The organism is Arenibacter troitsensis (assembly GCF_900177645.1).
In the GTDB taxonomy this organism is placed as follows: domain Bacteria; phylum Bacteroidota; class Bacteroidia; order Flavobacteriales; family Flavobacteriaceae; genus Arenibacter; species Arenibacter troitsensis.
In genome coordinates this window covers 259,485-317,155 of sequence record NZ_FXAO01000005.1, presented here as the reverse complement: position 1 = coordinate 317,155, position 57,671 = coordinate 259,485, and the positions used below count along the sequence as shown (strand labels likewise).

Here is a 57,671-nt window from a genome sequence, read left to right as displayed (position 1 = left end):
CCTCCTTGGCTATTTTGGAAGCTACAGAGATAGGGGACGTAAATAAACAAGCTGCTTTTATTGAGGCTTTGGGAGCCTTGCAATTTGCTCCAGCAGAAGAGGTTTTGAAAGCCAAGGTAAATTCATCCTCCATAATTGTACAACAAAGAGCTTTAATGGCTTTGGCCGAAATAGGCAGTCCAACTTCATATGAGGTGTTGGAAAAGGCTGTTGCTGGTTCCAATTATCAATTGGATGATACAAAGAGTATTATAGCCTTTATCCATTATGGCAATAAATTGCAAAAGAAAGGCAATAAGGACCTAAGTAACACCGTGGCCAACGCCTTGCTTAAAAATTGCAAGCTGGATGACCAATTGCATTATCGGTCTGCGGGAATTCATATATTGAGTGCCAATGAAGGCACTGCCTTTACCAAGACTTTATTGAAGGAATCCAAGAACGGCAATAAGAATTACGTTGGTGCCGTGTTGGATGCCGCTGGTTCCGACCTTTCCTCCACGGAGGTAGCCCAATGGGTAAAACAGTATAAGAGGTCATCTGCTGAAATTAAGCCGCTTATAATTCGAATGCTTGGTAATAGCGAAGAAGCACTTGTTTTTGATAAGGTTATTTTGAATGCAGTAGAACATAAGGATGTTGCTGTACGGGAGGCCGGAATAAAATCCTTATCCTATCAAGATAAGAACAAGGCCTTGCCGGTATTGTTCAACAGTTTAAAATGGGCTAATACCCCTGAGGAATATACTGCTGTTGAGGAAACTTTGTTGAGATTGTGCGATGCCAAGGATAGTGGGTTGTTGGCCGGTCAGCTACCCAATGTAAATGAGGCGGGCAAGGAAGTTTTGATCAATGTATTGGCGGCCAGGAATGCCACTGACCAGTTTGATACCCTGATAGGATATATCGGTTCGGGAAGTGAAAAGGTTGCTCGTGCAGTATACAGGGCTTTGCCGTCTATTTCAGCGGACAAAGACTTTTCAGCCCTAATGAACCTATTGAACAAAGCCGATAAATCCGAGAATATAAAAAATGCGCAGCAGGCCATTTTAATTATTCTGGATGCTAGCAATGGCAAATACGCAGATACTGTGTTTAAAGAGTATAAGGGGGCTACGGATAAATCCAAATTGTTGCCGGTATTGGCTTCCTTAAGTAACCAAGAGGCTTTGGAGTTGGTTTCCCAAAGACTTTCTACAGGTAAAGACAATGAGAAATTGATCGCCTTGGATGCGTTGTCAAGCTGGAAAAATAATGATGCTTTACCATATCTGTTTAAGACGGCTACCACAAGCACTGATGATGCAATAAGAAAAAATGCCTTTGACAACTATCTTGCCAAGGTAAGAAAATCGGATTATCCAGATGATCAGAAGTTATTACTGGTTAGGAAATTGATGCCGGAGGCCAAAACCCTTGCAGAAAAGAAGCAGGTACTTTCCGCAGTACGAAATGTAAAAACCTTCCTTTCATTAATTTTTGTTTCGGAATATTTAAATGACGAGGAGCTTTTGACTACTGCATCAAATGTAGCAATTGCCATTGCTTTGCCAACTCCTGGTAAACAGGATGGTTTAAGTGGTGAAGTGGTTAGGGATATAGTGTCCAAAAGTATCGATAACCTTACAGGTCCGGATAGCCAGTATATTAAAATTGACGTGAAGGAGTTTTTGGATAAAATGCCTTCAGATAAAGGCTTCGTGCCCATCTTTAATGGCAAGGACTTTACAGGATGGGAAGGATTGGTACAAAATCCAATAGCACGGTCCAAAATGTCTCCCAGAAAATTGGCGGCCGAACAGGCCAAGGCCAATGAACAGATGATGAAAGATTGGTATATAGAAAACGGTGTTATCGGTTTTAAAGGGGAAGGATATAACAATATCTGTACCATTAAGGATTATGGCGATTTTGAAATGCTCGTAGATTGGAAGATTACCAATGGTGGTGACAGCGGTATTTATTTGAGGGGCACGCCACAGGTTCAAATATGGGATACTGCAAGAGTGGATGTAGGTGCCCAAGTGGGGTCTGGTGGTTTGTACAACAATCAGAAGCATGAAAGCAAACCGTTGCAGGTGGCCGATAACCCTATAGATGAATGGAATACCTTTAGGATTAAAATGGTTGGTGAACGCGTTACGGTACATTTAAATGGGGTCTTGGTAACCGACAATGTGGTCTTGGAAAACTATTGGGATCGCAAGCAGGCAATTTTTGCCAAAGAGGCTATTGAATTGCAGGCCCATGGGGAAGACCTAGGGTTTAGGAATATTTATGTAAGGGAAATTGGTTCTGGCGATGAACAGTTGACCGAAGAAGAAAAGAAAGAAGGTTTTAAATCTTTATTGAATGGGAAGGATCTTGATCATTGGGTAGGTAATAAGACCGACTATGTCATGGAAAATAATGAGCTTCTTGTACGCCCTAAAAGAGGTGGACATGGCAACTTGTTTACAGCGGAAGAATATTCGGATTTCATTTTCAGGTTCGATTTTAAATTAACTCCTGGTGCTAATAACGGTTTGGGTATCCATGCGCCATTGGAAGGGGATGCCGCCTATGTAGGTAAGGAATTGCAGATTTTGGACGATACTGCTGAGATTTATGCCAATCTAAAGCCTTACCAATACCATGGGTCCGTATATGGTATTATTGCAGCCAAAAGAGGAGCCCTGAACCCGGTAGGGGAGTGGAATTCACAAGAGGTAATCGTTAAAGGAAATCATATTAAAATAACCTTGAATGGTACCGTCATTGTGGATGGCGATTGGAAAGAAGCGTCCAAGAACGGGACGGCAGACCATAAGGAACACCCAGGCCTGGAAAGAAATACAGGACATATTGGTTTCTTGGGGCATGGTGCCGAACTTGCCTTTAGAAATATTAGGATTAAGGATTTGAGCAAATAATTTGATTGATTATTTATTTATATGCCGGGAGTTTTGGATAGGTATTATCCTAGGCTTCCGGCTTTTTTATGGCAGTAATCCAAGTTCTATGAACAACAAGTTCCTAAAGCAGTGATTCGTCATAGCTTTATATTGCTGAAAAACTTGGATAGGAAAACTAAAAGCTCATTCGGAAACTAAAGTTGGGTGTAATGCCCAATGATACCCTTTCTATCGTTTCAATTTCGTTTTGTTCATTTATCCTGTAATAGATATTCAGGATATTTTTTTTGTTAAAAAGGTTTAAGACGGAAGCACCTACGGACGATTTTATTCCTTCGCTTATCTTAAAGTTGTAGATAAAAGAAGCATCGGCCCTGAGGTAGGCTGGGAGTCTGCTACTGTTGGGTTCCTCGTAATTAATTTGGTTGGGGAAAACATTTAGGATTAAGGCATTATTGCCCTCTTGTGGCTTGGTGTAGGGTCTTCCTGTGTGATAATTGGCTCCAAGTCCCATTCTAAAACTTTTGTAAGTATAGGTGCCGGCAAAGGTTATGGTGTGCCTAATGTCCAAATTGTTGGGGAACTGGTTGGGCGTTATATTCTCAAAAGTGTAGTTATTGGTGTTATAGGCATAACTGAGCCATGTGCTATAGGTTGTTGTTTTTTTGTTGATCAAGAATTCGATTCCAGATACATCGTATTTTCCTATTTCGCCGTTAAATTGATCCTGGTTTTGAAATCCCTGTGTGGCCGTACTTATTCCGTCCACCTTTTTATAAAATCCTTCAATACCTACATAGAGTGTATTTTTGTCATAGTTTAGCCCAAGGGATATTTGTTTACTTTTTGTAATGGGCAGTATTTCATTGTCCGAAAGTATCCACCGCCTTTTCTCAATCCCCAGAAAATTTTGTTCCAGATCTATAATTTGGTTTGTGGTCTGACTTTTAAATTCTCCCAACAATTCGGTCTTAAGACCGTCTGTTAATGTATAATTTAAATTTAGTCTTGGTTCTAGGATAAATTCATCAAAAGTTTTAAAGGTCTTCAGGTTTTTAATGTAATTGAGCCTAAGTCCGCCTCTGGCATTAAACTTTTCATTTTTCGATCTATAATCCAATTCTGAAAATAGGGAATGGGTCATTATGACCCCTTTTATATTGCTTTTGTATGCCGGTTGGGTAACTTGGGTAAAGTTGGTTATGCCTACCTCATTAAGTTGATATCCATTCAGCCAATTAAGGTTATGGTTCAACTTATAATTGGTATTCAACTTAATTGCCTTTTCCAAAACTTGGTTGCTTTGAAAGAGCTGTTGGGATGGTGAAGGGATGTTTTGGGAATCCAAATTGTAACGGGTGTAATACAGGTTTAAATGGGTGCTCCATCTTGGTGTCCATGTACTTTCCAAGCTTCCCCCAAAAGAAAGATTGGTCTGTTCCAATAAACTTTTGGAAGTGCCGCTCTCGTTTTCTTCAGTGTATTTAAGGTGGTTGTTGGTATTGATAAAACTCAATCTTGCCTTTTGGTTTTCATTGATGTCGTAAAGCAGCTTGCCCGTAAAATCATAGAAATAAAAATCCTCGTCCCTAACGATATTTTCAGGATTGGAGGTGTTGTTGTTTTCCTTGACCTCGCTGTCCTGGAACACTTTATCAAAAAAACGATTGTAAGTTGGGGTACTTATAAAATCTGTGGTAGAACGCCTCCCCGAAAACTGAACGGAAACTTTCTCGGAAAGGGGTAGTTGTCCAAAAATATCGCCACTTAATAAATTAAATCCTGCCCCGCCAACGAATGATTCGCTGATATTATTTCTGGTATTTATATTTATTACACTGCTTACCCCATCCCCATATTGTACGCTGGTTCCATTTTTAATGATGTTCACATTTTCGATCAAATAGGGATTAAAGGCAGAAATCAGACCAAAAAAATGCCCGGAATGGTACATTTTTATTCCATCCCACAAGACTAAATTTTGGTCGTTGGTACCTCCCCTTACATTAATATCGGACACGGTCTCATCTACACTCTTAATTCCGGGCAAGGCTTGTATGGTCTGCAGTACATCGGGTTCTATAAGACCTGGTAGAATTCCAAATTTATCTGTATTGAGTTCAATGCTGGCATCGGGTTCTTTGGTAATACCGGTGGTAAGAAATTGATATACCACAACTTCTTCCAATTCCTGATAATTTGGGGAAAGTAAAATGGTCTTGCAGGGATTGTTGCCGGCCAGTTCTTCCGCGCTTATAAATTTAGTTTTAAAGCCAAGGTGTTTAATAGCGATATTGGCATTTCTGGGTACCCCATTTATAGAGAATTGTCCTTCCAGGTCCGTAATTTGGGATATATTACTGCCCAGAACCTGCACAGTGGCATTCATGATGGTGCTGTTCTCAAAATTGTCGACCACATTGGCACAGATATCCACGAACTTGCTTTTGGATATGGCAAAATAGCGGTCATTAAGTTTTGTAATATCCAGTAGGGTCTGCTTGCGGAGTTCTTCCAGTATTTGGGGTAGTGCAGTGGTATCCGGAATGGAAAACTGCAATTGCCCCAAGTCTTGGTCTACATAGGAGAACTTAATGTTGTACTCCCGTTCCAGTTCTTCCAAATAGCCAATTAAATTTACTTTTCGGGCGCTATTTTCTTGTGCCCAATTGGAATAAGGAACTAGTAGAAACAAAAATAGGGCAATGGGAAATACAACGTATTTATGGTGTTTCAGCATAGAACAGCACTTTATTCCCCTCTAATTTAAATTTGACCTGAGAAGGAGTACTTATACTTTGCAACGCTAATTCTTTGTCCGTATTGCTAAAGGACCCCGTAAATAATTGATCGGTGTCAATATTTTCGGTAGCGACCTCAATATTAAATTGTCTTTCAAATTCATCCAAAACAAATTTTAAGGGAATACTCTTAAAGTTGCTTTCGTTCCGGATCCAAGAGGGTTCCTTTGTGTTCGGTATTGCCATAGTCTGCAATTCCCCATTAATAACCACCAGGGAATTACCGGCCGGAAGTTTAATCTCTTCCTTGTTGTAGGTTACGCTTACCAAACCTTCGTAACAGGCCACTTCGAAATATCCTTCTCTATTTTCTACATTAAATTGGGTGCCCAGAACGGCAACGGTTCCGCTTTCTGTAGTTACGGTAAAACGCTTTCCTTTTGCTACTTTAAAAAAGGCCTCCCCTTGCAGTGCTATATCCCTTTTTTGGGACCATTTTTTTTCGCTGTACGAAATTTGGGAATCGGCATTTAGTTGAACCTCGGATGCATCAGGAAGAACTATTTGGGTCCTTTCCGCATATTGCGTACTTATTTTTTCGTCTAAATTGCCATAGTATAAAAAGGAGGCAACAAAAATCAGGGCCATGGCAGCAGCGATGCCCATGTATTTTTTATAGGCATGAAGTTTAATTACCTTGCCTTTAGAGTTGTCCTTGTTTTTCTTAAGGTCTTCCCAAGCCTTGGCCATGTCAAAGTCTGGCGCTGCCAAATTATTGGTGGCCTCCCGTAGTTTTAAATACGAGGCATATTCTTTGGACTCCTTAAATTTAGCCAACTCCTCTTCCGTGAGTTCGTTGTTGAGCCATTTTGCCAAATAATTTTCTTGCATGGTTTCTAGCTTTATATAGGTATAACAATCAAAAAAGAAAATACCCTACTTTTAAATCAACATTTATTATTGGTATTGCGATTTTAATATTGGGTACTGGGATTGGGACTGCAGATTAATATATAAATTTTATAATCCTATTTAACATAAAACAATCCAAGTGCCCATGTACTCATTACTAATTTCTTTGTACTCATTACCGTTCTTTAAATTCCTTCAATCTGTTCCCTAAGCGTTTTTAGGGCCAGGTGCATTCTTTTTTCTATGGCTTTTACGCTTACCCCTTCCATATCGGCTATTTCCGCATATTTCTTTCCGTCTATCCTGTTTAATAAAAAGGTGGTACGTTGGTTTTCGGGCAAAGCTGCCAAAGCCCGTTCCAGTTTTTCTTTATATTCCTGTTCTTCCAATATAAAGTCTGGGGATTCGTTTACCACCGCACTGGTGTCAGGGGCGTATTTCAATCTAACTTTTTCGGCCTTTAGAACATTCAGATATAAATTGTTGGCAATGGTATATACATAGGACTTTGCTTTATCTGGGGCAACTTTGGAACAGTTTTCCCATAATTTTATAAAAGCTTCCTGTACTACATCATACGCTTTTTCTTCATTGCCAAACTTATAATATATATAGTTAAAGACCGTTTTGGAATAAGTGTTGAAGATTGAGGCGTAAACGTCATCCTTGCATACATGTTCTTCTTTGATAGCTTTCAAGCCTGTTTGTTTTTATTTTTTTTCAAAGATATTTTAAAAAAAACGAAAAATTGGGTAGGGTATTTTAAAAGTGAGTTGTTTTAGGGATATACGAACAAATAAAAACCAAATCGTTATGAAAAAGTTTATGTCATATTTAATGTTCTCGAGCCTACTTCTTGTAGCATTAAGTTTTACTTCCTGTCAGGAGGAATTTGAAGAATTGCCTGGTGAGGACAGCCAGGAAGCCATATTGGCAAGTTCCAGTACGGCACAATTAATAAAAAGAACTTCCTCTAAAGATGGTTCCTATGATAATATCGTGGATGGAGCCAGTTGTTTCGCCATCAACTTTCCTTATGTGGTAAATGTAAATGGCTTGGATATCAATATCAATGCTGTTGAAGATTTAAAACTGATAAAGCAAATTTTTAATGAAGTAGAGGTAGATGATGATATCTTGGAAATTATTTTTCCTATACAGATAACTTTATCGGATTATACCGAAATAACTATAAATAGCAAGGAGCAACTACGCGAGAGGGTAGAGGAATGTATTGAAGGTGGGGATGACGATGATATAGAATGTATAGATTTTGTGTATCCAATCGTAGTGTATTCCTTTGATATTAATCTGCAGCAAACCGGTAATGTAACTGTGGAAAATGATATGCAATTAAGACGTTATTTTGCTGAGCGTGGAGATGATGATCTTCTGAGTTTTGATTTCCCAATTACCTTGGAGTTATATGATGATACCAAGGTTAGTGTAAGTAATAATGCTGAATTGGCCAATGCTATCGAGACGGCCAAAAGTAAATGTGATGAGGATGATGATGACGATTATGATGATGACTTTACCCAAGAGCGTTTGGAAGAATATCTTGTTGCCTGCCCCTGGTTGGTGAATGAAGTAATAAGGGCCAATGTGGACAACACAGGTCAGTATTTTGATTATGTAATGAATTTTACCGAAGACGGCAATGTGGTTATGAAAGATAGGGTCGGTAACAGCTTAATGGGAACTTGGAGCACCAGAATTGGGGAGAACAGGGTATTGCTGAAGTTGGAGTTCGAAGCTTTGGCCGATTTTGATCTGGAGTGGTTTGTTTATGATCTGGAAGATGGTAAAATTAAATTGTATGCCGGGGAAGGGGAGAAGATCATTATGAAAAAGGCATGTGGTGTGGTAGACAATACACCAGATACCTTGAGGGAAATTCTGAAGGAATGTAGCTGGGTCATAAAAAAAGTAAAGCTGAACAACGAAGATGTCGATAGGCTTTTAGGATATGAGTTTAGTTTTCATGCAGAAGGAGTGGTAACTTTAAGTAGCGAGTCCAGTATTTCCGAAGGAACATGGGCTATTACTACCAATGCCCAAGGACGTTTGGTAATGGCAATTACCATGGGAGACGAGCCTGGGGTAAGCTTTGAGTGGTTGTTGTCCGATCTTAGGGACAAACGCCTGAAGTTTAATATTGAGGATTCCAACTATGAGCTTATTTTAGAAAGGGTTTGTGATAATAATTCCGATGATGGCGATGTGGCCGAGATAAGGAACATACTTATGGGCGGCGAATGGATGATAGCAAAATATACGGAGGGTGATAATGATGAAACCCAGGATTACGCTGCATTTACCTTTGCTTTCCAGGCAGAACTTGCCGTTAATGTTACAACAGGGGAAACCGGACCTACTTACCCAGGACTTTGGAGAATAATCAGGGATAGTGAAGGGGAATTGAAATGTTATCTTAATTTTGGATTGGCAACCGCAATGCAGGATTTAATGGACGATTGGAAAATTGTTTCCGTGACCAATAGCCGAATTGAGCTTAAAGACATTAGCGGGGATAACACTACGGAGATCCTGGTCTTCGAAAAGAAATAAAAATTTTGCCCCAATTTTTGGAAAAGGGTGGCTTCTTACAGAAGCTGCCCTTTTTTTACATTTATATTTTTCATCCCAAGCTTCACACTTACGGCAGTTATTCTTAAATTTGCGCTTTCCTGATAATACAGTAAGACTATGTTTGATAATTTAAGTGAAAAGTTGGATAAGGCGTTACATGTTCTAAAAGGACATGGACAAATTACAGAGATCAATGTTGCGGAAACCTTAAAGGAGGTGCGTAGGGCGCTTTTGGATGCGGATGTCAACTTTAAAATTGCCAAGGAGTTTACCAACAAGGTTAAGGAAAAAGCATTGGGACAGGATGTGTTGACCTCCCTTCAACCTGGCCAGTTAATGGTAAAATTGGTCAAGGACGAGCTTACGGAACTTATGGGCGGAGACGCCGAAGGCATCAATTTGTCCGGTACACCCTCCGTAATCCTAATGTCCGGTTTACAGGGTTCGGGTAAAACTACCTTTTCGGGAAAATTGGCCAATTATCTTAAGACCAAAAAGACTAAAAAACCATTGTTGGTGGCCTGTGATGTATATAGGCCTGCGGCCATAGACCAATTGCATGTTGTTGGGGAACAGATTGGCGTTGAGGTTTTTTCGGACCGCGGAAACAATGATCCCGTTGCCATCTCAAAAGCTGGTATTGCCCATGCAAAGGCCAATGGATTTAATGTAGTTATTATAGATACGGCAGGTCGTTTGGCTGTGGATGAGCAAATGATGAATGAAATTGCCAATATCCATAAAGCCATTCAGCCTCAGGAAACCCTGTTTGTGGTGGATTCCATGACTGGTCAGGATGCTGTTAATACCGCCAAATCATTTAACGACGTTCTTAATTTCGATGGGGTAATACTAACAAAGTTGGATGGTGATACCCGTGGTGGTGCGGCCATTTCAATTAAGTCGGTGGTAAACAAACCTATAAAGTTTATTGGTACCGGGGAAAAGATGGATGCCATAGATGTCTTTTATCCTTCCCGTATGGCCGAACGTATCCTAGGTATGGGAGATGTTGTGTCTTTGGTGGAAAGGGCCCAAGAACAGTTTGATGAGGAAGAGGCCAGGAAAATTCAAAAGAAAATTGCCAAGAACAAATTTGGTTTCGATGATTTTTTAAGCCAGATACAGCAGATAAAAAAGATGGGTAGTCTTAAGGATCTTATGGGGATGATCCCAGGAGCTGGAAAGGCATTGAAAGGGTTGGATATAGATGATGACGCCTTTAAACATATAGAGGCCATTATATATTCCATGACTCCGGATGAACGATCTACCCCGGCAAAATTGAACGCCAGTCGTAAAAAGCGAATTGCCAAGGGAAGTGGTACCAGCATTCAGGAAATAAATCAATTGTTGAAGCAATTTGATCAAATGAGCAAGATGATGAAGATGATGCAGGGCGGCGGAGGCAAAAAGATGATGCAGATGATGGGGGCCATGAAAGGGATGAAATAATATTATTTAAGGTTCAAGGTTCCTGGTGTAAATGAGATGTCCAAATGGCAAAGGTTGAAAGGTTTAAAGACTTGGAAATATGGTAGTTGGATCGGGGAATAGGATAAATATTTTATCAGCAAGTTGACAGATGCTGATAGTAAAAATTTGGAAACCCAGGTTTGGTTGAAATTTACCGAATCTTGTCAAAATATATCTGCTGTTAATAAAAAGGAACCTTATTGAAGGAAGTTTGGAAACAGGACGATTATTACAATACATGATTAACAACCCGGGCAAGTATGGTGTTTAAGGGACTGCCAACTGCCACTGTAAACTGAATACAAGAAAAAATGGAATTACTGGACGGTAAAAAAGTATCGAATCAAATTAAGGAGGAAATAGCCGCTGAGGTGGCTAAAATGAGGGAGCGCGGAGAAAAGGTACCACATTTGGCTGCAGTTATTGTCGGAAACGATGGCGCCAGTCTTACCTATGTTGGTAGCAAGGTAAGGTCTTGTGAGAAAGTAGGATTTGAATCTACTTTGGTTCAGTTGCCAAGCACCACCTCGGAACAAGAATTGTTAAAAAAGATTGAAGAGCTTAACCAGGATGAGGATATAGACGGATTTATTGTCCAATTGCCCTTGCCAGAGCAGATCAATACACAGCGTGTTCTGTTGGCGGTGGATCCGGATAAGGATGTGGACGGATTCCACCCTACCAATTTTGGAAAAATGGCCTTGGATATGAGTACTTTTATTCCTGCCACGCCTTTTGGTATATTGGAACTATTGGAAAGGTATAAGGTAGAGACTAAGGGGAAACATACCGTTGTTATTGGTCGTAGTCATATTGTGGGTAGACCTATGAGCATACTTATGGGCAGGAAAGGTTGGCCTGGAAACTCCACGGTAACCTTGACGCATAGCCATACCAAAAATATTACCCAGATAATTTCACAGGCCGATATCGTTATTTCCGCCTTGGGGGTCCCCAACTTTTTAAAAGCCGAAATGGTAAAGGATGATGCCGTAATCATAGATGTGGGTATTACCAGAGTGCCGGACGAAACCAAAGAAAAAGGTTATTATATAACAGGGGATGTGGATTTTGAAAATGTGAGCAAGAAAGCCGCTTACATTACTCCGGTTCCTGGAGGTGTAGGGCCAATGACTATTGCCATGTTGTTGAAAAATACCTTGTTGGCGCGGGAAAGGCATAGAAGCCAAAAATAATGTTCAAAAGACCGCCATATATTTGGTCTGCCGTTTTTTCTTTTCTAGATGCCCGCTAGTTGCTGCTTTTAAATGGTAGCCATATAGTTTGGTTATAGGGAGCATGGAGGGGTCTAGTGTTGGGAATGACAGGGAGAAGTATTTATTTAATGGTTAAAAAACGTATATTGCCCATATCTTATCAGCAGCATGCAAGAAACTACCAGTCTTAGCTTAGAGCCCTTTTTTAATCTTTCCATGGATTTATTGTGTATAGCCGGTTATGATGGCTATTTTAAAAAAGTAAATCCTGCTGTGGTAAAACTTTTAGGTTATTCGGAAGAGGAATTGTTCTCTAGGCCAATTAGAGAATTTATCCACGAAGAAGATAGGGATCTTACCGCTCGGTACAGGGAAAATTTGAAAAACAATTTGCCTTTGGTGAATTATGAAAACAGATACGTTTGTAAATCGGGGGAGGTTATTTGGCTGCATTGGACTTCCATACCCTTGGATGAAGAGAAATTGGTATATGCTATAGCCAAAAATATTACCCATAAAAAGAAATTGGAAAAGGAGCGTATAGAGCATTTGATAAACTTGGTCGATAAAAACCATGAGTTAAAAAGGCTTAATTATACCACCTCCCATGATTTAAGGTCTCCAGTAAACAATCTATTGTCCATATTCGGGTTTTTGGATGTTAGTAAAATAGGTGATGATGAAATATTGGAAACCTTAGATTATATGAAGATGGCTACAGAAGGTCTCAATAGATCCCTAAACAAATATGTAGACCTTTTAAGTAAAAAAGACAACGCTAACATTGAGTTGGAAGAAGTTGATTTTGAATCAATACTCAAACAGGTCAAGTTATCCATAAGTTCCTTGTTGGTCAATGCCAATGTAACTTTTAAGGTCGATTTTTCGGCCCTAAAAGGAATAAGGCATAATGTGAACTATATGGAAAGTGTTTTTCTGAACCTGATGACCAATTCCATAAAATATGCCAAGCCAAATGTGCCCCCCGTTATTTCCATAACATCCAGGATAATGGAAGATAGGAAACAGTTGGTCTATACGGACAACGGACTTGGTTTTGACATGGATAAAGTTGGCGACAAGATCTTTGGATTAAATCAGAAATTCCACAACAATCGGGACAGTAAAGGGGTTGGCCTATATTTAGTATACAATCATATTACAAATCTGGGGGGTGAAATTTCGGTAGATAGTGCTGTTGACCAGGGCACTACGTTTACCATTACCTTTAAATAACACGCCGATATCCATTCCGTTTGGGTTGTTGGCGAACTGTAAAATATGGACAAAAGGGATTTACTAAAGGTTGGGTAGCCTTTAAATAAATCTCTTTTGATGTTTTTATCTGATGATGTTAAAGCACTTGCTCGGTGTGTGCATTGTCCGTTGGGGTAAGGACATCAATTTTTTCTTCATCTTCGTCGTTGGTACAACTGCTGATGGTTAGGGAACAAAATAGGAATGCGGCTAAATAGATTACTTTTTTCATGAGTTCAGATTTTAGTAGGTGTGTCTAAATTCAATTTAATGCTATAACGTTCAATTCGTATTTTTGTTTTGTAGCTATTTGTGTTTCAGACGTACATAAAAATGATGTCTACCTATTTGGGGGATTTAGATGTATAATTCGAGGCGTTTTATAACGGTTTTTAATTTATTTTGATTAATTTTTGGGTCACAAAACTGGCGGGATTGAATGAAAAAATTTCTTAGGTACACTTTGGCCATTGTGCTCTTTTTATACTTTTTGGCAACGTTTATTGTATCCCCCATTTTGGACAAGCAAATGAACCTTGTTGAGTATAGTGATCCTAGGCAACTGGGGAGCGAAGCTAAGGAATTGTATAATTCTCTGGAATTTATAGCCGACTTGCATTGCGATGCTTTACTATGGGATAGGGACTTGACAAAAGAGTTGGATTATGCCCATTTGGATTTTCCGCGAATGCAACAGGCAAATATGAGCTTGCAGGCGTTTACCATTGTTACCAAATCTCCCAAAGGACAGAATTTTAAGCAGAATAGTGCGGACGCCTTTGATAAGATTACAATGTTGAATTTCGTACAGGGCCGACTGCCGGATAAGTGGTTTAGTCTTTATAAGCGGGCCGTGTATCAGGCGAGGGCTTTGCAGGACTACCAAGAGAAGTATTCAGGCAAGTTTCAATTGGTGAAATCGCGCCAAGATTTAAAAAATTTGATAGAATTAAAGAAAAAAGACCCGGAGGTAATCGGAGGTTTTTTAGGAATTGAGGGGGCGCACTGTTTGGAAGGGAATTTGGAAAACCTACAAAATCTCTATTATGAAGGGGTAAGAATGTTGGCTCCGACACATTTTTTCGACAATGAACTTGGAGGTTCTGCGCATGGTATTTCCGGGGCCGGACTCACCGATTTCGGAAGGGAGGTGATCCACGAGATGAACCGCTTGGGTATTATTATAGATTTGGCACATGTCTCCCCCAAAATGATAGATGAAATTCTAGACCTCACAAACAGACCGGTACTGGTGTCGCACACCGGTGTTAAGGGGACCAAGGATAGCCCACGGAACATATCTGACCAACATATTAATAGGATTGCTGCATCTGGTGGACTAATAGGAATTGGATTCTTTAGGGGAGCAATAAAAGGGGAGATCAAGCACATTGTGGAGGCCATGAAGTATGTCCGTGATCTAGTAGGTATTGAGCATGTGGCCCTAGGTTCCGATTTTGACGGGGCGGCTACTACACCTATAGACGTTACCGGCCTGCCCTTTATTGTTCAGGAATTAATGAACCAAGGATTTTCTGAATCGGAAATCAGAGCCATTATGGGCGAGAATGTAAGGCGGTTTTTAATGGGACAATTACCATAGTATTGGTGCTGTTTTCATTTAAATCCTAATTATAGGATGCAATTTTGCCCACTTCAACTTTATCTTTTGAATCTTTTATATATCTTCGATAATTGGGAAAATTATAAATAATATGCACTATTACATATCCCCCATGGGGAAAGTGCAGAAAATAAATTAAGAAATGATAATAGAGCCTAGAACACGCGGATTTATTTGCCTTACCTCCCATCCTAAAGGATGTGAACAAAATGTTATTGATCAAATTGAATATATAAAATCCAAGGGAGCCATTGACGGGGCCAAAAAAGTTTTGGTAATAGGTGCTTCCACCGGATTTGGCCTAGCTTCCAGGATTACCAGTGCCTTTGGATCCGGAGCTGCTACCATAGGGGTGTTTTTTGAAAAACCCCCCGCAGAGGGCAGACCGGCCTCACCAGGTTGGTACAACAGTGCGGCCTTTGAGAAAAAGGCACATAAGGCAGGGTTGTACGCCAAAAGTATAAACGGGGACGCTTTTTCCAATGAAATAAAAAAGCAAACCTTAGACCTGATCAAGGCGGATTTGGGACAAGTGGATATGGTTATTTACAGTTTGGCTTCACCGGTAAGGACGCATCCGGAAACTGGGGTAAGATATAAATCGGTGCTAAAGCCAATAGGGGCAAAATTTCAGAACAAAACAGTGGACTTTCATACCGGGGTAGTATCCGAAGTGTCCATAGAACCGGCCCAAGGGGATGATATAGACAATACCGTGGCCGTCATGGGAGGTGAAGATTGGAAAATGTGGATCGATGCCTTGAAAAATGAAGGGCTGCTTGCAGAAGGATTTACTACAATAGCCTACTCCTATATTGGCCCTTCACTTACGGAGGCCGTGTATAGAAAAGGTACCATTGGTCGTGCCAAGGATCATTTGGAGGCTACAGCTTTTACCATATCGGATAGTTTAAAACCGTTAAATGGGAAAGCATATGTTTCCGTAAATAAGGCATTGGTAACCCAGGCAAGTTCTGCCATACCGGTAATTCCGTTATACATATCCCTATTGTACAAGGTGATGAAGGAAGAAGGTATACACGAAGGCTGTATTGAGCAAATTCAGCGTTTGTTCCAAGATCGGTTGTATGCGGACACAACGCCTACAGATGATGAGGGAAGAATACGTATAGATGATTGGGAAATGCGTACGGATGTGCAGGCCAGGGTAGCAGAACTATGGAAGGAGGCCACTACGGAAACCTTGCCTAAAATTGGTGACCTTAAGGGCTATGAAAAGGATTTCTTCAATTTGTTCGGGTTTATGGTAGAAGGGGTGGATTATGATGAGGACGTGAATGAAATAGTGGAAATTCCTGGGCTTCAGTAAATATTTGTCTCCCTTACCCAATCCTAAATTTATACTGCTTCGGTAGAAATTTGATAAATATGCGAAACAATCCAATATTCCTATGTATGCTAATGTGCCTGGCCGTCTCCAACGCGCAGACCGGAAAGGTATTTGATGCACTCACAATGAAGAGTGAAATCCTAAAAAGTGAAAGGAAATTTGCCGTATATCTGCCTCCGGATTACGAAACTTCCAATAGGAGTTACCCTGTATTGTATTTGTTGCACGGTGCTGGCGATGATCAGACGGGTTGGGTGCAATTTGGAGAGGTGTTGCGTATTGCGGATAACGCCATTAAAGAGGGCAAGGCTACTCCTATGGTTATTATTATGCCAGACGCCAATACGGGAACCAGGGGATACTTCAATTCCATAAAAGGGGATTGGAGGTATGAGGATTTCTTTTTCGAAGAGTTAATGCCCTTTGTAGAGAAGAAGTATCGCATTAAGGGGGAGAAACGTTTTAGGGCCATAGCCGGACTTTCCATGGGAGGAGGTGGATCATTTATGTACGCATTGCGCCACCCTGAGCTATTTTCTTCGGCCTGTCCTTTAAGTGCCTATATCGGGGCCTTGAGTTTGGACGATTTTAGACAAAGGTTGAAAAGCAATAATGAGAGTTATGAAGATGGGCTTGTAAGTGCCTATTATGAAAAGCACAATGCCCTTTCCCTGATACAGGCTTCATCCCTGGAAGATTTAAAATCGGTTAGATGGTACATAGATTGTGGGGACGATGATTTTCTTTATGAAGGCAACAGTTTAGTGCATATTGCCATGAAAAAGAAAGAGGTGCCCCACGAATATAGGGTGAGGGAAGGACGCCATAGTTGGACCTATTGGCGGGAGTCCCTTCCAGCGGTTTTGGAGTTTGTGTCCGATGCCTTCCATCAATATTGATGTATCAATAAGGTGAGTTCGATTGATTTTAATGGTAAATGGGTTGGTTAATGCAATGTTGTCCGGTAGAGCCTTCCCGTTCCGTTCGGGCGGGCGCAGTCGAGACCTCATTTTAAAGATGAAATTGTCAATAACCTCTCAACTGCGCTCGAGGGAACAGAGTATTAGCTTTAATAGATTGGTCTTTAGGTATTTGTATTTAATTTTAAATTAAACTCACATTAACCAGTATCCGGGATTGATCGGAGCAAAAAAGTAAAGAAGAAAAATGATTTTTAGAAAATTTGGTAGAACGCAGTGGGATGTAAGTGAAATAGGATATGGAATGTGGGGCATGGGCGGTTGGACAGAGTCCGACGATCTATTGTCTGCCAAGTCATTGGATCTGGCGGTGGAAAATGGAGTTAATTTTTTCGATACCGCATGGGCCTATGGTCATGGGCACAGTGAAAAATTACTCGGCGATCTATTACGGAGGTTTCCCAATAAAAAGCTCTTTACCGCCAGCAAGATTCCAGCTAAAAATTTTAAATGGCCGGCAAAACCGGAATATAGTTTAGAGGAATCCTATCCTCCGTCCCATATTGTGGAATATACGGAGAAAACCTTGATCAATTTGCGCACAGAGCAATTGGATTTAATGCAGTTCCATACCTGGGACGATAGTTGGTCCGATCGCGAGGAGTGGCAAAGAACTGTTGAAGATTTAAAAAAATCAGGGAAGGTTGCAGCCATGGGTATCAGTGTAAACCGATGGGAGCCAGAAAATGGTATCAAGGCCCTTAAAACAGGAGCTTTTGATGCGGTGCAGGTGATTTACAATATTTTTGACCAAGCTCCCGAGGATGTACTTTTTCCCTTATGTTCAGCCATGGATATCGCTGTTATTGCAAGGGTTCCTTTTGATGAAGGAACCTTGACCGGAAATATTACCAAAGAAACCCAATTTCCGGAAGGGGATTGGAGGGGGACGTATTTTGTTCCCGAGAATTTAATAGCGAGTGCGGAAAGGGCAGACCTGCTAAGGCCATTGGTTCCGGAAGGAATGACCATGGCAGAAATGGCTTTGCGCTTTATTACAATGAACAAAACGGTAAGTACTATTATTCCTGGAATGCGCAAGGAAAGGAACGTATTAATGAATACGGCCTTGAGTGATGGTAATGGCTTGCCAATCGACTTATATCAAGAATTGAAAGGCCATAGGTGGGATAGAAAACCAACCTCATGGTCACAGTAATCTAAAGAAAAGAAAATGACAACTAGAAAAGATTTTTTAATGCAGTCAGGAATGTTGGCAGCAGGAGTGGTTTTATTGCCATCCTTTACTTTGCCGTATAAGAATCCAAAAAAGAATTTAGGGGTTCAATTATACACCTTTCGCAAGGAGATGTTGGAAGATGCTGTTGGTACCTTAAAGCGAATAGCGGCCTTGGGAATTAAGCAAATTGAGTCGGCAAGAAGCACCAAGGGACTATATTACGGTCTAAAGCCAACAGAAATGAAAGATGTTTGTGAAGATCTTGGTATGACCCTTAGAAGCGGACATGTAGCCCTGGACGAACATTGGAAAGAGACTATGGATCAGGCGGCCGAGGCCGGACAGGAATATCTAATTTGTTCCTCCTTGCCAACGGCAGGACAAACGGTGGACAACTATAAGGCCGTAGCCGAAGCCTTTAATAAGGCAGGGGAAGAGTGTAGCAGTAGAAATATTAAATTCGGATACCACAATCACGAATATGAATTTGAATCCGAAAACGGGGAAGTGTTCTATGATATCCTGTTGAAAAATACCCAGGCCAACCTGGTGCATATGGAACTTGACCTAGGTTGGGTCGTGGTTGCCGGTAAGGATCCATTGGACTATTTCAGAAAGTATGAAGGTAGGTTTCCATTGTGGCATTTGAAGGATATGGACATGGTGAAAAAGGAAAGTACAGAGTTTGGAAAAGGAGGGTTGGATATAGCCCAAATGCTTAAATATAAACATGAATCCGGACTGAAATATATTTTCATAGAGCAAGAGGAGTACGCCAGTACCCCTTTTGAGAGTATGACGCACAATATGAAGTACATGAAAAATCTATAAAGGTCTTCAATGACCTTAAGGTTAAGATTTGGTTATTTGGCAAACAATTGTCCCATGTCCTTAAAGGCTTTGAATTCCAGGGCATTCCCTGCAGGGTCCAGAAAGAACATGGTGGCCTGTTCGCCAACCTCTCCCTTAAAACGGATATAGGGCTCAATAACAAAACTTACCCCTTTGGTAATAAGTTCTTCCGAAAAGGATTTGAAGGTATCCCATGGGAGGACCACCCCGTAGTGCGGTACTGGAACGTCCTTGCCATCTACTGGGTTAACGTGCAATTTTTCGTCTTTGGCCTTGGGTTTATAATGGATTACCAATTGATGGCCAAATAGATTAAAGTCTACCCAATGATCACTGCTTCTACCTTCTTCACAATTTAATATCTCTCCGTAAAAGGTACGGCACTCTGCCAGATTATGGACGGGAATGGCAATATGGAAGGGAGTGATTTCGGGCATATATCAAATTCTTTTATTTATGGAATAACAGTTTACAACCTTTTAAAAATAAGCATAATTTAAATGGAAAAAGGGTATAAATGTAAATGCACCAAAAATTTAAGACATTAAAAAGTCCACTATCTGCAAGTTGATCTCTTCTTGGTGGAGGGAGTGGCCAAGTCCGGTGGTTTTTATTAATCGACTGTTTTTCCAGCTTTGGTGAAGTCGTTCGGAAGCGTTGAACGGGGTTATCGTATCCCGTTCATCATGTATGATCAGCCCCTTCTGGGCAATGGATTTGGCAAACTTGGGGGTAGAGATATCGTTAATTCGGAAGTTGAAATGCTCATACACGTGCCTATCCAAGGCCTCAAGTACCTTTTTGTTGAACTTGACCAGGTTTTGGTAATGCGCCATTAACTCGGAGAGTTCGGCCGGAGCTCCCAAGGTCACTATTTTTTCGATGGAGGTGTTTGGATTTCGATGTTGATTATGAAGGGTGGCTAATCCTCCCATGGAATGCCCAACAATATGCGTGGGCCGGAATAGGTTTATAAGATGCCGTGCACTGTCCGCATAGGTCACCACATTTAACCTATTTCCTTCGGAATGTCCATGGCCCGGGGCATCAAAGGCGATGATATTGAATTCCCTTTCCCGTAATTTTTCAATGAGATATCGCCACCTATAGGAATTGCTTTCCCAACCGTGCATTAAAAGGACGGTTTCCCCTGTACCTGGCCATTCATAGGTCTGAAGCTCAATATTGTTCACTCTAACCCTTTTGCCCAAAAACCCCTGTAAGTATTCTTGCTGTACCGGCAATATCCTTCCCTTTCTTGGGGTCGTAAAGGTTTTGAACGCCTGTTTTCCCGCCTCCTTTGCTGAGAAAAGTGTGGTAGTATTAAAATAGGCACCGTATGAAAGTGCTAAAGTACGGTAAAGTAGTTTTTGCATGGAATCCTTGCTGCTATTCCCAGCCCACCATCATATATTTGATCTTTGCCTTGTCCGGTATCTGTACGGCTTCAATATCGGTATTGTTGCCATATTGAAGGTTGCTTGGCAGTTCGGTCTTGGCAATGGTGAAGTAGGCGTCGGAGTCTTTTAGGAAGATCACCACGTTATTCAGAGCGGTTATAATTTTTTTAATACTGTGCTTGTCCTTGATGTCCTTAAAGGTGCTATTGAGTCCAACGCCTTTTTCAGTAACATATCTTGGATCGTAAATACGGATAATTTCTATTTTGGGAATACTGTCCATATTAGGGGTGAGGGTAAGTAAATGCTTGCCTCCCTTTTCATAAATGTTGATCTTTTTTACAGCGGTGCCAATCCTGGTAATTGCAGTGTCCCTAACAATGGAATCGTTGGCAAACACAGTATTAATGTCATCAAGGGTATTGGATTTCATCAGTTTGCCTACTTGGTCCTTGGCAATTACAAAATCTGTATTGGTGTTACATTGTATAAAGAGTAGCGCGCTTAATACTACGGCAAAAATTGATTTTCGTATCATTTTAAAGGTAAAAGGAATTTTTAAAGATTATTTTTTCAGGTCTTGTTTATCCATAATCCAAAGGACTATTTCATTACTTTCTTTAATACGCCCAGGACTCCCCTTATAAAAGTTGCACTGGTCAATACCTTTATTACAGGATTTTGGCGTGTACTGGTCCTTCTGGAGCTAGATCGGGTTGATCTACTACTGGAAGAGGACTTCTCTTCTGCGGCTAGTTTTTCTGCCTTTTCAATCTTCTCGTTTAGAAGTTCATAGGCGCTTTCCCGGTCTATGGTTTCGTTGTATTTTCCAACCAGTTTGGATTTGTCTATTACCTCTTTAAGCTCACTATCGGTTAGAATATCCATTCGGCTCATTGGAGCCCTTAACATTGTGGCCGCAAGGGGGGTTGGTCTTCCTTTTTCATCAAGGGCGCTGATCAATGCCTCCCCTATACCCAGGGAAGTCAAAACTTCCTTGGTGTCATAAAATTCTGAAATGGGATAGTTTTCCGCAGTAAGTTTTATGGCCTTCCTGTCCTTTGCGGTAAACGCACGTAGGGCGTGTTGCACCTTTAAGCCCAATTGGGAAAGTACAGCATCTGGCACATCGGTAGGGTTTTGGGTAACAAAATACACTCCTATTCCTTTGGAGCGTATTAATTTTACGATACTTTCAATTTGATTCAAGAGGGCTTTTGAAGCCTCGTCGAAAATTAGGTGGGCTTCGTCTATAAAAAGGACCAGTTCCGGTCTGCCCGTATCCCCCTGTTCCGGAAAGGTATCATAGATTTCTGCCAATAGGCTCAACATAAAGGTAGAAAACAATTTAGGTCGGTCCTGAATATCGGTCAGACGTATTATGTTAATGTAGCCCCTGCCATTTTCATCTATACGCGTAAGGTCCTCTACATCAAAAGATTTTTCTCCAAAAAATAGTTCCGCACCTTGCTGTTCCAGCTCTATAATTTTTCTCAGAATGGTCCCGGTAGAGCTGGTAGAGATACGCCCATAGGAATCGGAAAATTCCTTTTTGCCCTCTTCTGTGGCATATTGCAATACTTTTTTAAAATCCTTAAGGTCCAATAATGGCAGTTTATTGTCATCACAATATTTAAAAACAACCGCCACAATGCCTTCCTGAGTAACGGAAAGGTCTAAAATTCGGCTTAGGAGCACCGGTCCAAATTCTGAAACCGTAGCCCTCAATTTTACACCGTCCTGTTCGGAGAGGGAAAGTATTTCCACGGGAAAGGCTTTTGGAGTAAATGGTAGGTTCCCAATTTTGGCATGGCGTTCATCAATTTTTGCATGTCCTGGACTGGGTTTGGCCAGACCACTAAGGTCCCCTTTAAGGTCCATTAATAATACGGGAATTCCTTTGTCCGAAAGATTTTCCGCAATTACCTGTAGGGTTTTTGTCTTACCTGTACCGGTGGCCCCGGCAATTAGACCATGCCGGTTAAGAGTTTTTAATGGTATCTTAACGTGTGCATCAGTTATGGTTTCCCCGTTCAGCATAGCAGATCCCATAATAATAAAGTCTCCTTTTGTGGTATATCCTTCTTCTATATGTGCAAAGAATTTGTCCTTGATGTCCATTGAGCTAATTTTTGATAAAAATAGACTAATTTTAGTCAAAAGAAAAGTGGTTGGTTTTTAGTTCTTCCTATATCTTCCTGAATAGAGCTTGCTTTTATGCACGAACATTGTGCTGATGGCGGCTCCTCCATGAATCAAATTTATATACCTGTGATTTTTACAAGCTAATTGTAATATGGAGTTTATGTATTTGTTCCTATTTCAAATGGGTCATTTCCATCTTAATTTTGTATCCTCCACCATGGAGGTGGATGATGTAAGGTGTTTCTACAGATACGGAAGCCCCAATCTTTTTATAGGTATCGTTCAGGCTTATTTCTAGCGCTAATGTTCTGAAAACAATGTTTTTTAGACCTACTTTTTATCCAATAAGCTTTTTTGGAACAGCTTAAAGATACGGGTGTATTCATCGGTCCAACTACTGGGTTCTACAAAGCTGTGCCGTTCTACGGGGTATACGGCCATTTCCCAATTGTGTTTCTCCAATTCGATTAAGCGTTGCGAGAGTCGGACCATATCCTGAAAATGCACATTGTCGTCTATCATGCCATGTAATATGAGCAAGTCTCCCTTTAAGCCTTCCGCAAAATAAATAGGAGAGCTTCTTCGGTAGGCCAGGCTATCGGTAACCGGGGTGTTCAATATGCGGGCCGTATATCCGTGGTTGTAGGCGGCCCAATCGCCAACAGATCGTATGGCGGCACCGGCCTTAAAGGTGTCAGGGGCGTTGAACATGGCCATTAAGGTGATAAAACCACCGTAGGAACCTCCGTAAATACCAATTTTATCTTCTTCAATACCCAGTTCACGTATTAAATATTTGGCCCCATCCACATGGTCGGACAGGTCCTTTCCGCCCATGTGCCTATAAATTCCGGTACGCCAATCCCTGCCATAACCTGCACTCCCTCTATAATCAATGTCCAGCACGGTATAGCCGTTGTCCACTAAGAGATTGTGGAACATATACTCCCTAAAATAAGAGCTCCACCATTTATGGGCGTTCTGTAAATAACCGGCTCCATGGACAAAAATAATGGCTGCCTTATTTTTTGTGTCGGAATTTGGTTGGTACAGCCTCGCGTGTACCGCCTCACCATCTTCTGCCTCAAAGGCGATTATTTCAGGATCGCGCCATTGGTAGGAATCAAAATTCTTGGTAGTGGAGTAGGTAATGCGTTTGGCCTCTGCCCTGGATTTCCCCCAAATAGGATTGTCCTGTAGGTAAAGTTCCGTGGGCTTGTTGGTGTACGAATGCAAAATGGCCAATTTGCGTTCGTCTGGGGACAGGGTAACCTCATTGGATCCGGTCATTTGGGTTAGTTGCTGCATTTTTCCGCCTTCAATCGGCATGCTGTAAAACTGTCGGTCTCCAGGATGGTTTTTGTTGGCCGTGAAATACCAGCGTTTTTTGTCCTTTGAGATGCGGGGATCGTAAATTTCAAATTCTCCGGAAGTCAGTGCCTTTGTTTTTTTGGTAATTACATCCATGACATAAAGATGTGAATAGCCTGTTTTTTCGGATTGGAACCAAATGCTTTTTCCGTCGGGCATCCAACCCATTTCACCACCTGAATATCCCCCAATACCTGGGCCGGCTATCCAAGCTTCGTCATGTTGGCGATCCAATTGTGTAACCGTACCGTTTTTGGGATCAAGAAGAACTATCCATCGGTCTTTATAGTCGTTGCTATTAATGTCCAGAACCGCATATTTTCCATCTTCACTCCACAGAGGTCCATTAATATAGCCCAGCCTGTTTTTATTTTCATAGGTCTTGTCTGGATAGTCCTTGGTGTATTCCGGTACGTAATCCAGACCTTCCAAACTGTCCAGGAGCACGGGATAAACCTTTTTCTCGGCAATGTCGTACACGAACATTTCATATTCATAAGGTTCGTTGCCTACCTTGGATCTGGTATTTTGGTCCTCGGTATATCCGGAGTCGGTAACATAATGGGGAACAATGGTGCCCTTATTTGTGGGCGATTTTGTAGCCAAATAGGTAATGTAATTTCCCATGGGGCTTATTCTATGGTTGGTTATGGATTTGCCGCTGGGGTCAATAGGTAGGGGTCCTTTGGCTTCAAGGAGTTTTTTAGCTTCCTCTGTCTTGTCCTTTTTGGCCTTTCGTTCGCGCAGTACCTCAAATAGTCCCAACTGATCTTCATATAGCCATTGGTCTTTATCACTTTTTTCGTCATCCTTTTTTGGAGACTTAATTTTGGTTAGTTGTACCGTACTCCCGGTCGCAATATCCCAGGTAAAAAGATTGTTGCCCTGTCTATAGGCCACTTTGGTGCCGTTCTTGGTAAAATGGGGTGCACTTTCGTATTCTTCCGTACTGGTAATTTGAATTAGGCCTTGGGTCTTAAGGTTTAAAAGAAATATGTCGCCCCTTTTGGCATATAATTTTAAGGTTCTATCCTTGTTAAAAACTCCGCCGCTACTGGGAAGGGAATAGGCCGTTTCAAAATCGGTTTTGATAGTTTTGGCCGATTTTAAATGGTAGGCATACAGGGAATCGTTTTGGGCCTTTTCGGGGTTCCAATCAAAGTATAGGGTCTGACTGTCCAGGGACCATTGGGGATTGGAGGGAAGGTGGCCCACAAAGTCATCGCCCTGCATAATTTCCTTGATCGATAAGCTTGAGGTATTTCCCTGTTGTGCAAGACAAGGGATAATGGACAATTGTAATAAGCCGTACAGTAGCCAAGTGTTTTTCATTTACTTTATTTATAAACCTAGGGTAAATTTAAGTTTGGGTTTGTCCGTTTTTATAAAAACATGGAAGCTGTAAATATCCTAAATCTTGGCAAAACTCACAAAGTCGAAGAGAAGATATTAGGCTTTTGATCCGAAGGACCTAGTGATCGTATCTTGCTTCAAATTCAGGACAATCCAATCGAATATCCTTATTCAATAATTCTTTGTTGAGCAGGTTGCAGTAATCCCTATTACTTTGTTTACTGTAGAATTTACAACCATAACAGGTTCTTTGTACACTAAGGATTCCACTAGTGTTCAGTTGATAAATGAGTTTGCTCAAGGTGCCAAACAAGGATTCCAATTCAGAATTGTCAACGGCATTGAGCTGCTTCTTTAAGGGATTGGCAAAATTTGAAATTTGTCCTATGGTCTCTGTTCCGGTTTCCGAGAGGCCAATGGAATAGCTTCTACTATCAATGGAAGAATATTCTTTGGTGATGAGGCCTTTTTTATCCAATACCTTAATGGCATCGCTTATGGTAGGCTTGGTTACGTTGAATTCTTTGGCCAAGTGGCTAACATTGCACATTTCGTTTTTGTGGTAAGCAATGAAAATTAGGATTTGGATTTGGATGGGACTTAAACCTAGCAATTTGGCCTTGTCCCAAAGCAAGACCTTGAAGGCTTCCGAAATGCGTTCAAGTCCGGCTATGATTTTGCTGCTAACATCCCTTTCTTGCTGGTCCGGATTAAAAATACTCTTGTCCATATAAAAAGCCTGCCGGGAATTGCCCGACAGGCAAAGTTAGTTATCCTAATGATATTATTCGCAATTTTCCATTTCTATGATATAATACCCTTTTTTATGGATGATATCGGCTATGGCCTCCGGAGCCTGTTCCAAATGGCAGAAATTACATTCCTTGGAGGATAGTTCAGCTGTTTGAAAAGGTTTTGAGGACAGGTATTCACGTCCATAACCGAGAATGCTTTCCATTTCCTCCATAGTACTGGGGACCAGTATATCAAAATGCATGGTCTTGCCGTCTTCCCGGGGCACATAGGTGTCCCAAACCGATATTTTCATGTAGTTCATCATTTAAAATGTAATCTATTAAGAATCCTAACTTTTAAGGTGAAAATAAAATTAACCTTTTACGTCTGCCATGGAAGCACCAAAGTTGATATGTAGTACATTGCCATTGGGTGTTAGTAGGGCTGGGACCGACTTAACACCTGCTTTTTCCGCTTCTGGAATACGGGATTTGTTTTGGCCGAAGTGTACTATTTCCACATTATCCCGACCCACTAATTCTAAAATTTCATGTTCCGCGCTAACGCATACGGGACATCCTGCGTGATAAAAAACCGATTTTTTCATTTTTATTGATTTTAGGTTATTGCACTATTGCTATACAAATATAGTAAGGAATCCTAACTAAACAAATTAATTCATGATATTTCCATTACATATTCCCAAATGCATCAAGGAGTGGGGACTATTTTGTTTTCATCAACCCAACTTTTGGTTGCCACAAAATCCGTAAATTATTGGAAGCCATGAGCCATTAAATGTTACTTTTTTAATATTAGTTCGTAATACCGAGCAGATTCATGGGGATTGTGGCGGTAGGCCCCTATTTCCATGAAACCATTATCCGTATACAATTTTATGGCCGATTTCATAAAGTCGGCCGTGTCCAATTTTATGGTGTCGTAGTTAAGTTTTCGGGCGTTATCAATACAATGGTTGAGAAGTAATTGACCTATGCCCAAACCTCTGCTGTTAGGTTGTACGAACATGCGTTTTATTTCTCCATCGTTTTTATTAAACCGTCGGATTCCGGCAATGCCAACAGCCTTCTCGTTTATATAGGCAATAAATAATCCGCCATCCTCATGATTGTACATTTCGGGAAGGCCCGCCATTTCCTTATCAAAATTTTGAAAGGACAGATCAATGCCCAACCAGGTTACGTATTCCAAAATCAATTTTTTGGCAAGTGCGAAGTCGGTCGCCGTTTCGGCCATCTTTATTTCAATAGCATTTTTCATTTAATCAGAGTTGTAATTTATATAATATCGCCAATGAAGTTCTAATTAATCCTGCAGCTGCTGTGGAAACTTGTCCGCGACTAGGTTGAGCTGTATACCATGCTCCAACTAGGCTTTTAGTCCGTCCAAAACCGTGGTAAAGCCACCGGTGTTGTTCATCAGGGTTTTAAGCAGCTCTTCCCCTGTTTCCGTAAAACCGTAATTTTTTATAGTTACATAGGTGTTTTGTGGACTTAGTTCCCTGAATTCGTAGTCTACTAATGTAGAAGGGTTTCCCCAACGAGTGGCAATTAATTTGTTTGGTATAATATTTATGGTGTGGACTTCGGCCTTGGCCTTGTACATTTCCCATTCCCAAGTAACGGTTTTCCCTTTTTTGAGGGGGGCAGTAGATTTTGTATACCAAAACTTTGTGGTTATGTTGGGGTCTATGAAGGCCAGAAAAACCTCTTCCACGGGTTTTCTGATCATCATTTGGGCTTCTACTGTTACGCCGTTCATTTCTTAGGAATTTGGTTGGTCTTTAAACCATTGTTCAATAGAAGGCATATGTCGTTCAAAACCACCCGGTATAAAGAAATTTAAGATGCCGGTTTTTTGATCTGTCCTGTTGGCAAAATCGTGCATTGTTTTGGCAGGAATCCTTAAAAAAGTTCCTTTGCCGGCCTCTGTCCACTTATTTCCCACCAGAAAGGAACAACTACCTTCCAAAACGTAAAATACTTCGTCATTATCCTCGTGGCTATGTGCGCCGGGACCCATGGAATTGGGCTCCAACCACCATTCGGAAATACTATATTTTTCGTCGGTTTCCTTTTCATCGGCCTTAAAAATGGCGGTCATGCTACCACAACGGTAGGTTCTGCCTTCCCCGGCTTCCAGAATAATGGGTTTTGTTTTGTTGTCCTTTTTTTGCATACCCTAAGCTATTTATAATTCACCAATCAATGTTGGACGGATATTATGCTACTTTTTGTTGGCAATGATATGAATTGCATTTCTTGTCTGTGACATATTACCTAACCATAAATATACTTATACCGTGATAAACTTCAATTTGTCATTTGAAATTTCACTGGAATATTCAATTCTTAATTGATCTATCTTATTCTGGAAGAAGGCATATATTTTTTTGGAATTTTTTTCTGCCAGCTGTTGATCCATAAAATCATCTTTTAAATACCTGGAAAGGGAGAATAAGGTTCGCGGGAATTCATGGATAATTAGTCTATTGTCGGCCAATTGTGCCCGTAACCAAAATGGCTCACTGAAGGTTGCTTCGCGCACATAGACAATTTCATATTTATTTTCGACCATCTCTGCATATTCGGTCAAGGATTTGAGGCTGGTGGGCATACCTACTTCAACGGTAATTTGATTGGCGGTAAAGGTCCTGATTTTATCGTCCGGAAAAGAAAAATGAATAGGGGTTTTGGTTTTGAGAAGTTTGCCAAAACGTCCGGTGAAATTCATAAAATAGCCAGTGGCAAGAATTTCGGCCAACGACTTTTTATAGGCTTTTACATTTTCCTTATAAAACACGACTGCCAAAATCACGGAGGCTAAAAGGCCTATGCCCACGGCAATCCATATATTGGGGAACAAGGTAGGCGCTATTCCCTGTATATAGCCACCATAGGTCCCTACCGTTGGAAAAATGGAATAGAACAGATCTTTTAGGGGAAGGAATTTAAGACTCATTTTCATAAAATTTCCTAAATATTTAAGTCAACATTGGGATAAACAACATCCCTTAAATAAATAAGTAAAAATACCTTATAGTCTTTTGTGAATCAGGTATTTAACCGAGGTTAAAATACAATTTTTTTCAATACAAAGGGTAGTTGGCTTTTTAAGAAATTATGCTATCGGCTATAACCTTGTTTTCTGCGGTTTCAGTTGATCCGGTTATATGTAAAACTGGGAAGTATAGACAATATTGGGGGGTATTTAATTGTAAAGCCCCGAGTAATAGTCTCGGGGTTGGTACAGTAAAAAGTAGTTGAACTTCAATCCAAATAGTTACAACCTTTTGTAGCGGGTTTAAGGACCTTTATTTAAATGCTAAAGCTCAACTTCCGCCAATTTTTTATGCTTCTTTTTATAAGTCCTACCATACCAAAGCAAAATTCCGGTAACGGGCAGACTGGCAGTAAGCAAGCTCACCAAAAAGGCAATTATTTTTCCTGCAATGCCCCCAATGGCCCCTATGTGGATGTCATAGTTCATACGTAGTATTTTGTCCGCTACCTTGGCATTTTCGTATTTGCCATATATGCCGGGCGTCTCTATTTCCTCCAAGGTATGTTGGTCAAAAAAGCGAAAGTCCGAATCATAGTATAAACCGGAACTATTGGAAACTTCCACGTAAATACTGGCCTCCGGGCCTGTGGGATAGTGAAGTTCAAAACTTTCCGCGTTGGGCGATGCTGCCTGAAGTTTGGGTATAAGAAGGTCTATCGGCAATACATCTTCGTCCTGGTTTGGGGTACCAATATTTTCAGGAATTATAAACGCAGCTTCCTTGTCCCCCCCCAAAGATTTATACAGCACATACTTCATCCAATTATAGGACATTACCGAACCTGTAAAGGCAAGGATCAGGGCTAGGGAGCATATATAAAATCCTATTATGGTATGAAGGTCAAAGTTCTTTCGTTTCCATCGTGTTCCCGATTTCCATTCAAATTGAAGACGTTGTTTAAGATTTTTCCGTTTTTTTGGCACCCATAGAAAGATTCCGGAAATAATGATCAACATAAAAACAAGTATGGATGCGCCTACTACTTGTTCCCCAATGTCTTTGGGTAACCAAAGCCGCATATGTCCTTTCAAAATAAAAGCAAAGAAACCGGATAGGTGATCGTCTACCTGTATTACGTTGCCGGTATATGGATTTAGAAAAACACTCTGGTAAAATTCTGGTTCCGGGTCGTAAAAAATAACCTCAATGGCATCATCCGCTTTTTTGAACAGGGTACCGTGTATATGGTTGTTGGGAAAAACCTCCTGGGCGTACATTTTGGCCTCGGTAGGTGTAAGAATGGGTTTGTTTTGGGGACTTACCTTTTTATAGTCGTCGTATAGACTTTCAATCTCATCCCTAAAGGCCCAACAGCAGCCGGTAATCGCTACAATAAATACAACGATACCGGTGGTAAGGCCTAAAATCTTATGAAGTTCGAAGATAATTTTTCTGAGGTTCATTGGTACAAGGTTGAAAATCTATATTTTTTGTTTAAAACTTGTAGGTGAAATTGGCCAGTAACACTCTTGGAGCCTGTGGGTTTATAGTGGACCAGCCTTTATAATATTCCTTATTAAATACATTGTTTAGTTTTAAGCCAATGCGATATTTGTTGGCCTGGTAATAAAGAGAGGCGTTGGCTATGGTATAACTTGGCAGGATAAATTCTCCGGTGGAGGCATAGTTTATGGCAAAGCGCTCACTTGCCCCGTTAAATCCCAGTCCCATGCCAAAACCGTCCAACATTCCCTCCTGCAATTCATAGTTGGCCCAGAAATTATATTGTGTTTCAGGACCGGCTTCGAGGGGTCTTCGGTTTAAAATCTCTGTATTGTCAGATTTGGTAGTTTCACTATCGTTATTGCTAAAACCGGCCCTTAGGTTCAAACCTTTAACAGGGTTGGCATTGACTTCAATTTCAAAACCTTTGCTTTCCACTTCGCCCCCCTGAATTTTGTTGAATGGTGAAGACGGGTCTGTAATGACACGGTCTTTTACTTTAATGTCATAGTAACTTATGGTAGCATTTAATCTATTATTGAACAGATTGGTCTTAATACCAAATTCCAATTGATTGGCCTGTTCCGGATCAAAAGTTTCCAGAGTCTGCGGTCCCGCGTTTGGATCACCTACCAATTGGGGGGCAACGTTGGTAAATCCGTTTTGGTAATTGGCGAAGATAGAGAGTTGATCCAAAATGGGCTGGTAAAGCAATCCGAACTTGGGCGATAAAGTAGTTTGGTTGTAATCGTCATCCAAATTGACCAAGTTGCCTTCATTGTCAAAATGATCTACCCGTAGTCCTAGCATAGCCGATAGGTTATTGCTGATATTTAGGACATCTGAAGCATATAGGCTATAAATATGATATTTGGATTTATTATTCCCTACGGCCTGTGAGGCCAGAACGGCATCTACAGCTGCCGTAGATAGGGCATAGGTATCGGTTTCCACATCGGCAGTAAAAGGATTGTCCCCATTGGACCCACCTTCCGGAGTTACATTGCCATAGAAAGCATAGCCGGTGCTGTTATTGATTTCCGTAGCATTGAAATAATCCAGGCCAATTACCACTCGGTTCCTTAGGGAGGCGATCTTGAAATCACCAATAAAATTTTGCTGTATATCCGTGGTTTGGGTATTGGCATTTTGTTTGTTGATGAACCTTGTAAAGGTATCGTTACCTAAGATGCCATAATCGTACAGATAGGAATAGTAGCCCTTTGTAGAGGTGGAACTTTTGGAAAGTAAGGTCTGGGATTGCCATGTGTCGGACAATTTATAGTCCATTTCAATCCTATAATTCTGCGTCGGATTTTCCAGGGTAAGGTCATTGCTCGTAAAGGACAGTTTGTTGTTGTAGCCTAGTTCCTCAAGATTTTGAGCTTCCGTTGGGGCACCTCTGTTTAAAAACAAGAAGGTAGGATTGGTCTGTTCCGCTTGGGTAATTTCTCCATAGAAGGAGAAGGATAATTTGTTGTTTACCTTGTAGGATAGGGAAGGGGCTACGAAAAAGGATTTTCTGAAGCCGGCATCCTGAAAGCTTTGCTCTGAGGAGTAGGAGGTGTTTAGCCTAAAATATAGGTTTTCACTTTTATTGATGGCCGTATTGAAATCGCCGGTAATCTGGTTTAGTCCGTAAGTACCCGAAGTAAAGGAAAGTTCGCCACCGCTACCTGCATAGGGTTTTTTGGTAACCACATTTATAAGACCACCATACGAGCTTACCGCATTTCCGAACAGGGTTGCAGAAGGTCCTTTTAAGACTTCTATCCGTTCAATATTGGCCGGATTTATAGTGCCGTTGGTTAAACCTGGCAGGCCGTTTACCAATTGTGGTTGTACGGAGAATCCTCTCATGGAATAGTATCCGGCTCCATCACCGCCCCTACCTGTGGATGTCCAGAGGTTTTCCACTCCGGCGGCATTTTTAAGGGCATCGTCAAAATTCGTCACTATTTGCGATTCCAAAAGGTCGGTGGTAATAGTGTTATACACCTGTGTGTTCTCAATGTCCTTTAATGGAAGCTTGGATACATAGGCTGTTTTCTTTCTAGAAAATTTATTGATGCGCTCCCCTTCAACGATTACCTCGGTGAGTATTTCGTTTCCTTCATATAGGATCAAATCGCCAAGATCCTGTGCTTTTCCGTTGGTAAGGGTAAATGGTACATCCCTGGTTCTGAAGCCAAGATAGGAAATGGACAGGGTATGTGCGCCTTCATCAAGATTGGCGATTTCAAAGTGGCCTTTTTCATCGGTTTGGGTACCTATTTGGGAATTTTTCACCACTATATTCACCCCTAATAGTGGCGTTTGTGTGTTGTCCTTTATGGTTCCGCTTACGGTTGAGCGCTGCGAAAATGCCATGGAATTTAGGCAAAGAAGTAGTAGTAATGCTAGTTGGTTTTTCATCTATTCTTATTTAGACCAATAATAAATAATTGTTCGGCGACAAAAATATCTTTAAGATTTGAATTAAACAAATTATTTATATTAAATCTAAATAAGAATATTCTATGGTTTGATTTTCAAGGTTTAAAGGTTGTTTTTAAGTCGTTTTAAATTAATTTGATATTGGTTTTTTGGTCTTTTCGCCTATGCGATCTTAATAATGGGTCTGTTTTCATGGTCCATAGCTGGCATTAAATGGTAATGGATAAAAGATATGAATCCTAAAAAAGTATGATATAGGTAGTAAACAACATCTAAAGTTGAAAAATTAACAAAAAACTATCCCTGTTAACGTTAACGAATAAAAAAATAATGCTAACTTTCATTGCAAAAGGGGATAAGGTGTCATTAACATGAATTGTAAATGTTATTCATTGTCGCAAAAAACTGACGAGTGGGTGGTTAATGGCTTAAAGGATTAAACGGTTTTTGAATATTTGGTCGGGCCGTGATATAATGTCAATAAAATTAATAGTTAACGTAAATATAATTGCAAATGAAATCTACGAGAAGATCATTTATTAAAAGAACGGCCGTGGCAAGTTCTGCCGTAATTGCGGCACCTACCATAATATCTTCCACTGTCTTCGGGGCCAATGACCGTATCAATGCGGCAGTTTTGGGTGTCAATGGCCGTGGAAAAAGCCATATTAAAAGTCTTATGGTACAAAAGAATGTTCAGATTACACACTTATGCGATCCGGACATGAACTTATTGCGCGAGCGCCAAAAATCCTTTAAGGAGACCTACAATAAAGATGTTGCCCTAGAGCAGGATCTTCGCAGGGTTATGGATAATAAGGATATTGATGTGGTCAGTATTGCCTCTCCAAACCATTGGCATGCCCTTTCCGTAATATGGGCCTGCCAGGCCGGGAAGGACGTCTATGTGGAAAAGCCGGGCTCCCACAACATTTGGGAAGGTCGTAAAATGGTGGAAGCAGCTGCAAAATATGACCGGATTGTACAGCATGGGGTTCAGTTGAGAAGTTCCCCTGCCGTAAACGAAGCCATTAATTTAATGCGAGACGGCTATATAGGAAGGGTTTATATGGCCAGGGGTATTGTTTTTCGTTGGAGGGGTGATATTGGCGACCAAGGTTTCTCGCCCGTTCCGGCAGGTATAGATTATGACCTATGGACAGGACCAGCCCCAAAAAGACCATTTACCAGAAATTTGGTGCACTATAATTGGCACTGGCACTGGGATTATGGCAATGGGGATGTAGGAAACCAAGGTATTCATGAAACCGATCTTTGTATGTGGGGCTTGGATGTAGGGCTCCCTACAAAGATTACTTCCATGGGCGGTAAGTACCTTTGGGACGATTGTAAGGAAGTGCCAGAAGTGCTCACCTCTGTATACAACTACCCTGAAGAAAGAAAGATTATACAGTTTGAAGTTCGCCCATGGTGTACCAACACCGAAGAAGGCGCTACTGTAGGTAATATTTTCTATGGCGATAAGGGAATATTGGTCGTTGACGGTTATGATAAGTATAAAACCTATTTAGGAAAGGATAGAACTCCAGGTAAATCCGGAGAAGATGGTGGTGAATCAGGATCGGAAATGGACCGTGGTGATGGCGGAACGGACGGACATTTTGCCAACTTTATAGAGGCGGTGCGCAAGCGCGATAAAACTATCTTGAACGGTCCTGTGGAAACTGCACACCTTTCTTCTGGTTTGGCACATTTGGGCAACATTGCCTATAGATTGGATCGTGTCCTTACCTTCAATCCAAAATCGGAATCGTTCGTAAACGATGCTGAAGCGGATAGAATGTTGAGACGGGACTATAGGGAAGGATTTGAAGTTCCTGAAAATGTATAATAGGAATTAGCTCCAGATAATAACCATTGTAACCAAATGGTTCGTTGGAGTAATGGCAATGCCCAGGGTCTTGGATCCTGGGCATTGTTTATTATTATAAGTTTGGGACTTTTGGGATATGTTAATGTCCCTCATTTTTATTTGTCATTCAACCCCTTGCCCTGAAGAATTTTAGGGATATATTTTTCCACTCTGTTGGTTCTTGTTGCCGATTGTTTGGCTTGTGAGAAATACAGCAAATATCCTCTTTGTCTTCCTGGGGTAAGGCTATGGAAGGCATCTCTTACATCGGGATTATTATCCAAGGCCTTTTTAAATTCATCTGGTATTTTAAATTCGGAGGTCTTTTTCAATGTCACTTCCAAGCCCGCTTTTTCTACCTCTATGGCCTCAAAAATATAGGCTTTGATAGTAGGTTTTAGATCCAAGATTTCCTGTAGGCTTGTAAATCTTAGTTGACGGGCGGCTTGTACGTTCTCGGTTTGTTGGATTAACATATTGTTGGTGTCCTTTAAGAGGACGCCTTTATGAAATAGAAGGGCGCAATATTCTTTAAAACCATGGATTAAGACAACATTTTTGCCTTGTAACGTATAGCAGGGGTGCATCCATTTAAATTCTTCCGTAAGGCCACAATCCAGGCAGATTTCCCTCAACAAAGTCATTCCCTGCTTCCATTTTTTGGCCCTGTCCAAAAATCTATCCACCACTTTTGGGTTCATAAGTTCTGAATTTGTAAGTAATATATAACCAGGTGCCTGATTAAAGAATATGCCCTAAGTTATTAATTTTTGGCAAATACGGTCAATATTTCAGATACATGATGTGGTTGGGGTTGGAGTGAGTTTCCGATATTTTAAAATTAAACTCCCCAACCATCCTAAATCCAGTTTTTAGGTAAAAGTTCAGTGCTTTTTGATTCTCTTTCCAAACCGCCAACCAAATACCGTTCTGATGGTTTTGTTTAGATAATTCAATAATAAGATCGACTAGCTTTGCACCTAAATTTTTCCCATAATATTCTTTTAAAAGATACAACCTGTCCAGTTTAGTTATGTTTGGATCCTTGATATTAACGTTGGAAGTGTTTAATTCAATTTTTGAAAAGCCTGCAATTTTATCATTGAAAGAGACCAGATGGTATAGGATATTTGCATTCTCAAATTCCTTATTAATGGCCGCCTTGTTATAGGTTTTAGCAATAAAGCTGTTGATGTCTTCTTTTGAAGCGCTGTGCCCGTGGGATTCCCAAAAGGCTTGTTTTCCTATTTCGGCAATTATTTGGGAGTGCTCCCTATTTGCCTGTGTTATTTTAATCATTGGGTTTGCTTACTTTTTTTTTGGGGGGTAACGCAATACTCTAAGTGTCTCGTTCGTCTGTTGAATAAGGCAGGTTGGCGCCGGCGGGGAGAACTGAAAATTTAATTATCCTACTCTCAGTTTTGCTGCATCATTCCATAAATAATGTGGCATTGGCTCATTCAATTCCCACTTAATATTCATAGGTTTAGCACCATAATAATCCCTAATAGCGCCTTCACCAATGAACACATATCCCATTGTATTTCCATATTCGTCATTAGCTTTTTCTCTTACAAACAAAAGAATTTTCTTATTATTTTCATGATGCTTTATGTAGGATAGACCCTTTGATGTTTCTGGGCTTGTTGAATTTTGACTCTGCCAATGAAATAAATATTCATTTATAGCATAGTCGTCATACATTGTTGTAGGAGAGAAATTTTCTTCTGATTTGATAAGATTTATGAAAAGTAATTCAGTATCTAAAGCGGTGTTTTCTGCTACTCCTTCTCTGCTAGGCCATTTTTTTTCGAAAGTGCTTAATCCAAAAGCAGCTAAAATTTGATCCCTTGTGTATCGAGCATGAACCTTTAGTGGTTGATCGTATGGTAATTTAATGTTTATTTCTTTAAAGTCAATATGGTCAATTAAAATTTCAAGTACTTCAATTATTTCTTCAACCAAAACCTTATTTTTACTAATGGTACGAATACTTTCTTCAAGTGATTTAAATCCGTTTGCTTTTTGCCAGATGTCGTAATGAAGCATTAAGAGCATGGTTCGTTCTTTAGAATTGAATTCTGTCAAATTCACTAGGAAATTTGCTTTTGCCAGTTTTAGTATAAATCTAAAATAACTTGTTGAGCTTGTTGAGAGCCATTTTTTATTAATAGCTGAAACAATTTCTTTTTCATTATTTTTTTGAAAATCATCGATAATGCCCGCTTCTTGACATAAACGTTTCCAGCTCCCTCTCTTATAAATTGATTGTATTGAAATAGAGTTAAATTCTAAAAAGTTTTTGAGGTTAAGAGGAAGTGTGGTTTGCTGCTTAAATTTTTTAATCTTACTAATAATTTGATTACGATTAAGGTTAGTAGCAGCTTTTATGTTTTCAAGAATTGTTTTTTTTGCTTTCTCTTCCAAAATGATAGAACAGCCTATTGGCAAATGTGGAAAATTGTCTTCTATTTCTTTGTGGACTTTAGTCGCGGTTTTACCTATAAGCGCCCTGAATTTATTTTCAAAATTGTATTCTGGTCTGGCATTTCCAACAAAGTCTAATACGGTTAAACAATCTTTGTCATTTGCTAATCTCAACCCTCTTCCTAATTGTTGTAAGAAAATTGTTAAGCTTTCTGTAGGTCTCAAAAAGATTACAGTATCAATCTCCGGTATGTCCACTCCCTCGTTGAAAATATCTACGACGAATAAATAATTAATTTCTTTATTCAGCAATTGATTTCTAATAATATCTCTATTTTGATCATTTTCACTTGTGAGATAGTCCGCTTTAAATCCGGCTAAAGTAAATTTTTCTGCCATGAATTTTGCATGTTCCATAGAAATGCAAAAGCCGATAGCTTTCACATCAGTTTTATCTTTTGTGTATTTCTCTAAAGCATCAATGATTTCTTGTACTCTCCTGTCATTGGCAGTGTATAAATTGGTCAACTCGCTTGCAACATATCGACCACGAACCCATGTAGCACTGGATAAATCGATGCTGTCAGTAATACCAAAATATTGAAATGGACAAAGTAGCTTTCTATTTAAAGCTTCTGGCAGTCTAATCTCGGCTGCAATTCTATTGTGGAAGTCTTCTTGAATGTCGCCACCATCCATTCTTTCAGGTGTGGCAGTCAAACCTAAAAGTACTTTTGGCTTGAAATAATTTATAATCTTTCGATAGCTGTTTGCTGTAAGGTGGTGGCACTCATCAATTACTATGTAATCAAAATATTGAGGTGATAAATTTATATTTTTGAGTTTATTGTTTAGCGTTTGAACAGAAGCGAATACGTATTCATAACTATTGGGTTCTAAGCCATTCACCCACAACTCGCCAAAATTATTGTCCCTTAAAATTCCCCTGTAAGTAGATACAGATTGTGAAAGTATTTCTTTTCGATGTGCTAAGAACAAGAGCTTGGAAGATTTGTTGTTTTGTTTAAAGTTTTTGTAATCAAATGCTGAGATTACCGTTTTCCCCGTTCCTGTAGCTGCTACAACTAAATTTCTATTTCTGTCATGTACAATTCTTTCAACTTCAAGTTTTTCTAAAATCTCTAACTGAAAAGGATAAGGTTTGATGTCAAAAAATGAAAGGTTGATTTCGGAGGATTTAGATATTTTCCGCTGGTTCAAAGAGCTAATGAGTTTTTCTTTATGAATAGAATCGTCAAAAGTTTCAAAATCATCGCTTTGCCAATAGGAGTCAAATGTCTTCTGAAATTTATCTATAATATGGCTCACCTCTTTTGTTGTAATTTTTATATTCCATTCTAAACCATCCGTTAGCGCAGACCTGGAAAAGTTTGAAGAACCAATATAACCTGTATGAAAACCAGTGTTTCTGAAAAACAAATAAGCCTTTGCATGAAGCCTCTCATTACTTGTATTGTAAGATATCTTAACTTCTGTATTCTCTAATTTTGAAAGTAACTGAATAGCTTTGTAATCGGAAGCTCCCATGTAGGTTGTGGTTATTAACCTTAGCTTACCTCCTCGTTTAGTAAACTCCCTTAATTCTCTTTCAAGAATAATTATTCCTTTGAATTTTACAAAGGATACCAAAAAGTCAATCCTGTCAGCGGATAAAATTTCCTTTTTCAGTTCACTCTCAAGTGATAAGCCCACATTGCCTCCGGTAAAAAGTTCGCTATGGGTTAGTCTAGTGTAAGGCGTTATTTCTTTTAAATGTAGGTCGAAATCTGAAAAATGAGCATCAACTTTTGTAAATACTGCTTTTAAAATCTCACCTTCAACGTCTATCAGGTCATTGTTAAATTCTTCTTTTTGAAGTTCTTCCTTTAAAATTCTGATGATTTTATTAGCTATTTCAATTTGTAACTCAATCTGCTTGTCTCCCTTTACATACTCTAATGCATGCTTTATAGTTTGCGATAAGTGCTTTGATAATATTGTGGAGGCCTCTTCTTTATCAATCTTAGTCTTGTTAATTAGGTAAGCGCTTTTATCAAGCTCATTGATTTTTTGAGCAACTAATTTTGTTACCAGTTCTTCATAAATTCCTTGAGTCATAATTCTTGTAGTTCTTTTACAATCGGTAAGTCAGCATCAGCCCAATCCAAACGGATCAGTTCTTTTTTATTCAAAAGTATATACTGTTTATGTTCCTTCAGTTTTATCTCTCCTTTTTCGTAATTGGCTAAAAAAGGAATTAATTCGATAGCAATATTTGGATATTCGAAAAAGGATGATGTAAGCCTTTTAACCAAGGTGACCTCAATGTTTAATTCTTCCTCTATTTCTCTTAAGACGCATTGTTCATCTGTTTCATTCTGTTCTATTTTTCCTCCAGGGAACTCCCATTTTAGCGGTAGATTCATGTTTTCATTTCTTTGAACAACCAAAAATTTATGATCGATAACAATTATAGCACAAGCCACTTTTATTGCATTTTTCATGAACGTAAGTTTTTTCCAATTTCAAGATATTGCAAGTCTGTACCTCCATGTTCGCTCCCTAAAAAAAATCTAATGGGTCAAATGAATCATTTCTGGTTGCTAAACTTTCAAAATAAATGTTTCTGTCACCATCAAGTAACCTAAAAATGAATTTAAATTTGCATTTAATTTCATTTTTCTGATTTGGAATAAAATCCTTTGGAAAGTTACAGGAAAGTAAAGTGTCAATATATGCGATTCTATATTCTATATAAAAATATTTAATAAGATGTTCTTTTAGTGAAAGCAGATTTTGGATTTCAACGTGAGCAATAGATTTAAAACCAGCTGGGATAAATCCTTCGGAAAGTCCTCCTGCACCGAAGAAAAAATCCATTAGTGATAGTTCTTTCATATTTATGTTAAATCCACAGTTTTTCTTTTTTATAAATTTTAGTCTTCTCCCAAAAATGTAAGAGGTGATTTTTAAATATATATTTGGTTCTGAGTAAATAAAATTCTATTTGTGTTGCAAGGTTCAACTTGGGATAACCTGTTTGTATACAATTAATCGCAATATTCAAGTGCCTAATTTAGCAATTACAAACCGAATAGAAAATCTGTATTGTCACCTATTTCTTCACATGACGTTTTCTTAAGCAAGCTAGCCCGGCAATTAGGTTTAATTGTTATTGTAGCACGCTATTTTTTTAAACTATTTTTGAATTTACTTTAATTTGACACTCAATTACCTTTGCTATAGCGCAATTGCGTTAATTGGGTCAGCATTATCTTATTCTTACAAACGCAAACCTTAGGTGTATTCTTCTGGCAGTTATAAAAGTTTAATTTACAATTTTATTGGAAAAGCAGGGATTAGCGCTTGCCAAAATATCTTTTTCTTAATTAGTAGTGCCAGAGCGGGGTATTTTCTATCTTTGCGCCATGGTAAAAGAAGATGTTTTAGCGTTGGTAGATCAAGGCCTTATGCTGCCTTTAATGGAGGAGTTTTACACGATTCAGGGCGAAGGTTTCCATAAGGGGACCGCGGCTTATTTTATTCGTGTGGGCGGTTGCGATGTGGGTTGCCATTGGTGCGATGTAAAGGAAAGTTGGAATGCGGAAACCCACCCTCCAACAGGAATAGACCATATTGTAACCAATGCGGCCAAATATTCCGATACCATAGTCATTACCGGGGGAGAACCCCTTACCTGGGATATGGGGCCCCTAACGGAAGCCCTAAAGGCCAAGAACCTAAAGACCCATATAGAGACTTCCGGAGCCTATCCGCTTTCCGGAACCTGGGACTGGATCTGTCTTTCCCCCAAAAAGAACAAGTTGCCCGAGGGCATTATCTATGACAAGGCGCACGAACTAAAGATGATCGTGTATAATAAGCACGACTTTATTTTTGCCGAGGAACAGGCGGCCAAGACCAATAAGGATTGTATTTTGTACCTGCAGCCGGAATGGAGCGTACGGGACAAGGTAGTTCCCTGGATTGTAGAGTATGTTATGCAAAACCCCAAGTGGAAAGTGTCCCTACAGACCCATAAGTATTTGAATATACCTTAGTCAAGAGCCAAGAGCCAATAGCCAATGGGCTTTTGAGTTATGATTTAAAGTGGTCAACCTACATTAAGGACGTACATTTTTAAACTTTAAACCTTGAACGTCTAAGATCTAGTCTCTAGGTTCTAGGTTCTTTTTTCTCACTACTCAATTCTCACTACTCCACACCGATTCCCTACAACTGTCGAATCGTTTTTAAACTTTAAACTTTCCAACTTTGAACTTTAAACACAGTCTCACTGTTTCCTTCCTCCAGTGGCTTCGACTCCGCTCAGCCACCTAGCACTGTTAACTGTAATCTCTTCTAGGTTCTAGTTTCTTTTTTCTCGCTACTCATTACTGATTGCTCACGACTTATTAATTGACCATAAGCAGGCACCCCTTCCGTCTCCTCGCCTGATAGTTGAGGATCCACCTTCCCCTAGCTAGGGGAAGGAGCTTTTTTTGAGAGTGATTGCTAGTTTTGCTGTCTTCTTCGCTCTCGACTACGCCAGCCTTCAGGTATGGTGACTGAATCTTCGAAATGTCGGAAACGACTTTGAACCTTGAACTTTCCAACTTTGAACTTTGGGCACAGCTCACTGTTTCCTTCCTCCAGTGGCTTCGACTCCGCTCAGCTACCTAGCACTGTTCACTGTTTCCTATGAGCCAATACAATAGGGGGCTGGCCGTTAAAAGGATTGTGCATTCTGCCAATGGTCTTGGCATCCATGCCGGAGGCCCTTATAACGCTCTTGTCCCCATAGCGTTCCCTAATCTTGTCCAAGGCGTTGTACAGGTTTAATATTTCCTCGGTATCATCAAATAGATCTATCTGGTAGTTGCCCTGAACCAAGTGACTGAAACGAATACCGATAAGCCTAATCAACAGCCTTTTGTTGTACAATGTGTTGAAGAGGTCCAGAATCTTGGGAATCAGGATATGGTCCGCACTGGTGTACGGAATTTTTAATTGTTTGGAATAGGTATTAAAATCGGAATAGCGAATCTTTACCGCAATGCAGGCGGTAAGTTTTTTTCCCCTCCGCAACTGATAGGCCAGATTCTCGGTCATGGCAATAAGGATTCCCCTTAGTTTAATGACGTCTATGGTATCCCTCTCAAAAGTACGTTCGGTGGAAATGGATTTACGTTCGGAAAAAGGGATAACAGGGGTGTTGTCTATCCCATTGGCCCGTTTCCATATTACGCCCCCATTGGCCCCCAATACCCGCTGCATCATATCTATGGGCATTTCCTGGATGGTCTTTATTTGGCGTAATCCCAAATTGCGGAGGGTCTGGTAGGTCTTGTCGCCTACCATAGGTATTTTTTTTATGGATAAGGGCGCTAAAAAAGGCTTCTCATGGCCTATATCTATCTTCAGTTCATTGTTGGGTTTGGCCTCATTGGTGGCTACTTTGGATACTACCTTGTTTACCGACAGGCCAAAGGAAATGGGAAGTCCGGTTTCCTTGATAATCTTATGCCGCAATTCGGTAGAGAATTGGTGGCACCCATAAAAGCGGTCCATTCCCGTAAGATCTGCATAAAATTCATCTATGCTCGATTTTTCGAAGACCGGTACCTGTTCTTTGATAATATCGGATACGATATCCGAATGTTTGCTGTAGGTTCCCGCATTCCCTTTTATGATGATGGCTTCCGGACAGAGTTCCTTGGCCATTTTCATAGGCATGCCGGAATGCACGCCAAAACCTCTGGTCTCGTAGCTACATGCGGCCACCACCCCCCTGTCGCTAACGCCGCCAACGAGTATGGGCCTATGCTCCAATTTACGGTCCTGAAGTCGCTCTACGGATACAAAAAAGGTATCCAAATCCAAATGAAGTATTGTCTTGTTCATGGCATACCAAAAAAGGGTATGCTAAATTATGGAATATTTCCAATAATTTGGATAATATCCATAATTTATTTCAAGATCAATTTACGCTTGGACCAGCACCAAAAAATTACCTTGGCTATATTGTTCATATGGGGGAACTACATAACATCAAAAAAAAATAGTATAAATTGGAAGCTTGCAGAACCTAATGTTTTTGCAACAAAGCAATGCTATTCAAAGGTGTACAAAAGAATTGAGAATAAAGCTAGGAAAAAGCAAAGGAAGATCAAGATCAATAACAATTTCAGTGTCATTGGAACCTCGATCCCATCACTTTTTCCCACCAATAATTCCCTTAAATATTGCATACCTTTCATCATAAATTAATGCATTTCTTTTTAATTAGTCCCAAACAAATCCAGTGGTCAACCTAAAAATGAAAGCGTACAATACAACGGCAAACATAGCTACACTGAACCATAAGAAAGCTTTGAAATAATTTCTGACAATGATGTTTCCCAAGTTTTTAAATCCTTCTAAATAAATTTCTTTAACGAGTAATAATGTTTTCATATCTATTGTTTAATGTTATGGGGCAAAATTCGACCAGCCATGCCCTAAACGGAAATTTAGTGGTCAAAAGGGAAAAAAAATGGTTAAAAAACGGGAGGGATATTTTTGTGCGGATAAACGGTAATTTACAAGGGATAAACCGCAGAGGTGTTCAATGGACCAAGAGTTGTTTTACGGATATTATTGGTGTTTGACCGAAGAGCAGTTCATCTATCCAAGCCTGTATGTAAAAGGTGTGCGTAAGTTTGGCCTAAGGAAATGGATTGCAAAAGAATGGTTTCGGGCCTATCCAAAAATGATGCTACACTGATCCATATACGGTTAGGAGGTCCGAAAAAATGTAAATTGGACACCATCGCATAGGAGGTCTTTCTAAAATTAATATGGAATACCTCTGTGTTGTTAACCTATCCTAGTGCTGCGCATTAAACCCTCCTGTGCCACAGAGGCCACCAAAACGCCATTTCTATCAAAAATACTGCCCCTAGAAAATCCTCTGGAATTACAGGCACTAGGGCTATCCATGGTGTACAGGAGCCATTCGTCTATTTTAAAATTACGGTGGAACCATATGGCATGGTCTATACTGGCATAAAAGGTCTTCCCCTTTCTGAGTTCTTCGCGATGGGGTAGGGAGGCGGTGGTAAGAATGTTGTAATCGGAGGCATAGGCCAATAATTGTTGCTGTAGGGGCAAATCGGCTTTTACTTTTTCCGTAGCGCGCATCCACATATGGTTGAATGGCGGGCCGTCTTTGGCCAATAGGGCGGTTAACCGTTCAACGGGCTTAAATTCGAAGACCTTGGGATGAGTAAGCTTAATAAGGTTATAGGAGTCCGGATCTGTAGTTTTCATTTCCTCAATTTGCTCCAAGCTGTTCATTAACTTTTTTGGGGTAATTAAATTGGGCATGGTGATCTGGTGCTCCACACCATCTTCCTTGATCTGAAAGGATGCTGCCATATTAAATATGGCCTTGCCGTTCTGTTTGGCTACCACTCTACGTGTGGTAAAACTACGTCCGTCCCTCAGACAATCTACTTCATAGGTAATGGGAATGCTCAGGTCTCCCCCCAGAATAAAATAGCCGTGCATGGAGTGGGCCATTCTGTCTTTGGATACTGTTTGGTAGGCGGCATGTAATGACTGGCCCAAAACCTGTCCCCCAAAAACCCTGCCCCAAGGGGCCTGATAGTTTTGTCCCACAAAGGTATTGTCGTTTATACGTTCTAAAGTAAGTAATTGTATAAGTTCTTCTAAATTGCTCATGTCTTGTTATCGATTCAAAATTGCACTAAGCGATCGGTAAAGGATTACAAAGGTATATTACCGTGTTTTTTCTTGGGCAGTTGCACCACCTTATTTTCCAGCAGCGCAAAGGCTTTTATCAATTTCCTCCGGGTATCCTTGGGAAGGATTACTTCATCTATAAACCCCCTTTCCGCTGCGCTGTAAGGATTGGCGAACTTATCGGCGTATTCTTCCTCCTTTTCCTTTAGTTTGGCTTCTGGATCCTCAGCCGAATCGATTTCTTTTCTAAAGATGATCTCACTGGCTCCCTTGGACCCCATTACTGCAATTTCGGCACCGGGCCAGGCATAGTTGAGGTCGGCCCCAATATGTTTGGAGTTCATCACATCATAGGCCCCGCCGTAGGCCTTTCTGGTAATAACCGTTACTTTGGGAACCGTGGCCTCACTAAGGGCATACAACAGTTTGGCGCCATTGGTTATTATGCCGTTCCATTCCTGATCGGTACCGGGTAGGAATCCGGGGACATCTACCAATACCAAAAGGGGAATATTAAAACAATCGCAGCACCTGGTAAATCGGGCCGCCTTTTTGGAACTGTTTACATCCAAGACCCCGGCTAGGCTCATAGGCTGATTGGCAACGATGCCGATACTTTTTCCGGCCAATCTGGCAAAGCCCACCACAATATTTTCCGCATAATGCTTATGTACCTCAAAGAATGGGGATTCGTCTATGATTTCATTGATGATGTGCCTCATGTCATAAGGCTTATTGGCATTTTCGGGAATTATGGTTTCCAATTTTTCCCTGATTTCGGTATTAAGGGAATAGGGGAGCGACATGGGGGTATCTTCACAATTCTGTGGTAAATAACCAACAAGTTCCTTTATTTGCCCCAGGCACTCCAGATCATTTTCGGCTGTAAAATGGGTAACCCCGGATTTGGTGGCATGGGTCATTGCCCCGCCCAATTCTTCCGAACTCACCGCTTCATTGGTCACGGTCTTAACCACATTGGGGCCAGTGACGAACATATAGCTCGAATTTTCCACCATCAGGGTAAAGTCGGTCATGGCAGGGGAGTAGACGGCTCCCCCGGCACAGGGCCCCATAATGGCGGATATTTGCGGGATTACCCCAGAGGCCATTACATTCCTGTGAAAGATATCGGCATAACCGCCGAGAGATCTTACCCCTTCCTGTATTCGTGCCCCACCACTATCGTTCAAGCCAATTATGGGCACCCCTATCTTCATGGCCATATCCATTACCTTGCATATTTTTTCGGCATGGGTCTCGGAAAGCGAACCTCCAAATACGGTAAAGTCCTGGGCAAAAACACAGACCTGTCTGCCGTTGATGGTTCCATAACCAGTAACTACCCCGTCCCCATAAAATATCTGCTTGCCCATACCAAAGTCTTTGGTCCTATGCGTCACTAGGGCACCGAGTTCTTCAAACGATCCCTCGTCCAACAGAAAATGGATTCGCTCCCGGGCAGTAAGTTTGCCTTTGGAGTGTTGGATGTCTATACGTTTTTGGCCGCCACCCAATTTGGCCTGGGCAATTTTATCTTCTAGTATTTTCGATTTTTCCTTCATTAAATAATGCTTTATGCCTTAACAAACCTTTGGTCCAGACAGGTACTTATCATTGGGTCCGTTTTATGGGCCAATTGGAGTTTTTACTATTGGGTACTTTAAGTATGTCCTGATGTTCCAAAAACAGTTTCAATCCCACCATGGCTGCAATTTTGCGTTCCTCTTGATATTGTTGTTGCAACAGTTCCGGAGTGTAGTAGTTCTTAACAAAATGGGTGTCAAAGTTTCCTGAGCTAAAGGCCTTGTGTTCACAGACAAATTTTCCAAAGGGCAGGGTAGTGGATATGCCTTTTATCTTGTACTCCGATATGGCCCTTATCATTAGTTGTATGGCTTCTTCCCTGTCTTTGCCATAGGTAATTAATTTGGCCAACATGGGGTCATAATAAATGGGTATGGTCATGCCTTCCTCAAATCCGTCGTCCAACCTTATTCCTTTGCCCTGAGGCTGCCTATAGGTTTCCAAAGTACCCATGCTGGGTAGAAAATTGTCCAACGGGTCTTCCGCATAGACCCTAACTTCCAGGGCATGTCCTTTTATACTTAAGTTTTCCTGTGAAAATGCCAGCTTTTCATTTCTGGCAATTCGGATCTGTTGTTCCACCAAATCTATACCGGTAATCAATTCTGTTACAGGATGTTCTACCTGTAGGCGGGTATTCATTTCCAGAAAATAGAAATTTTTGTCACTGTCCAGAAGGAATTCCACCGTTCCTGCCCCTACATAGTCGCAGGCCTTGGCTACCTTTATGGCAGCTTCCCCCATAGCGGCCCTTATTTTAGGGGTCAATATGGCGGACGGAGCCTCTTCCACTACCTTTTGATGCCTTCTTTGTATACTGCATTCCCTTTCAAATAGGTGTATAATGTGGCCATGGGTATCGGCCAGAATTTGGATTTCTATATGCCTGGGAGATTCAATATATTTCTCCAAAAAGACGGCGCCGTCACCAAAAGCGGCCATAGCCTCGCTGATGGCACGTTCCATCTGCTCCTGTAATTCCGATGGCTGTTGCACCACCCGCATTCCTTTGCCACCACCACCGGCGGAGGCCTTTATTAAAATGGGGAATCCGATCTCTTCGGAAATTTTTCGGGCCAGGGCAATATCGGTAATGGACTCTTCAATACCTGGTACCATGGGAATATTGTAAGCCTTTACGGCCTCCTTGGCCGCTAATTTATTGCCCATAACCTTTATGGCATGGGGCTTGGGGCCTATAAAGGTAATTCCCTTGTCGGCTACCAGCTGTGCAAAAACGGCATTCTCACTTAAAAAACCATATCCTGGATGTATAGCTTGGGCCTTGGTTTTTATGGCTGCTTCCACAATTTTGTCCATATTCAGATAGGATTCCGAGGAAGGTGAATTTCCTAAGTGAACGGCCTCATCGGCAAAGCGTACATGGGGTGCCTCCCTATCGGCATCCGAATAGACCGCTACTGTTTTTATTCCCATATTTTGAGCCGTCCGCATAATACGTAAAGCTATTTCTCCCCGGTTGGCTACCAATATTTTATTTATCTCCATACTAAGGCTATTCCATTTCAATAATTAGCTGTCCTTTGTCCACAGCATCGTTTACCTCGACATTTATACTTTTTATAATGCCTTCCCCCTGGGAGGTGATGATATTCTCCATTTTCATGGCCGATAGCACTATCAAGGGGGTCCCCGTTTCTATTTTCTGTCCTATCGTAGCCATAATATCTATGATGAGCCCGGGCATGGGGGCTTTAATATTATTTATTTTATGGGTTTTGGTAGATAACAATCCCATTTTGTCTACCATTTGATCATACTCATCTGCCAGGACCATTTCATAAGTATTGCCATTGACTTCCAAGGTCATGGTTTTTTGGGCAAAATCGGTATTCAGAATTTTGACCTTATAGGACCGGTTGTGCCTAAGTGCGTGAAATTGCTGATTGCCTATGGGAACAATATCCAGGGATGCTATATCCTTGGAACTTAAAATAAATTTTTCCTTATCGATGGTAATATCGTAGTTGGCCATAAAATAGGGGTTCGCAATTGGGCATGGCTTTATAGTGATAAGACCATGGCGCGATTAATAATTAAAAACTAAGGATGTAAACGTTAAGTCTTAATGTAAAATGCCCATAGACCACTCCACATTATCGCAAATCATTTTATATCCCATTCTTTGGCCTTCAATGTTAACTTAAAATAAATTGAAATGACCTACAAAACTATACTTACAAATAGCACCAATGTTTTCATAGAAGTGCTTTTACTAAGATATGTAAAAGATTTAAAAGGTAAGGGAGTCAGTAGTATTTCGTATTGATCGGAAATTATTGGGTTGGTATTTTAAATCGTTCTCTTTATTGATAATCAATTGATTATTTCTTAGTAGTTGGTAATTTAATGTAAAACGTACAATGGAATAATTCTTATTGTTTAAAAATAAGGATAAAAGGATGTTTTTATCCTTTAATATGATTTTTATCATATTTTTTGTCTCTGTCCCAACCTAATTTTGTCCCAATAAATTGTTAAAAATCGCAAATTATGGTTTAAATCTATCCCATTAACAACGTTCAAATTAAAAGTACAAATAGTTAAAAACAACCTATAAACAACAAATAAAAATAAAGTGATGAAAATAATCTTAAAAAGTAGCGCAGTTCTTTTTTCAGTTTTAGTGATGAGCTGTGGTGGTAAGGAAGAAAAGAAAAAAGAAGGATTTAGCGTGGACAGGGCAAAGACCACAACGGAACAACCTGCGCCAACGCCGGCAGCATCAGATGTAAAACCCTCTGAGACCATAGATTTGACCAATAAGGGAGTAGGGCCCATTACCTCGGTAACTTTGGCCGCCGAAGTGGACCAGGAAATGGCCAAAAAAGGAGAGGAAGTCTACAACCAAATGTGTTTGGCCTGTCATAGGGTAGATAAAAAATTCATAGGGCCGGCTCCAAAAGGCATATTGGAAAGACGTAGCCCGGAATGGGTAATGAACATGATCTTGAACCCTGAGGTTATGGTAAAGGAAGATCCGTTGGCAAAAGCTTTATTGGCCGAATTTAACGGTGCTCCAATGGCCAATCAAAGTCTTACCGAAGAACAGGCCAGGGCAGTATTGGAATACTTTAGAACCTTATAATCTTAAATATATAACACTATGTTCCCGATAACCAATTTAAAAGCATTTATATTATCATTTCTGATGCTGGGCGCTATGTTCAGTTGTAAAAATGAAGCGAATACGGCAACCTCACCTACCCAGGACAAAGCCGGAACGGAGGAAATTGAAAAGCAGGGCCAGGCCTTTATCGACGATGATGGTTCTACGCCCAATGTTCTACAGATTGCCATAGGTTCCCCAGACCATACTACCTTGGTAGCAGCGGTGCAGGCCGCGGAGTTGGAAAACGCCTTGGTAAATGCAGGTCCCTTAATGGTATTTGCCCCTACCAATGAAGCGTTTGCGGCCTTGCCGGAAGGCACTGTGGAAGACCTTTTAAAGCCGGAGAACAAAGCGGCTTTGGCCAATATTCTAAAGTATCATGTTACCGCCGGTAATTACAGCAAGGAATTTTTAATGAAGTTTAAAAAATTGGGGCAGGCCAATGATCAGAACGTTGCCGTTGAGGTAGTAAGGGAAGATGTTTTGGTAGGAGGCGCTAAAATTTTGGCCAGTGTACCTGCGGGCAATGGAATAGTACATGTGGTAGACAAGGTAATGCTGCCCCCTACGGAATAATTAGAGAAATCAATAATCAAATAAATCAAAAACAATGAAAAAACATACCTATTTAGTAATGGGGCTCCTTGGCTTTGCCGCCTTATTGACTAGTTGCGGCAACGGCAATCAGGGCAAAGGTTCTTCCGGAGCATTAAATTCGAGCAATGCCGAAAAAGTCTATGTGGCCCCTGGGGAACATGACGAGTTTTACGCCTTTATGTCTGGGGGATATAGTGGCAACCTTACAGTTTATGGCTTGCCATCTGGTCGTATGTTCAAGGAAATTCCCGTATTCTCACAATTTCCCACTTCGGGCTATGGCTATTCTGAAGAAACAAAGCCCATGTTGAATACCTCTCACGGGTTTGTACCTTGGGATGATTCCCACCACCCCGATATTTCCCAAACGAACGGAGAATTGGACGGAAGATGGATCTTTATAAATGGTAATAACACGCCAAGGATTGCACGTATAAGTCTAAGCACTTTTGAAACAGAAGAAATAATTGAGGTGCCCAACAGTGCCGGTAATCACAGTTCATCTTTTGTTACCGAAAACACGGAATATGTTGTGGCAGGAACTCGTTTTTCAGTGCCTATTCCACAACGTGATATGCCCATAAACCAATACAAGGGAAACTTTCAAGGGTCTCTATCCTTTATAAGTGTTGATCCGGAACACGGCCATATGGATATAAAATTCCAAATCATTATGCCTGGATTTAACTATGATCTTTCGCATCCCGGGCGTGGAAAATCCCATGGTTGGTTCTTCTTTACTACCTATAATACCGAGGAGGCCAGTACATTGCAAGAAGTGAATTCTTCCCAGAACGATAAGGATTTTATTGCTGCTATAAACTGGAAAAAAGTTGAAGAGTATGTGAACAATGGTGGAGGCACCAAAATGCCAGCTAATTATGCACATAACGTATATGATGAGTCTACGCATACTGCAACCACTACCATGAAAAAAGAAGTTGTAACAGTCAATCCCCTAGATGTACCTGGTGCGGTATTCTTTCTACCCACTCCAAAATCTCCTCACGGTTGTGACGTAGATCCAACAGGCCAATACATTATTGGTAATGGTAAATTATCGGCGGACTTAACAATACACTCTTTTGATAATATGATTGCTGCTATTGAGGGTAAAAAGTTTGATGGTGAGGCCTATGGTATTCCTATCTTAAAATTTGAGGACGTGCTTGCAGGAACCGTTAAAAGTGGTGGTCTTGGGCCATTGCATACGGAGTTTGATGGCGAGGGCAATGCCTATACTACCTTCTTCATCTCTTCGGAGGTTGTAAAATGGAAATTGGGGACTTGGGAGGTTATCGATAGAAAACCAACTTATTACTCTGTAGGTCACTTGATGATTCCAGGAGGAAATTCAAGAAAGCCCTTTGGAAAGTATGTGGTTGCACTTAATAAAATTACTAAAGATAGATATCTGCCAGTTGGTCCAGAGATGGAACACTCGGCTCAGATTTATGATATCTCTGGTGATAAAATGGAACTTCTTTATGATTTTCCAACCCATGGGGAGCCACATTATGCAGCGGGAATCCCAGCTGAACTATTAGCCCCCAAATCGAAAAAGTTCTATAAACTTGCAGACAACAAACACCCATATGCCACCTTAGGGGCAGCGGATTCCAAAGTGGTCCGTGAGGGTAAGGAGGTACATATATACATGTCAACGATCAGAAGTCATTTTACTCCTGATAACATTGAGGGGGTAAAGGTTGGCGATAAAGTATATTTCCATATAACCAATCAAGAGCAGGATTTTGACGTACCACACGGTTTTGCTGTGATAGGTGCCAATAATTCAGAACTATTGATTATGCCAGGACAGACCAAGACATTGGTGTGGGAACCTAAGCAAGTTGGAGTTTGGCCGTTCTACTGTACCGATTTCTGTTCTGCACTTCACCAAGAGATGCAGGGTTATGTTAGGGTTTCACCAGCAAATTCCAACATAGAGTTATCCTGGTCCCTAGGCGATTAATTTGACTTATGAATAGTTTTAAGATAAAAAGCGGGTCTGGTTTAAGAAACTGCCCGCTTTTTTAACAGGTTGAAGAAGGGGACAACCATCCAAAACATTTTTCGATTTGTAAATAATAAAATGACGATAAGAAATGAAAAATGCAAGTTTAATAATGATTATTGGCCCTTTATTTTTATTGGGATTGTTTGCCTTTCCTTTGTGGAACATTATGCTGGGAGCGCCTCAATATCCAGATCCATTGGGCATGAATATTCATATTTCCGGAATTGAGGGGGTCTCAGAATTTGATTTACAGAATATAGACGGATTAAATCATTATATAGGTATGAAGACGATTCCCAAATCCGGGGAGATGTGGGAATTTGATGTTTTTCCCAAGGTTATTATAGGAATGATGATACTTGGGGTGCTTATAGGACTATTAGGATTCTTTGGAAAATTGGATTTTAAATGGTTTTTGGGCTGGTTTGTTTTGATGTCCGTTTTAGGCGTTCTGGGTATGTACGACTTTAATGCATGGCTTACAGATTATGGTTCCAACTTGGATCCACATGCCATTATTAAGGTGGTCAATGAGGATGGGACCCCTATGACCTATAAACCCCCCTTGTTGGGATACCAAAAAATGTTGAATTTTGATGTAACCTCCCTTCCTAGTATTGGGGCCTATATGATGTTTGTTGGAATGTCACTTACATTGCTGGCATCCTATATGGGTTGGAAGAGTAAGGGGACCAAGGTAAAACAACAATCTAAAGAAGTGTTAGCCGCGTAATTTAAAGATATGGTGAAGTACAGTATAGTTGTGTTTTTGTTTTTATTGTTGGTCACGTCCTGCAGTGTGGGTCCTAAGCCCATTGCCTATGGAACTGATGGATGTCATTTTTGTAGGATGACCATTGTGGACCGGCAACATGCCGCTGAAATTGTTACGGATAAAGGTAAGGCCTTTAAGTTCGATTCCAGTGAATGTATGATGAACCACCTCAAGAATATAGACGAGAAACAGGTAGCCCTATATCTGGTCAATGATTACGATAAACCTGGTGAATTGATAAATGCAACTAAAGCTACCTATTTGTTCAGCGAACGCATTCCCAGTCCCATGGGGGAATTTTTAACGGCCTTTAAGACGGAGCAAGCGGCTGTGGATGCCCTAATGACGCATGAGGGGGACCTATTGACTTGGGAACAATTAAAACTAAGATTTGGCTTATAAATATCCAAAAAGCAACCCTAGGGTTTGCGCTGGAAGGTTATCAAGAACAGGCTTTTATATTTATTCTGACATTTGGATATGTTTGGAAATAAATAGCCTAAAAAAACAATGATTATGTATACCATTAACGATCATATAAAGAATCAGGAATACAATGAGCTTCAGGTAAATAAATTGGTAAAAACAGATGCCTTGGAGATTTTGAATGTTAGCTTGGAAAAGGATGCTATTTTCCCGGAGCATACCGCACCTAGGGATGTTCAATTGATTGTTTTGGAAGGAAAGATCATCTTTCATATCAATGGTAAATCCTATTTTATAAGTGGACAACAACACTTTAGTTTTCCCAAAGATGTGCCGCATTGGGTATCTGCCGAAGAAAATTCCAAATTTCTGATTATTAGATAATGGGAAGGATAGGAGTACTTTGCTATTTTGGGTTATGTCTCCTTGGTAATCATTTATGGGCTGGGACCATAACGGTCTGTGCATCCTGTGAGGTGAAAACCATAAAGGAAGGCATAGCCGTGGCTGCTGATTTTGATACGCTTTTGATCAAAAAAGGCATCTATAAGGAATTCAATATTCAAGTCACCAAGCCCTTGACCATCATTGGGGAACACTATCCTGTAATTGATGGCGAGGATAATGGCGAAATCATAACCATAGTTTCAAACAATGTTACCATAGACGGCCTCTTTATTATAAACGTGGGCACCAGTTATACGGCAGACTATGCCGCCATAAGGGTGGTGCAGAGCGAAAATTTTTTAATACAGAACGTGGTGCTGGAAAAGCTGTTTTTCGGTATTTATTTGGAGAAGAGCAAGAATGGCAGGGTATATCATAATAAGATCATCGGGGATGCCGTGGACGAATACAATTCGGGGAATGGCATACAACTTTGGTATTCGCAAAATATAGTTGTGGACCGCAATATTGTTCAACATGTTAGGGACGGCATCTACCTGGAGTTCTCGGACAATATCACCATTGAAAATAACATTAGTTCGGACAATCTTCGGTATGGGCTGCACTTTATGTTCTCCAATGATGATATTTATAAGGACAATACCTTTGAGAATAATGGGGCAGGGGTAGCGGTCATGTTTTCCAAAAGGATAAAAATGCTGGGCAATACGTTTAAAAAAAATTGGGGGCCCACTTCCTTTGGCGTGTTGTTAAAAGAGATCAATGATGCCGAAATTACAGGCAATACCTTTGAGGAGAATACGGTGGGTGTCAGCATTGAAGGCTCCAATAGGATCAATTATTCAAAAAATAATTTCATAAAAAATGGATGGGCCATTAAAGTGCGTGGGGCCTGTTATTCCAATACATTTATCCATAATAACTTTATGTACAATTCCTTTGATCTCGCCTACAATAGCAATTTGAACGATAATATTTTTGAGGAAAACTATTGGAGCGACTATACAGGTTATGATCTGGATAGGAACGGAACAGGGGATATTCCCTACAGACCGGTAAAATTGTTTTCCTATATCGTAAACAGAACCCCAGAAACTATTATTCTGTTGCGCAGTCTATTTATGGATATTATCGATTTTTCAGAAAAAGTCTCCCCTGTTTTTACCCCTAACGAATTAGTTGATGCAAAACCTTTAATGAAAAAAATTAAATGATACAGGTTGAAAGCCTTCATAAGAAATTTGGTAAAAATGTGGTAATGGCCGGATTGGAGCTCGATATTCACCAAGGTGGAATTTTTGCCATCCTGGGGCCCAATGGTTCGGGTAAAACTACTTTGATAAAAACCTTGCTGGGGATGGTAATTCCCAACAAAGGTAGCATAACCGTGATGGATTCCCCTGTTAGAAATAAGTGGAATTATCGTCAGGACATAAATTACCTTCCCCAAATTGCCAATTTCCCAGGAAACCTTAGGGTCAAGGAATTAATTGCGATGATAAAGGATATTAGGCAAAAACCCAGCAATGAGCAAAAGTTGATCGGCCTATTTGGGTTGGAGCCCTTTCTGGATAAAAAATTGAGCAACCTTTCCGGGGGAACCAAACAAAAGGTAAACATTGTATTGACCTTTATGTTCGACAGTCCCTTGATTATTTTGGACGAACCCACCAATGGTCTGGATCCCTTATCGTTGATCCGTCTTAAGGAACTTATTTTTGAGGAAAAGGCAAAAGGAAAGACTTTCTTGATAACCTCCCATATTATGCAGTTCGTAGAAGAGGTTTCGGACCAGATCGTATACCTGCTTGAAGGCAAAATTTACTTTAAGGGCAGTATTTTGGAACTAAAGACCAAAACCGGACAAAGCAATTTTGAACATGCCATTGCGGCAATATCAACCCACAACAACCATGATTAAGATATTAAAATATAGTTTTTACGACCTAATGCGTAGCCGTTGGAGTTACGTTTATTTTCTGTTCTATCTGTTGTTGGGCTTTGTACTGCTGTTTTTGAATAACGAGCTCTCCAAGGCCGTGATTACCTTAATGAATGTTATTATTGTATTGGTGCCCTTGATCGGGACCATTTTTGGGGTAATGTATTACTACAACTCCAAGGAATTTACAGAACTACTTTTGGCGCAGCCCATTAAAAGGTCGTCTATTTTTCTAGGCCAATATTTTGGAGTTGCCGGTTCGTTGACGGTGAGCTTGGTATTGGGGCTGGGCATTCCGTTTACATTATACGGACTGTTCCAAAGTAATGCCATTTGGGATTTTTCGCTATTGTTGATAACGGGTGCATTCTTAACGTTGATCTTTACTGCTGTAGCCTTTAATATTGCCCTTGCCAATGAAAATAAGATAAAAGGTTTTGGATATGCCGTACTGGCCTGGTTGTTTTTGGCGGTAATTTACGACGGACTCTTTCTAATGTCATTAATTGTTTTTGAGGAGTATCCCTTGGATAACCTTTCCTTGATTGCAACTATGTTTAATCCAATAGACCTATCCCGGACCTTAATTTTGTTAAAACTGGATATTTCTGCACTCTTGGGGTATACCGGAGCTATTTTTAAGCAGTTTTTTGGTACAAACCTAGGGCTTTTAATGTCTATCTTTATGCTGTTCCTTTGGACGGTCATCCCCGTATGGCGTTTGGGCTATGTTGCCAAAAGAAAGGATTTTTAATAGTACCTTTAGTTCAATTCCCTGATATTGCGTGATTGCTACCAAATCCCATATTAAAGTATCCTTAGGCTATTTTTTATTGGCCGCTCTGCTAGGTGTTGTGTTGAGGACTTTTGTAGTTGCCCCACTGCCCATCAATTACCGGTTTATAGTGCATACCCATTCCCATATAGCACTTTTGGGCTGGGTGTATATTGCGCTTACCACCTTATTGTACCATCTTTTTTTGGACAAGCAGCCTGTGGAAAAGAGTTATCGTAGGATTTTCTGGTTTACACAGCTCTGTTTGCTGGGGATGTTGTTAACTTTTCCCTTTCAGGGGTATGCCCTGTTTTCCATAATATTCGCTACCTTATTCCTTTTGGCTTCCTATTGGTTTTCAGCTTTTTTTATAAAATATGCTCCTAAATCCTTAAAGAATACAAAGGCCTATATCTGCCTGAAGTATGCCCTCTGGTTTATGATAGGATCTAGTATAGGCCCTTGGTCTTTAGGCGCTATTATGACGGTTTGGGGCCCCGAATCCATATGGTACCGACTGGCCATCTATTTCTATTTGCACTTTCAGTACAATGGATGGATGATTTTGGCACTTACAGGACTTTTTTTTTACTTCTTGGAATACCTTAAAATTAATATTTCCATCAAGACATTTAGGTACTTTTTCCTGACTACGGTGCTAGGGATTATTTTGAGTTTTTTTCTGTCTACGCTGTGGACTGGGCCTCCAATGAAATATTACATTTTGGGAGGTCTGGGCGCCGTATTGCAGTTACTAGGCTTTGGAATTTTAATAAACATCTGCTTTATAAACAGGACGATTATGAAATCTGCCCTTACCCAACTTCAGTTGAATATTTTAAAGTTGGTAGCCTTCCTATTGCTGGTTAAAATGATTTTGCAATGGCTTACCGCTTGGCCCTACTTTGCAAATTTGGC

Annotated in this window: 52 protein-coding genes (2 of these 52 cut by a window edge); 23 read left to right on the top strand and 29 right to left on the bottom strand. The window is 40.5% G+C overall.

The features are described 5' to 3' along the window. On the top strand, positions 1-2,912 hold the 3' portion of the coding sequence (locus tag B9Y87_RS13255; RefSeq protein WP_085499471.1) for a DUF1080 domain-containing protein. 490 nt of this gene lie to the left of the window's left edge; the window shows 2,912 of its 3,402 coding nt (coding positions 491-3,402); its start codon lies off the left edge, out of view; its stop codon occupies positions 2,910-2,912. Between the two features lie 157 nt (positions 2,913-3,069). Here B9Y87_RS13255 and B9Y87_RS13250 read toward each other — a convergent pair whose 3' ends face one another. The 3 genes from B9Y87_RS13250 to B9Y87_RS13240 all read right to left on the bottom strand — a co-directional run bounded on the left by B9Y87_RS13250 (position 3,070) and on the right by B9Y87_RS13240 (position 7,245). Beyond that, the gene (locus B9Y87_RS13250) at positions 3,070-5,634 is read right to left on the bottom strand and encodes a TonB-dependent receptor (protein ID WP_085499470.1); all 2,565 of its coding nucleotides are present in this window, start codon (positions 5,632-5,634) and stop codon (positions 3,070-3,072) included. After that, positions 5,618-6,526: a FecR family protein gene (locus B9Y87_RS13245; protein WP_085499469.1), complete on the bottom strand. Its 909-nt coding sequence runs from the start codon at positions 6,524-6,526 to the stop codon at positions 5,618-5,620. The genes B9Y87_RS13250 and B9Y87_RS13245 overlap by 17 nt, the downstream gene beginning before the upstream one ends. A gap of 206 nt (positions 6,527-6,732) precedes the next feature. Continuing rightward, complete coding sequence (locus B9Y87_RS13240) at positions 6,733-7,245, bottom strand: RNA polymerase sigma factor (RefSeq protein ID WP_085499468.1); 513 nt, start codon at positions 7,243-7,245, stop codon at positions 6,733-6,735. 115 nt (positions 7,246-7,360) lie between these two features. Between B9Y87_RS13240 and B9Y87_RS13235 the strand changes: the two genes are divergently transcribed. From B9Y87_RS13235 to B9Y87_RS13220, 4 genes are all read left to right on the top strand, one after another. Continuing rightward, a complete protein-coding gene (locus B9Y87_RS13235) occupies positions 7,361-9,118 on the top strand; it encodes a hypothetical protein (RefSeq protein ID WP_085499467.1) in 1,758 nt (585 codons plus the stop codon). A 138-nt stretch (positions 9,119-9,256) separates the two neighbouring features. After that, positions 9,257-10,594 (top strand): signal recognition particle protein, encoded by a 1,338-nt coding sequence (gene ffh / locus B9Y87_RS13230; RefSeq protein ID WP_085499466.1) that lies wholly within the window; start codon positions 9,257-9,259, stop codon positions 10,592-10,594. Positions 10,595-10,926: 332 nt separating this feature from the next. Continuing rightward, positions 10,927-11,811, top strand: a complete 885-nt coding sequence (locus B9Y87_RS13225) for a bifunctional 5,10-methylenetetrahydrofolate dehydrogenase/5,10-methenyltetrahydrofolate cyclohydrolase (protein ID WP_085499465.1) — start codon at positions 10,927-10,929, stop codon at positions 11,809-11,811. 189 nt (positions 11,812-12,000) lie between these two features. Further along, positions 12,001-13,068 carry a sensor histidine kinase gene (locus B9Y87_RS13220; protein WP_085499464.1) on the top strand — a complete coding sequence of 356 codons (1,068 nt, stop codon included), beginning with the start codon at positions 12,001-12,003 and terminating at the stop codon, positions 13,066-13,068. A gap of 118 nt (positions 13,069-13,186) precedes the next feature. Here B9Y87_RS13220 and B9Y87_RS22320 read toward each other — a convergent pair whose 3' ends face one another. Beyond that, positions 13,187-13,321, bottom strand: a complete 135-nt coding sequence (locus B9Y87_RS22320) for a hypothetical protein (RefSeq protein WP_262483181.1) — start codon at positions 13,319-13,321, stop codon at positions 13,187-13,189. 207 nt (positions 13,322-13,528) lie between these two features. Between B9Y87_RS22320 and B9Y87_RS13215 the strand changes: the two genes are divergently transcribed. The 5 genes from B9Y87_RS13215 (at position 13,529) to B9Y87_RS13195 (ending at position 19,055) form a co-directional block, all read left to right on the top strand. Continuing rightward, complete coding sequence (locus B9Y87_RS13215; RefSeq protein ID WP_085499463.1) at positions 13,529-14,692, top strand: dipeptidase; 1,164 nt, start codon at positions 13,529-13,531, stop codon at positions 14,690-14,692. 163 nt (positions 14,693-14,855) lie between these two features. Then, positions 14,856-16,043: an enoyl-ACP reductase FabV gene (gene fabV / locus B9Y87_RS13210; RefSeq protein ID WP_085499462.1), complete on the top strand. Its 1,188-nt coding sequence runs from the start codon at positions 14,856-14,858 to the stop codon at positions 16,041-16,043. Between the two features lie 59 nt (positions 16,044-16,102). After that, positions 16,103-16,963 carry an alpha/beta hydrolase gene (locus B9Y87_RS13205; protein ID WP_245808708.1) on the top strand — a complete coding sequence of 287 codons (861 nt, stop codon included), beginning with the start codon at positions 16,103-16,105 and terminating at the stop codon, positions 16,961-16,963. A gap of 268 nt (positions 16,964-17,231) precedes the next feature. Further along, the gene (locus B9Y87_RS13200; RefSeq protein ID WP_085499461.1) at positions 17,232-18,203 is read left to right on the top strand and encodes an aldo/keto reductase; all 972 of its coding nucleotides are present in this window, start codon (positions 17,232-17,234) and stop codon (positions 18,201-18,203) included. 15 nt (positions 18,204-18,218) lie between these two features. Continuing rightward, positions 18,219-19,055, top strand: a complete 837-nt coding sequence (locus B9Y87_RS13195; protein WP_085499460.1) for a sugar phosphate isomerase/epimerase family protein — start codon at positions 18,219-18,221, stop codon at positions 19,053-19,055. Positions 19,056-19,087: 32 nt separating this feature from the next. Here B9Y87_RS13195 and B9Y87_RS21950 read toward each other — a convergent pair whose 3' ends face one another. The 14 genes from B9Y87_RS21950 to B9Y87_RS13125 form a co-directional block, all read right to left on the bottom strand. Further along, positions 19,088-19,513, bottom strand: coding sequence for a VOC family protein (locus B9Y87_RS21950; RefSeq protein ID WP_085499459.1), 426 nt, complete (start codon positions 19,511-19,513; stop codon positions 19,088-19,090). Positions 19,514-19,612: 99 nt separating this feature from the next. Continuing rightward, positions 19,613-20,452 carry an alpha/beta fold hydrolase gene (locus tag B9Y87_RS13185; RefSeq protein ID WP_085499458.1) on the bottom strand — a complete coding sequence of 280 codons (840 nt, stop codon included), beginning with the start codon at positions 20,450-20,452 and terminating at the stop codon, positions 19,613-19,615. A 13-nt stretch (positions 20,453-20,465) separates the two neighbouring features. After that, on the bottom strand, positions 20,466-21,014 hold the full coding sequence (locus B9Y87_RS13180; RefSeq protein ID WP_085499457.1) for a hypothetical protein: 549 nt from the start codon (positions 21,012-21,014) through the stop codon (positions 20,466-20,468). A 65-nt stretch (positions 21,015-21,079) separates the two neighbouring features. Beyond that, on the bottom strand, positions 21,080-22,597 hold the full coding sequence (locus B9Y87_RS13175) for a helicase HerA-like domain-containing protein (protein ID WP_085499456.1): 1,518 nt from the start codon (positions 22,595-22,597) through the stop codon (positions 21,080-21,082). A 354-nt stretch (positions 22,598-22,951) separates the two neighbouring features. Further along, complete coding sequence (locus B9Y87_RS13170; RefSeq protein WP_085499455.1) at positions 22,952-25,324, bottom strand: S9 family peptidase; 2,373 nt, start codon at positions 25,322-25,324, stop codon at positions 22,952-22,954. A 139-nt stretch (positions 25,325-25,463) separates the two neighbouring features. Then, positions 25,464-26,075, bottom strand: coding sequence for a MarR family winged helix-turn-helix transcriptional regulator (locus B9Y87_RS13165; RefSeq protein WP_085499454.1), 612 nt, complete (start codon positions 26,073-26,075; stop codon positions 25,464-25,466). Positions 26,076-26,129: 54 nt separating this feature from the next. After that, complete coding sequence (locus B9Y87_RS13160) at positions 26,130-26,393, bottom strand: DUF2024 family protein (protein WP_085499453.1); 264 nt, start codon at positions 26,391-26,393, stop codon at positions 26,130-26,132. A gap of 60 nt (positions 26,394-26,453) precedes the next feature. Continuing rightward, positions 26,454-26,687 carry a thioredoxin gene (locus tag B9Y87_RS13155; RefSeq protein ID WP_031445051.1) on the bottom strand — a complete coding sequence of 78 codons (234 nt, stop codon included), beginning with the start codon at positions 26,685-26,687 and terminating at the stop codon, positions 26,454-26,456. Between the two features lie 194 nt (positions 26,688-26,881). Next, on the bottom strand, positions 26,882-27,361 hold the full coding sequence (locus B9Y87_RS13150; protein ID WP_085499452.1) for a GNAT family N-acetyltransferase: 480 nt from the start codon (positions 27,359-27,361) through the stop codon (positions 26,882-26,884). Between the two features lie 108 nt (positions 27,362-27,469). Further along, complete coding sequence (locus tag B9Y87_RS13145) at positions 27,470-27,862, bottom strand: SRPBCC domain-containing protein (RefSeq protein ID WP_085499451.1); 393 nt, start codon at positions 27,860-27,862, stop codon at positions 27,470-27,472. Positions 27,863-27,865: 3 nt separating this feature from the next. Further along, positions 27,866-28,279 carry a cupin domain-containing protein gene (locus B9Y87_RS13140; RefSeq protein ID WP_085499450.1) on the bottom strand — a complete coding sequence of 138 codons (414 nt, stop codon included), beginning with the start codon at positions 28,277-28,279 and terminating at the stop codon, positions 27,866-27,868. Between the two features lie 117 nt (positions 28,280-28,396). Beyond that, a complete protein-coding gene (locus tag B9Y87_RS13135) occupies positions 28,397-29,068 on the bottom strand; it encodes an STING domain-containing protein (RefSeq protein WP_217807521.1) in 672 nt (223 codons plus the stop codon). A 357-nt stretch (positions 29,069-29,425) separates the two neighbouring features. Beyond that, positions 29,426-30,568: a PepSY-associated TM helix domain-containing protein gene (locus tag B9Y87_RS13130; protein WP_085499448.1), complete on the bottom strand. Its 1,143-nt coding sequence runs from the start codon at positions 30,566-30,568 to the stop codon at positions 29,426-29,428. A 31-nt stretch (positions 30,569-30,599) separates the two neighbouring features. Next, a complete protein-coding gene (locus B9Y87_RS13125) occupies positions 30,600-33,023 on the bottom strand; it encodes a TonB-dependent receptor (RefSeq protein WP_085499447.1) in 2,424 nt (807 codons plus the stop codon). Between the two features lie 535 nt (positions 33,024-33,558). Here B9Y87_RS13125 and B9Y87_RS13120 point away from each other — a divergent pair. Then, positions 33,559-34,896 (top strand): Gfo/Idh/MocA family protein, encoded by a 1,338-nt coding sequence (locus B9Y87_RS13120; protein ID WP_085499446.1) that lies wholly within the window; start codon positions 33,559-33,561, stop codon positions 34,894-34,896. 137 nt (positions 34,897-35,033) lie between these two features. On the opposite strand, the gene B9Y87_RS13115 is transcribed toward B9Y87_RS13120, so the two are convergent. The 5 genes from B9Y87_RS13115 to B9Y87_RS21945 form a co-directional block, all read right to left on the bottom strand. After that, positions 35,034-35,618, bottom strand: a complete 585-nt coding sequence (locus B9Y87_RS13115; protein ID WP_085499445.1) for a YdeI/OmpD-associated family protein — start codon at positions 35,616-35,618, stop codon at positions 35,034-35,036. An 82-nt stretch (positions 35,619-35,700) separates the two neighbouring features. Further along, a complete protein-coding gene (locus B9Y87_RS13110) occupies positions 35,701-36,216 on the bottom strand; it encodes a GNAT family N-acetyltransferase (protein ID WP_245808707.1) in 516 nt (171 codons plus the stop codon). A gap of 105 nt (positions 36,217-36,321) precedes the next feature. Continuing rightward, positions 36,322-39,462, bottom strand: a complete 3,141-nt coding sequence (locus B9Y87_RS13105) for a DEAD/DEAH box helicase (RefSeq protein WP_085499444.1) — start codon at positions 39,460-39,462, stop codon at positions 36,322-36,324. After that, on the bottom strand, positions 39,459-39,848 hold the full coding sequence (locus B9Y87_RS13100) for a (deoxy)nucleoside triphosphate pyrophosphohydrolase (RefSeq protein WP_085499443.1): 390 nt from the start codon (positions 39,846-39,848) through the stop codon (positions 39,459-39,461). Before B9Y87_RS13100 ends, B9Y87_RS13105 begins: the two co-directional genes overlap by 4 nt. A 58-nt stretch (positions 39,849-39,906) precedes the next feature. Continuing rightward, a complete protein-coding gene (locus B9Y87_RS21945) occupies positions 39,907-40,242 on the bottom strand; it encodes a DNA cytosine methyltransferase (RefSeq protein WP_085499442.1) in 336 nt (111 codons plus the stop codon). Positions 40,243-40,772: 530 nt separating this feature from the next. On the opposite strand from B9Y87_RS21945, the gene B9Y87_RS13090 reads away from it, so the two are divergent. Further along, positions 40,773-41,405 carry a 7-carboxy-7-deazaguanine synthase QueE gene (locus B9Y87_RS13090; RefSeq protein ID WP_031445035.1) on the top strand — a complete coding sequence of 211 codons (633 nt, stop codon included), beginning with the start codon at positions 40,773-40,775 and terminating at the stop codon, positions 41,403-41,405. A 628-nt stretch (positions 41,406-42,033) separates the two neighbouring features. Here the strand turns inward: B9Y87_RS13090 and B9Y87_RS13085 are convergent. Together B9Y87_RS13085 and B9Y87_RS22375 are read right to left on the bottom strand one after the other, a co-directional pair. Next, positions 42,034-43,248 carry a DNA polymerase Y family protein gene (locus B9Y87_RS13085; RefSeq protein WP_085499441.1) on the bottom strand — a complete coding sequence of 405 codons (1,215 nt, stop codon included), beginning with the start codon at positions 43,246-43,248 and terminating at the stop codon, positions 42,034-42,036. 381 nt (positions 43,249-43,629) lie between these two features. Further along, positions 43,630-43,800, bottom strand: coding sequence for a DUF6747 family protein (locus tag B9Y87_RS22375; protein WP_178347017.1), 171 nt, complete (start codon positions 43,798-43,800; stop codon positions 43,630-43,632). Here B9Y87_RS22375 and B9Y87_RS21810 point away from each other — a divergent pair. Further along, positions 43,791-43,994, top strand: coding sequence for a hypothetical protein (locus tag B9Y87_RS21810; protein WP_139827227.1), 204 nt, complete (start codon positions 43,791-43,793; stop codon positions 43,992-43,994). The genes B9Y87_RS22375 and B9Y87_RS21810 overlap by 10 nt on opposite strands. Positions 43,995-44,202: 208 nt before the next feature. Here B9Y87_RS21810 and B9Y87_RS13075 read toward each other — a convergent pair whose 3' ends face one another. The 4 genes from B9Y87_RS13075 to B9Y87_RS13060 are packed head-to-tail and all read right to left on the bottom strand — an operon-like array spanning position 44,203 to position 48,673. Further along, on the bottom strand, positions 44,203-45,069 hold the full coding sequence (locus tag B9Y87_RS13075; protein ID WP_085499439.1) for an acyl-CoA thioesterase: 867 nt from the start codon (positions 45,067-45,069) through the stop codon (positions 44,203-44,205). 44 nt (positions 45,070-45,113) lie between these two features. Further along, complete coding sequence (locus B9Y87_RS13070) at positions 45,114-46,655, bottom strand: acyl-CoA carboxylase subunit beta (RefSeq protein ID WP_085499438.1); 1,542 nt, start codon at positions 46,653-46,655, stop codon at positions 45,114-45,116. Between the two features lie 49 nt (positions 46,656-46,704). Next, complete coding sequence (gene accC, locus B9Y87_RS13065; RefSeq protein ID WP_085499611.1) at positions 46,705-48,180, bottom strand: acetyl-CoA carboxylase biotin carboxylase subunit; 1,476 nt, start codon at positions 48,178-48,180, stop codon at positions 46,705-46,707. A gap of 13 nt (positions 48,181-48,193) precedes the next feature. Further along, positions 48,194-48,673 (bottom strand): acyl-CoA carboxylase biotin carboxyl carrier protein subunit, encoded by a 480-nt coding sequence (locus B9Y87_RS13060; RefSeq protein WP_085499437.1) that lies wholly within the window; start codon positions 48,671-48,673, stop codon positions 48,194-48,196. A 606-nt stretch (positions 48,674-49,279) separates the two neighbouring features. On the opposite strand from B9Y87_RS13060, the gene B9Y87_RS13050 reads away from it, so the two are divergent. The 10 genes from B9Y87_RS13050 to B9Y87_RS13005 all read left to right on the top strand — a co-directional run. Next, positions 49,280-49,786: a c-type cytochrome gene (locus tag B9Y87_RS13050; protein ID WP_085499435.1), complete on the top strand. Its 507-nt coding sequence runs from the start codon at positions 49,280-49,282 to the stop codon at positions 49,784-49,786. 18 nt (positions 49,787-49,804) lie between these two features. Beyond that, positions 49,805-50,386 (top strand): fasciclin domain-containing protein, encoded by a 582-nt coding sequence (locus B9Y87_RS13045; RefSeq protein ID WP_085499434.1) that lies wholly within the window; start codon positions 49,805-49,807, stop codon positions 50,384-50,386. Between the two features lie 34 nt (positions 50,387-50,420). Then, on the top strand, positions 50,421-52,382 hold the full coding sequence (gene nosZ / locus B9Y87_RS13040; protein WP_085499433.1) for a Sec-dependent nitrous-oxide reductase: 1,962 nt from the start codon (positions 50,421-50,423) through the stop codon (positions 52,380-52,382). 133 nt (positions 52,383-52,515) lie between these two features. Then, positions 52,516-53,160 (top strand): hypothetical protein, encoded by a 645-nt coding sequence (locus B9Y87_RS13035; protein ID WP_085499432.1) that lies wholly within the window; start codon positions 52,516-52,518, stop codon positions 53,158-53,160. A gap of 9 nt (positions 53,161-53,169) precedes the next feature. Continuing rightward, the gene (locus B9Y87_RS13030; protein WP_085499431.1) at positions 53,170-53,604 is read left to right on the top strand and encodes a nitrous oxide reductase accessory protein NosL; all 435 of its coding nucleotides are present in this window, start codon (positions 53,170-53,172) and stop codon (positions 53,602-53,604) included. A 114-nt stretch (positions 53,605-53,718) separates the two neighbouring features. After that, positions 53,719-54,012 (top strand): cupin domain-containing protein, encoded by a 294-nt coding sequence (locus tag B9Y87_RS13025; protein WP_085499610.1) that lies wholly within the window; start codon positions 53,719-53,721, stop codon positions 54,010-54,012. Then, entirely contained in the window at positions 54,012-55,250 is a 1,239-nt protein-coding gene (locus B9Y87_RS13020) for a nitrous oxide reductase family maturation protein NosD (RefSeq protein ID WP_085499430.1), read from the top strand. The genes B9Y87_RS13025 and B9Y87_RS13020 overlap by 1 nt, the downstream gene beginning before the upstream one ends. Further along, positions 55,247-55,957 (top strand): ABC transporter ATP-binding protein, encoded by a 711-nt coding sequence (locus tag B9Y87_RS13015; protein WP_085499429.1) that lies wholly within the window; start codon positions 55,247-55,249, stop codon positions 55,955-55,957. Before B9Y87_RS13020 ends, B9Y87_RS13015 begins: the two co-directional genes overlap by 4 nt. After that, entirely contained in the window at positions 55,950-56,732 is a 783-nt protein-coding gene (locus tag B9Y87_RS13010; RefSeq protein WP_085499428.1) for an ABC transporter permease, read from the top strand. The genes B9Y87_RS13015 and B9Y87_RS13010 overlap by 8 nt, the downstream gene beginning before the upstream one ends. A 31-nt stretch (positions 56,733-56,763) precedes the next feature. Further along, a protein-coding gene (locus B9Y87_RS13005) for a hypothetical protein (RefSeq protein WP_085499427.1) crosses the window boundary here: on the top strand, positions 56,764-57,671 show its 5' portion. Its footprint extends 310 nt past the window's final position; the window shows 908 of its 1,218 coding nt (coding positions 1-908); its start codon is at positions 56,764-56,766; its stop codon lies beyond the right edge, outside the window.

What these genes read in the sequence shown, in the direction of transcription:
- B9Y87_RS13200 (WP_085499461.1), top strand. Translation starts at nt 17,232, where the DNA reads ATGATTTTTAGAAAATTTGGTAGAACGCAGTGGGATGTAAGTGAAATA.
- B9Y87_RS13110 (WP_245808707.1), bottom strand. Translation starts at nt 36,216, where the DNA reads ATGATTAAAATAACACAGGCAAATAGGGAGCACTCCCAAATAATTGCC.
- B9Y87_RS13070 (WP_085499438.1), bottom strand. Translation starts at nt 46,655, where the DNA reads ATGAAGGAAAAATCGAAAATACTAGAAGATAAAATTGCCCAGGCCAAA.
- B9Y87_RS13090 (WP_031445035.1), top strand. Translation starts at nt 40,773, where the DNA reads ATGGTAAAAGAAGATGTTTTAGCGTTGGTAGATCAAGGCCTTATGCTG.
- B9Y87_RS13155 (WP_031445051.1), bottom strand. Translation starts at nt 26,687, where the DNA reads ATGAAAAAATCGGTTTTTTATCACGCAGGATGTCCCGTATGCGTTAGC.
- B9Y87_RS13180 (WP_085499457.1), bottom strand. Translation starts at nt 21,014, where the DNA reads ATGATACGAAAATCAATTTTTGCCGTAGTATTAAGCGCGCTACTCTTT.
- B9Y87_RS13150 (WP_085499452.1), bottom strand. Translation starts at nt 27,361, where the DNA reads ATGAAAAATGCTATTGAAATAAAGATGGCCGAAACGGCGACCGACTTC.
- B9Y87_RS22375 (WP_178347017.1), bottom strand. Translation starts at nt 43,800, where the DNA reads ATGAAAACATTATTACTCGTTAAAGAAATTTATTTAGAAGGATTTAAA.
- B9Y87_RS13075 (WP_085499439.1), bottom strand. Translation starts at nt 45,069, where the DNA reads ATGAGCAATTTAGAAGAACTTATACAATTACTTACTTTAGAACGTATA.
- B9Y87_RS13130 (WP_085499448.1), bottom strand. Translation starts at nt 30,568, where the DNA reads ATGAACCTCAGAAAAATTATCTTCGAACTTCATAAGATTTTAGGCCTT.
- B9Y87_RS21950 (WP_085499459.1), bottom strand. Translation starts at nt 19,513, where the DNA reads ATGCCCGAAATCACTCCCTTCCATATTGCCATTCCCGTCCATAATCTG.
- B9Y87_RS13115 (WP_085499445.1), bottom strand. Translation starts at nt 35,618, where the DNA reads ATGAACCCAAAAGTGGTGGATAGATTTTTGGACAGGGCCAAAAAATGG.
- B9Y87_RS13220 (WP_085499464.1), top strand. Translation starts at nt 12,001, where the DNA reads ATGCAAGAAACTACCAGTCTTAGCTTAGAGCCCTTTTTTAATCTTTCC.
- B9Y87_RS13250 (WP_085499470.1), bottom strand. Translation starts at nt 5,634, where the DNA reads ATGCTGAAACACCATAAATACGTTGTATTTCCCATTGCCCTATTTTTG.
- B9Y87_RS13025 (WP_085499610.1), top strand. Translation starts at nt 53,719, where the DNA reads ATGTATACCATTAACGATCATATAAAGAATCAGGAATACAATGAGCTT.
- B9Y87_RS13165 (WP_085499454.1), bottom strand. Translation starts at nt 26,075, where the DNA reads ATGGACAAGAGTATTTTTAATCCGGACCAGCAAGAAAGGGATGTTAGC.
- B9Y87_RS13185 (WP_085499458.1), bottom strand. Translation starts at nt 20,452, where the DNA reads ATGCAAAAACTACTTTACCGTACTTTAGCACTTTCATACGGTGCCTAT.
- B9Y87_RS13085 (WP_085499441.1), bottom strand. Translation starts at nt 43,248, where the DNA reads ATGAACAAGACAATACTTCATTTGGATTTGGATACCTTTTTTGTATCC.
- B9Y87_RS13120 (WP_085499446.1), top strand. Translation starts at nt 33,559, where the DNA reads ATGAAATCTACGAGAAGATCATTTATTAAAAGAACGGCCGTGGCAAGT.
- fabV (WP_085499462.1), top strand. Translation starts at nt 14,856, where the DNA reads ATGATAATAGAGCCTAGAACACGCGGATTTATTTGCCTTACCTCCCAT.
- B9Y87_RS13050 (WP_085499435.1), top strand. Translation starts at nt 49,280, where the DNA reads ATGAAAATAATCTTAAAAAGTAGCGCAGTTCTTTTTTCAGTTTTAGTG.
- B9Y87_RS13020 (WP_085499430.1), top strand. Translation starts at nt 54,012, where the DNA reads ATGGGAAGGATAGGAGTACTTTGCTATTTTGGGTTATGTCTCCTTGGT.
- B9Y87_RS13195 (WP_085499460.1), top strand. Translation starts at nt 18,219, where the DNA reads ATGACAACTAGAAAAGATTTTTTAATGCAGTCAGGAATGTTGGCAGCA.
- B9Y87_RS13170 (WP_085499455.1), bottom strand. Translation starts at nt 25,324, where the DNA reads ATGAAAAACACTTGGCTACTGTACGGCTTATTACAATTGTCCATTATC.
- B9Y87_RS13235 (WP_085499467.1), top strand. Translation starts at nt 7,361, where the DNA reads ATGAAAAAGTTTATGTCATATTTAATGTTCTCGAGCCTACTTCTTGTA.
- B9Y87_RS13245 (WP_085499469.1), bottom strand. Translation starts at nt 6,526, where the DNA reads ATGCAAGAAAATTATTTGGCAAAATGGCTCAACAACGAACTCACGGAA.
- B9Y87_RS13215 (WP_085499463.1), top strand. Translation starts at nt 13,529, where the DNA reads ATGAAAAAATTTCTTAGGTACACTTTGGCCATTGTGCTCTTTTTATAC.
- B9Y87_RS13145 (WP_085499451.1), bottom strand. Translation starts at nt 27,862, where the DNA reads ATGAACGGCGTAACAGTAGAAGCCCAAATGATGATCAGAAAACCCGTG.
- B9Y87_RS22320 (WP_262483181.1), bottom strand. Translation starts at nt 13,321, where the DNA reads ATGAAAAAAGTAATCTATTTAGCCGCATTCCTATTTTGTTCCCTAACC.
- B9Y87_RS13100 (WP_085499443.1), bottom strand. Translation starts at nt 39,848, where the DNA reads ATGAAAAATGCAATAAAAGTGGCTTGTGCTATAATTGTTATCGATCAT.
- B9Y87_RS13045 (WP_085499434.1), top strand. Translation starts at nt 49,805, where the DNA reads ATGTTCCCGATAACCAATTTAAAAGCATTTATATTATCATTTCTGATG.
- B9Y87_RS13205 (WP_245808708.1), top strand. Translation starts at nt 16,103, where the DNA reads ATGCGAAACAATCCAATATTCCTATGTATGCTAATGTGCCTGGCCGTC.
- B9Y87_RS13030 (WP_085499431.1), top strand. Translation starts at nt 53,170, where the DNA reads ATGGTGAAGTACAGTATAGTTGTGTTTTTGTTTTTATTGTTGGTCACG.
- B9Y87_RS13015 (WP_085499429.1), top strand. Translation starts at nt 55,247, where the DNA reads ATGATACAGGTTGAAAGCCTTCATAAGAAATTTGGTAAAAATGTGGTA.
- B9Y87_RS21945 (WP_085499442.1), bottom strand. Translation starts at nt 40,242, where the DNA reads ATGAAAGAACTATCACTAATGGATTTTTTCTTCGGTGCAGGAGGACTT.
- B9Y87_RS13140 (WP_085499450.1), bottom strand. Translation starts at nt 28,279, where the DNA reads ATGCAAAAAAAGGACAACAAAACAAAACCCATTATTCTGGAAGCCGGG.
- nosZ (WP_085499433.1), top strand. Translation starts at nt 50,421, where the DNA reads ATGAAAAAACATACCTATTTAGTAATGGGGCTCCTTGGCTTTGCCGCC.
- B9Y87_RS13035 (WP_085499432.1), top strand. Translation starts at nt 52,516, where the DNA reads ATGAAAAATGCAAGTTTAATAATGATTATTGGCCCTTTATTTTTATTG.
- B9Y87_RS13135 (WP_217807521.1), bottom strand. Translation starts at nt 29,068, where the DNA reads ATGAAAATGAGTCTTAAATTCCTTCCCCTAAAAGATCTGTTCTATTCC.
- B9Y87_RS13225 (WP_085499465.1), top strand. Translation starts at nt 10,927, where the DNA reads ATGGAATTACTGGACGGTAAAAAAGTATCGAATCAAATTAAGGAGGAA.
- B9Y87_RS13125 (WP_085499447.1), bottom strand. Translation starts at nt 33,023, where the DNA reads ATGAAAAACCAACTAGCATTACTACTACTTCTTTGCCTAAATTCCATG.
- B9Y87_RS21810 (WP_139827227.1), top strand. Translation starts at nt 43,791, where the DNA reads ATGTTTTCATATCTATTGTTTAATGTTATGGGGCAAAATTCGACCAGC.
- ffh (WP_085499466.1), top strand. Translation starts at nt 9,257, where the DNA reads ATGTTTGATAATTTAAGTGAAAAGTTGGATAAGGCGTTACATGTTCTA.
- B9Y87_RS13010 (WP_085499428.1), top strand. Translation starts at nt 55,950, where the DNA reads ATGATTAAGATATTAAAATATAGTTTTTACGACCTAATGCGTAGCCGT.
- B9Y87_RS13060 (WP_085499437.1), bottom strand. Translation starts at nt 48,673, where the DNA reads ATGGCCAACTACGATATTACCATCGATAAGGAAAAATTTATTTTAAGT.
- B9Y87_RS13175 (WP_085499456.1), bottom strand. Translation starts at nt 22,597, where the DNA reads ATGGACATCAAGGACAAATTCTTTGCACATATAGAAGAAGGATATACC.
- B9Y87_RS13105 (WP_085499444.1), bottom strand. Translation starts at nt 39,462, where the DNA reads ATGACTCAAGGAATTTATGAAGAACTGGTAACAAAATTAGTTGCTCAA.
- B9Y87_RS13160 (WP_085499453.1), bottom strand. Translation starts at nt 26,393, where the DNA reads ATGAAAATATCGGTTTGGGACACCTATGTGCCCCGGGAAGACGGCAAG.